We start from the raw sequence: 55919 nt of genomic DNA, 5'->3' as shown, positions 1-55919 counted from the left end.
CGCATGGCCCGGGACATCACGCGCGAGGATCCGGTTTGTCGCTTGCTGATGACGATGCCCGGCATCGGCGCGGTCGTCGCTCTGACTGTCCGTTCCTCCATCGATGACCCCGGCAGGTTCCGGCGGTCGAAGGATGTCGGTCCTGCAATCGGTTTGACCCCTCGTCGCTACCAATCCGGCGAGACGGACATTGTCGGCGGCATCACCAAAGCTGGCGATCTGGACATGAGGACCGCGCTTTATCAAGCAGCCACAGTGGTGATCCACCGCTCGAAAAAGCAGACTTGGTTGCGCGCATGGGCGGAGCGGGTTGTTCGTCGGCGTGGAGCGAAACGAGCGGCAGTCGCGCTGGCCCGCAGGATGGGCGTAATTCTGCATCGCATGTGGGTCGACAACACAGAATTCCAGGCCGTCAGACAGGTTTAAAGCAAGCCCGTCGAGCCGCCGCGAATGAAAACAACAATCTGGCCGTCGTAAGTCCCGGCCATCGAGGTCCTCACCAGGACGCGGTTTCCGATGACGCCGCTCGATGCCTTGTCGCCGGAGCCTCCGCTTCGAGCACGTATCTCAGATAGGCGCACGGAAACCGCAATGAACCAGCATCAAGTTGGCGACCACTGCGTCGACCACGGACAGAAGCGCGAACCGGTGTAGGATCATAACCGATGGAACAGTATCGAAAGCGCCAGAGGGGGGTACCTGCCAAGACTTGTCCGTTCCGTCGAGCCATGCCCTCGTAGCGCTCAGCTTCGAAGGTGCGTTCGTTTGGAAATTACCCATTGACTGCACTGGCCCCATTACAGAAGGCATCGAAATATCCATGAAGATCAGGTCCGGGCGGAGCATGCGCCATTTTTCGATCGCTTCGTGCCCATTGTCGGCGAAATGCAGATCAATGTCGAAATCCTTGACCATCTTGCGCAGAACAAGCTGGTTGGTGCGGTTGTCTTCGGCCGCCAGAACACGCATTTGCCGCAGCGCGGCGGTGGGCGGCGGCGGGTCGGATGTGGCGCACGCTTCGGGCAGTGCCGCGTCGGGGTGCGACAGCCGCTGCAGGGTGTGAAACAGCTCGGACCGCAAGACCGGTTTTTCCAGACAGCCCGCGATGCCGAATTTCTGTTGTGCCGCCTGAAGCGCGTCGGGGTCCGAGGTCAAAAGCAGGATCGGGGTCTGGATCCCGCGATCATGCAGTCGGCGGCTCAGTTCCAATCCGTCCAGCGCGGGCATCTTGTGATCGGTCAGCACGATGTCGAAGGTGGCGCCATCGTCCAGCACCCGCAATGCCTCGGCTGCGGTGCGGCACAAGGTGACGTCGAGCCCGTAGGTTTCAAGCTGCCGCTCCAGAATGACGCGATTGACCAGCAGGTCGTCGACCACCATCGCCGCCTTCAACGTGATCTGCTGGCCGGGCTTGTCGATCGGATCGGCCGGTTCCGCCCGCGGCACGGTGATCTTGAAGCCGAAGCACGATCCTGCGCCCAGTTCGCTGTCGACCCAGACCGTGCCCTCCATCAGCTCTATCAACTGGCGCGTGATGGCCAGCCCCAGCCCCGTGCCTTCAAACTTGCGGTTCGCGGTGCTTTCGACCTGGTTGAATTCGCCAAAGACGTGATCGACATGTTCCGGGGCGATCCCGATGCCGGTGTCTTCGACCGTCACATGCAACTCGTATTGCCCCGCCTCGCGTTCGAAACCGACGACGCGGGCCAGCACATGCCCGGCCTCGGTGAATTTGACCGCATTGCCCAGAAGGTTTGTCAGGATCTGCCGCAGCCGCCCGGGATCGGCGATGAAACGGGTCGGCAGGAACAGGTCGTAATCGACCAGCAGCTTGACGCCTTTGTCCTTGGCCGAGGCCTGCAGCAACACCATGATTTCATGCAGGCAGCGTTCCAGATCGAACACTTCGGGATAGAGCCGCAGCCGTTCGGCCTCGATCTTGGAATAATCCAGCACGTCGTTGATGATCGTCAGCAACGCCTCGCCGGAGGAGCGGATGGTTTCAGCAAACAGCCGTTGTTCCTCGGTCAGATCGGTATCGGCCAGAAGTTCGGCCATGCCCACGACACCGTTCATCGGGGTGCGGATTTCGTGGCTCATATTCGCGAGGAAAGCCGATTTCGCACGATTGGCGGCCTCTGCCTTTTGCCGCGCCTCTTCCAGTTCCGCCTCGCGCGTGACGATATGGGTGATGTCCTGCACCAGACAGACCAGATCGCCATCGGCGCCCCAGCGGTCGATCAGTTTCAGGTGGCGGCCGTGGCGGGTGGTCAGGGTGAAAGGTTCGATCTGATCGCGCCGGATGCGCGCGATCATGTCGTGATGCCAGTCCGGCGGGTCGCGCCCGTCCATCTCGACCATGCCTTTGGTCGCGGCAATGCGCAGAACGGAATCATAGCTCACGCCTGCCGTGACCGCGATTTCCCCCTGAAAGAACGACATATAGGCACGATTTGCGACCACCAGCCGCAGGTCGCTGTCATAGACCGCGAATCCGTCGCGGATGGTTTCCAGCGCGTCCCACAACCGGCGTTGTGCGATCAGTGCGACGCAATTGGCACGTTCCAGATCGACCCGGACCTTGCTGTTTTCCCCCTTCAGCGATTCGGCCTCTGTCAAGGCAAGCTGCAGGCCATGACGCTGCTGCACGATTTGATCCGACAGCGCCCGCGCATGTAGTGCAAGCTTTTGATTTGCGGTGAAAAGCTCGCGCTTCTTCTGTTCCAGCAGCCGCTCTGCCGCCAATCTGGCACGCCGTTCCTGCGCCAATTTCTCCGTGATGCTGGCACTCATCATCCGGCATTCGTCCCATATCCTGACCCGGGCCGAACCTTCGCAGAGCCGCGTGAATTTAGCCTTAATCCGCGCAACCACCGTTGCCACGCCCAAGGCCGCGTGAGACCATCGCCCTGTCTTTCGGGAGGATGTATTATGCGTGTGTCGTTCAAAGCCCTGTCTCTTGCCGCCGCGATCTTTTGCACTGCGGTGCCGCTGATGGCGCAGGACGGACCGCTGGTGCCCGCGCGGCGCATGGTCTTTACCGAAGGCATGGATCTGGCCGGGCGCGATCTGGCGCAGATCTTCGACACCACGCTGGAGTCGTGCGAGGCCGCCTGTCTGGCCAACCCCGCCTGCGAGGCGGTGACCTTCAACGCGCGCAACAATTCGTGCTTCCCGAAGGCCGAGATCACCGCAACCAGCCCCTATCAGGGGGCATTTTCCGGCTTCGTGCGGGCCGCGGCGCCGGGGGCGGAAACGCTGGCACAGCAGCGCGCCGCTGAACTGGGCTTCCTGAATGCAGAGGATTTCGATGCAGCCCTGCGTCTGGCGCAAGGTCTGGGCCGCCGGCATCTGAGCGGGGATTGGTCCGAGGCGGATTTGGCGAAGGCGCTGGCTGCGGCGCGCGGGCGCGGCAATCTGGATCAGATCTGGCGGTTGCAGGGCGCATTGCTGACCCTGACAGATGCGCCGGATCAATGGGTCGAATATGCGCGCACGGTCCTGACGAAAGACGGGCGCAAAGGGGTGGCCTTGGCCATTCCGGCGGCGCTCAACGGCTATTTGCGTGCGCCGGGCAAGGCCACCCGGGCCGAGGCGTTGAGCGTCCTGGCCCAGGCGTTCGAATTGGCCGGGCGCGGGCGCGACATGATCCCGGCACTGACGCTGGCGCAGGCCCTGTCGTCGCGCACCGATATTGCCGCCGCACTGGACGATGCCACCGCCAAATACGGTTTCCGCGTTTCGGGCCACGAGGTCGAAGCCGACAGCGCCAGCCCGCGGATCTGTGCGCAGTTCAACGCCGATCTGGTTCGCGCGGGCACCGATTACGCCAGCTTCGTGCAGCTGCCCAAGCCCGGCCTTTCGGTCGAGGCAACGGGCGACCGGATCTGCGTCGAGGGGTTCAGCCATGGCGAACGCCAGAGCCTGACCTTCCGCAAGGGCCTGCCCGCCGCCTCGGGCGAGGTGCTGGCCAGGGATGTGACGATCACCGCCTATATCCGTGATCGTTCGCCCGCCGTGCGCTTCCCGGGCCGGGCCTATGTGCTGCCGCGTGCGGTGGATGCGGGGCTGCCGGTGGAAACCGTGAATACCGAACATCTGGACCTGCGTCTGCTGCGTGTGTCCGACCGCAACCTGGTGGCCGCGATGCGCGAAGATTACTTCGCCCGCTCGCTCGACTATTGGCAGGCAGATTACTTCACCGACACGATGGCCGAAGAGGTCTGGACCGGGACCGCCGATGTCGCGATGCAGGTCAACCGTGACATGACCACGCGCCTGCCCGTGCAAGAGGTGACGGGGCCGCTGGGGCCCGGGGTCTATGCCTTGCAGGCCAGCGTTCCGGGCAAGGACGAGATGGACAATCCGGCGGCGACGCAGTGGTTTGTCATCTCGGATCTGGGGCTGAGCACCTATTCGGGCACCGATGGGCTGACGGTGGCGGTGCGCGGGCTGTCCGATGCCGCGCCTCGCGCCGATGTCGCGGTCGAGCTGATTTCCAAGGCCAACGCCGTGCTGGGCCAGACCCGCACTGATGCCGCAGGCGTGGCCCATTTCGATGCGGGGATTGCTGCCGGGCGCGGCGCTGCGGCGCCCGCGCTGGTGACCGTGGCTTCGGGTGATGACATGGCCTTCCTGTCGCTGACCGATGCCGAATTCGACCTGTCCGATCGCGGGGTCGAGGGCCTGCCGCCCGCGCCGCCGATCGACGTGTTTCTGGCGACCGATCGCGGCGCCTACCGCGTAGGCGAGACGATCCATGCCACGATGCTTGCGCGCGATGCGGCCACCCGGGCGTTGCCCGGCCTGCCGCTGACCGCCGTTCTGATGCGTCCCGATGGCGTGGAATATTCCCGGATGATCGCCACCGATGCCGGGGCGGGCGGCCATGTGGCCAGCTTCGCGCTGGGCGGGCAGGCGCCGCGCGGCACCTGGCGGCTGGATGTCTTTGCCGATCTGAAGGCCGCACCGCTGGCCAGTTCCAAGCTGCTGGTCGAGGATTTCCTGCCCGAACGGATCGACTTTGACCTGTCCCTGCCCGATGGCCTTCTGGCCGGGGGCGACATTCCCGAAATCGGTGTGGACGCGCGGTATCTGTTCGGCGCACCGGGCGCCGATCTGGAGATGGAAGGCGATCTGCGGCTGAGCGCGGCCACCGATGTGCCGGGGTTCGAGGGCTATCGCTTCGCCCGCCACGATGCGCCTTTCTCGCCCTGGAGTGCATCGCTGGGCGATGGCACGACCGATGCCGCGGGCCATGGCCGCCTTTATGCCGAGCTGCCCGACATGGGCGACGACGGCAAACGCCCGCTGGATGCCACCTTCACCGTGCGGGTCAAGGAGGGCTCGGGCCGTCCGGTGGAACGCAGCATCAGCCGCATCATCCTGCCGGCCGATCCGGTGATCGGCATTCGCCCGATGTTCGACGATACCGTGGCCGAGGGGGCCGAGGCCCGCTTCCGCATTCTGGCGCTGGGGCAGCAGGCCGCGCCGGTGCCGATGCAAGTGCATTGGGTGCTGAACCGGGTCGAGACACGCTATCAGTGGTATTCGCTTTATGGCTCGTGGAACTGGGAGGCCGTGACCCATCGCAAGGCGGTTGCGCAGGGCGATCTGAGCCTGGGCGCCGAGGGCCCGGCCGAAATCGGCGTGCCGGTCGACTGGGGGCAATATGAGCTGGTGGTCGAGCGTGTGGGCGGTGCCTATACCGCCAGTTCGGTGGGCTTCGACGCGGGCTGGTATGCGCCCGCCGATGTGCTGGCCAGCCCCGACCGGCTGGAGCTGTCGCTGGACAAGCCGGGCTATCGCAGCGGCGATGTGGCGCGGCTGCGGGTGGTGCCCGCGACCGATGGCGTGGCGTTGGTCTCGGTTCTGTCGAACCGTCTGATTTCGCTGAAATCGGTGCCTGTGACGGCGGGCGAGAATGTGATCGAACTGCCGGTGACCGATGATTGGGGCGCAGGCGCCTATGTCACCGCCTCGGTGATCCGCCCGCTGGAGGCGGACGCGCCCGAACGCGCCCCGGTGCGGGCGATGGGGCTGGCGCATGCCGCGGTGGACCCGGGGGCGCGCCAGTTGCAGGCCGCCTTCGAGGCGCCCACGGCATCGGACCCGCGCGCGGCCCTGCCGGTGGCCATCAAGGTCGATGGCGTGGCGCCGGGCGAAACCGCGCATGTCTCCATCGCGGCGGTCGATCTGGGGATCCTCAACCTGACCGGGTTCAAATCGCCCGACCCCTCGGCGCATTATTTCGGTCAGCGTCGACTGGGCGTCGGCCTGCGCGACATCTACGGGCGGCTGATCGACGGGCAGGCGGGCGAAGACGGTATCATCCGGTCGGGCGGCGATGCGGGGCGCGAGATGACGACGCAGGCGCCGCCCCCCACCGAGGAACTGGTGGCCTATTTCTCGGGTCCGCTGGAGGTGGGCGCGGATGGCTATGCCCGCACCGAATTCCAGATGCCCGCGTTCAACGGCACCGTGCGGCTGATGGCGGTGGTGTGGTCGGAAACCGGGGTGGGGCAGGCGCAGGCCGATGTGCTGGTGCGCGATCCGGTGGTGGTGACCGCTTCGGTGCCGCGCTTCCTGGCGCCGGGCGACCAGTCGCGGATGCTTTTGGAAATCGTGCATGCCAGCGGCCCCTCGGGGCGGATGGGGCTGGATCTGACCTCGGCGGGGTTGGCACTGGGTGCGGCGCCTTCGGGCGTCGATCTGGCCGATCTGGGCAAGACCGAACTCAGCGTGCCGATCACGGCGCCACAGACCGCCGGGCTGCATCAGATCCGCATCGCGCTGACCACGCCCGATGGCAAGCTGCTGGAGAAGATGCTGACCCTGCCGGTGCAGCAAAACGACCCGGCCGTGGCGCATCAAAGCCGCTTCGATCTGGCGGCGGGGAACAGCTTCACCTTCGATGCCAATGCCCTGAGCGGTTTCGTTCCGGGCACCGCGCGGGCGATGCTGGCGGTCGGCCCGCTGGCGCAGTTCGATACGGCGGCGCTTCTGGATGCGCTGGATACCTACCCCTACGGCTGCACCGAGCAGGTGACCTCGAAGGCGCTGCCACTGCTTTACCTGTCCAGCGTGGCCGAGACGATGGGGCTGGCCAGCCCCGCCGATCTGCGCGACCGGGTCGAGGTGGCGATCCGCAAGGTGCTGACCAATCAGGATGCCTCGGGGGCGTTTGGTCTGTGGTCCGCCAGTTCGGGCGATCTGTGGCTTGATGCCTATGTGTCCGATTTCCTGAGTCGGGCGCGCCACGAAGGCTATGCCGTGCCCGATGCGGCCTTCCGCAATGCGATGGACAACCTGCGCAATCAGGTGAACTACGCCCCCGATTTCGATGGCGGCAGCAATGGCGGCGGCCGCGATCTGGCCTATGCGCTGATGGTGCTGGCGCGCGAAGGCGCGGCCTCGGTGTCGGACCTGCGCTATTATGCCGATGTGAAGGGCGGCGATTTCGCAACGCCGCTGGCTGCGGCGCAACTGGGCGCGGCGCTGGCCTCTTATGGCGATCAGACCCGGGCCGATGCGATGTTTGCGCGGGCGGCCGCGCTGCTGGCACAGCCCGAGGATGCGGCGCTGTGGCGGGCCGATTACGGCACCGCGCTGCGTGACCGCGCCGGCGTTCTGGCGCTGGCGGCGGGGGCGGGATCGCAGGCGGTGCCGCTGGCCGATCTGGGGCAGGGACTTGCCAGCCGGATCGCCGGGCAGCGCCTGTCCACGCAGGAGGCCGCCTGGACCCTGCTGGCCACCCACGCGATGATCGACCGCCCCGGCCTTGACGGGTTCACCGTCAACGGCGCGCCGGTCGATGGGCCGCTGCTGCGGATGATCGGCGCGGATACGGCGGGCCAAAGCCTTGATATCCGCAATGGCACGGCGCGGCCTGCGGTACTGACGCTGACGACAATCGGCGTGCCCGAGGTGCCCGAACCTGCGGGTGGCAAGGGGTACTCGATCACCCGGCAGCTTTACGCATTTGATGGGAGCCCGGTCGATCCGGGGGCGGTGAAACAGGGCGACCGTCTGGTCGAGGTGCTGGAAATCACCCCGCATGGTCCGGTCGAGGCGCGGCTGATGGTGGCCGATCCGCTGCCGGCCGGGTTCGAGATCGACAACCCCAACCTGCTGCGCGCGGGCGATCTGGCCGCGCTTGACTGGTTGCAGGTCGAGGAGAATACCGAGATGACCGAGTTCCGGCAGGATCGGTTCCTGGCCGCACTGAACTGGCGCTCGGATCGGTCGTTCCGTCTGGCCTATATCCTGCGCGCGGTAAGCCCGGGCAGCTTCCATCGTCCGGCGGCCTCGGTTGAGGACATGTATCGCCCCGACCAGCGCGCGCAGACCGGGGCGGAGCGGGTGGTGATCCAGTAGATGCACCGCCTGCTTGCGGCTCTGGCGGTCGCACTGGCGCTGTTGGGCGCCGGGCGCGACGGCTTCGACGACTGGATCGCGCGCACCGACCTGCCCGCGCTGGTGGTGCCCGTCGGCACCGAGGTTGTGGCCCGCGACGGCAGCCTGCTGCGCGCCTTTCCGGTGGCGGACGGGCGCTGGCGGCTGGCGCCGGGGCCCGTCGATCCGGCCTATCTGCGCCTGCTGATCGCATTCGAGGACCGCCGGTTCTACGATCACGCCGGGGTCGATCCGCGCGCGGTTCTGCGCGCCGCATGGCAGGGGCTGCGGGCGGGGCGGATCATCTCGGGCGCCTCGACGCTGAGCATGCAGGTCGCGCGGCTGCTGGAGGCTGGGCCGACCGGCACGCTGCGCGGCAAATTCCGGCAGGCGCGGGTCGCGCTGGCGTTGGAACGGCATCTGTCCAAGGCCCAGATCCTTGATCTGTATCTGCGGCTGGCGCCCTTTGGCGGTAATCTGGAAGGGGTGCGCGCCGCCAGTCTGGCCTGGCTGGGCAAGGAACCGCGCCGCCTGACGCCCGCCGAGGCGGCGCTGCTGATCGCGCTGCCGCAAGCGCCCGAAAGCCGCCGCCCGGACCGGGCGCTGCAGGCCGCACAGGTGGCGCGCGACCGGGTTCTGGCGCGGCTGGGCGCGGCAGGCGCACTGACGCCCGAGCAACTGGCCGCCGCGCAGGCAGAGCCGATGCCCGGGCCCCGGCGCGACTTTCCCGCGCTTGCCCCGCATCTGACCGATCGGCTGGCGCGGGCCGCCCCGCAGGGCGCCCGGATCGAAACCACGATTGACGCCGGGCTGCAACGCGCCGCCGAGGCGCTGGCGCGGCGTGCGGTGGCGGGGCTGGCCGGGCAGGTCTCGGCCGCGATGATCTTTGCCGATCACCAAAGCGGCGAGATCCTGGCGCAGGTCGGCGCGGCAGACTGGAGCGATGACAGGCGGGCGGGTTTCGTTGACATGACGCAGGCGCTGCGCTCGCCCGGGTCGACGCTGAAACCCTTTGTCTATGCGCTGGCCTTCGACGACGGTCTGGCACATCCCGAAACCCTGATCGAGGATCGCCCGGTGGCCTTTGGCGCCTGGCACCCGCAAAATTTCGACCGCAAGTTTCGCGGCACCGTCAGCATCCGCACCGCGCTGACGCAATCGCTCAATATCCCGGTTGTCACCCTGACCGAGGCCTTGGGGCCGGCGCGGCTGATGGCCAGCCTGCGCCGCGCGGGGGCCGATCTGCGCCTGCCCGGGGGCGAGCCGGGGCTGGCGGTCAGTCTGGGCGGTGTGGGTATCACGCTGCAGGATCTGGTGCAGGCCTATGCGGCGCTGGCCCGTCTGGGCGCGCCGGTCCATCTGTCGGCCGAGGCGGGCGGGGCCTATCCGCTTGATACCCGGTTGTTCGGGGCGGTCGCGGCCTGGCAGGTCACCGATATTCTGGCGCGGATCGCACCGCCGCCGGGCGGGCAACCCGGGCGGATCGCCTACAAGACCGGCACCTCTTATGGCCATCGCGATGCACTGGCGGTCGGGTTTGACGGGCGGCATGTGGGCGGCGTCTGGCTGGGGCGGCCCGATGGCACGCCGGTGCCGGGGGCGTTCGGTGGCGATCTGGCGGCGCCCGTTCTGTTCGAGCTGTTCGCGCGCGCCAAGGCCACGCCCGATCCGTTGCCGCCACCACCGCCCGCGACGTTGCTGCTGCCCAACGCGCGCCTGCCGCTGCCGTTGCAACGGTTTCGCCCGCGCGATGCGATCTTTGCCGAACTGCCCGAGGATGCGCCCACGCTGGTCTTCCCGCCCGACGGGGCGGAACTGGAGGCACCGCAGGGCGGGTTGGTGGTGAAGCTGCGTGGTGGGGTGGCCCCCTTCACCTGGCTGGCGAACGGGGTGCCGGTGGCGATCGGGTCACGGCTGCGTGAAACCACGCTGCCGATGCCGGGGCCGGGGTTCGTGATGCTGACGGTCCTGGACGCGCGCGGGCGTTCGGCCAGCGCGCAGATCCGGCTCAGGCCCTGAGATCGCGGGCCGCCAGCAAGGCCTGGGCCGCGGCGATCGCATTGGCCACCGATTGCCGTGCGCGCGGAGCATTGGCCCAGCAGGTGGTTCCCAGATGCGCGGCGACAAGGCGGCAGATGTGGTCAGGTTCGGCCCCGGCCAGCGCCTGCGCCGAGCCGAAGCCGATTTCCTCGAACCGGGCCAGAACGGTCGGTCCGACCAGAGGCGCGGCCAGCAAGGCCGCGCGCTCGTCAGGGGTGAAGGACATCACACCCGTTCGATGGCGATGGCGATGCCCTGACCGCCGCCGATGCACATCGTGATCAGCCCGAGTTTGCCGCCCGTGCGCTGCAGATGATACATCGTCTTCACGGTCAGCAGCGCGCCGGTGGCACCGATCGGGTGGCCAAGCGCAATCGCGCCGCCGTTCGGGTTGACCTTGGCCGGGTCGAGGCCGAGTTCCTTGGACACCGCCAGCGCCTGCGCGGCAAAGGCCTCGTTGCTTTCGATCACGTCGAAATCGGCAACGGTCATGCCCAGTTTCTCGCACAGCTGCTGCACGGCCGGGATCGGGCCCAGACCCATCACCTCGGGGCGCACGCCCGCAACCGAGTAGCCCAGGATCTTGGCCATCGGCTTCAGACCGGCGGCTTCGGCGGCTTCGGCCCGGGCCAGCACCACGGCGGCGGCGCCGTCATTGATGCCGCTGGCGTTGCCCGCGGTGACAGAGCCATCCTTCTTGAACACCGGCTTCAGCCCGCCGAGTTTTTCCAGCGAAGTCGATTTCGGATGCTCGTCGGTGTCGAAAACCACCGTGCCCTTGCGCGAGGCGATTTCAAGCGGGACGATTTCTTCCTTGAACAGGCCGGCCGCGATGGCGGCAGCGGCGCGGTTCTGGCTTTCCATCGCGAAGGCGTCCTGATCGTCGCGGGTGATGGCGCATTCGCTGGCCACGTTTTCGGCGGTCACGCCCATGTGGCCGGTGCCGAAGGGGCAGGTCAGCGCGCCGGTCATCATGTCGATCATCTTGGCGTCGCCCATCTTCTGGCCGAAGCGGGCCGAGGGGATGATGTAGGGGCCGCGGCTCATGCATTCGGCACCGCCTGCCAGCGCGAAATCGGCGTCGCCCAGCATCAGCGCCTGCGTGGCCGAGACGATCGCCTGCGCGCCCGAACCGCACAGGCGGTTGACGTTCATGCAGGGCGTGCCGACGGTCACACCCGCTTCCAGCGCGGCAACGCGGCTCAGATACATGTCGCGCGGTTCGGTGTTCAGAACGTGGCCGAACACGACCTGACCGATCTTGTCGGCCTCGATCCCGGCGCGTGCGATGGCGGCCTTGGCGGCGGTGGTGGCCAGTTCGATCGGCGTGAAGCCAGCAAGGCTGCCGCCAAAGGTGCCGATGGCGGTGCGGGCGCCCGAAAGAATAACGATGCCGGTCATGGAAAACTCCCCAGGATGGTTGCGCGCAAACCCTAGCGCGCCGCCCCCCCGCACGCCAGTTGGCCGGGACGAAGCGACGTAGCGTAAATTTCGCAGTTGGCGCTATCATCGTGCCTGGTAAAGGGAATTGCGTGGGCCGATGGTTCGGCTAAGCTCCGCCCGTCCAGCCGGAGCCAGCCCATGTTCGATATTCTTGCCACCTACCCGACCGAGCAACTGATCGCCTTCATGATCGGTGGGCTTGTGCTGAACCTGACGCCGGGGTCGGATGTGCTGTTTGCCACCGCCAGCGGCATTCAGGGCGGGCCGCGCGCAGGCGCCGCGGCGGGGCTGGGCGTTGGCCTTGGCGGCATCGTGCATGTCACGCTGGCGGCGCTGGGCCTTTCGGCGCTGGTCGCGGCGCATCCCGGTGCCTTGGGGGTGATCCGTTGGGCCGGCGCGACCTATCTGCTGTGGATCGCGGTGAAAAGCTGGCGTGCGGGCGCGCCGCATATGGTGGCCGCCCGCGGCCCGATCGGTCCGGCCGAAGCCCTGCGGCGCGGCGTGACGATCAATGTGCTGAACCCCAAGGTGATGCTGTTCATGCTGGCCTTCCTGCCGCAATTCACCCGTCCCGAATACGGGCCGGTCTGGCAGCAGATCGTGCTTCTGGGCAGCATCGTGACGATTACCGGAACCCTTACGACCATCGGCTACGGCCTGACGGCGGGGTGGCTTGGCGCGCGGCTGGCGCGGCGGATGGGGGTGCTGAACCGGGTGGCGGCGGTGCTGTTTGGTGGTCTGGCCGCGCGGCTTGTGATCGACTGAGGCTTGACGCCCCGCGCGCCCCGCGCCATCCCCGGAACATGAGCGATTTCATCTATTCTCCGCCGCCCGAGGCCCCGCGTATCCTGTATGCGGATCACGAGATCCTCGTGGTCGACAAACCCGCAGGCCTGCTGTCGGTGCCCGGGCGCGGCGAGGACCGGGCCGATTGCCTGATCAACCGGCTGCGCGGCGCCTATCCGACGGTGCTGTTGGTGCACCGGCTGGATCTGGATACTTCGGGGGTGATGATCTTCGGCCTGACCCCGCATGCACAGCGCCATCTGGGGCGGCAATTCGAGGACCGGCAGACGAAGAAGCAGTATCTCGCCCGGCTCTGGGGGCATCTGGAGCCGAAGACGGGGCGGGTCGACCTGCCGCTGATCGTCGACTGGCCGAACCGCCCGCGCCAGCATGTGAACCACGAGACCGGCAAACCCGCGCAGACCGATTGGCGGGTTCTGCGCCACGACCCGGACGGCACCACGCGGGTGCGGCTGACGCCGCTGACCGGGCGCAGTCATCAGTTGCGGGTGCATATGATGGAACTGGGCCATCCGATCCTGGGCGATCCGCTGTATGCAACGGGGGCGGCGCGGGACTATCCGCGGCTGATGCTGCATGCCGAAAGCCTGCGCATCCGGCACCCCGACAGCAACCAGACCATGACCTTCAGCGCGCCCTGCCCGTTCTGAGGGCGGTGGAGGCAGGGGGGCAAAACCCCCGGGGGTCAGGTCAGGTGGTTGTGCTTGGCCAGATATTGCGCCTGGGTGTCCAGCGCCGCCAGCCAATCCGCAACCAGTTTCGCATCATGCGGCGCGGGGTGAACGCCTGCGGGGATGGTGCGCGCCAGAACCGCTTCGGTCGCCAGCGACACCGGCCCCGACACCAGCCGTGCCATGGCCGATCCGCGCGCATCGCCTGTCGCATCCAGTGCCCAGGATTTGTGCCAGACGGGGCGCCCCGCGCGTTTGGCCTGCAGCGTGACATGCAGCACCACGCGGTCGGGTTCGCCGGGGCCATAGGCATTCTCGTGCCAGAGCCTGTCGGCCAGTGTGGCCAGCCGATCCCCGGCGCCTGGGGCGTCATCCTCCAGCGCGGCGAAGACAGGCTTCCAGGCCTCGGCCCAGCCCATCAGCCGGATCGTGCCGCGCACGAAATCCTCGATCTTCCAGCCCGGATCGAAGCGATAGTCCGCGATGAAGGGCAGGCTGTCGCGGTTGGGGTAGACCTCGAAACTTTCGGGGCGGGGCAGGGTGGTGTCGAAGCGGCTGACGGCTTCCCACGGGCGGCTGACCCGCAGTTCCGAGAAATGCCGGATCGAGCGCGAGGGAGATTTCAGCGCCCGCAAGACCCCCAGCGGCGACCAGCTGAATTTATAGCGAAACGCGTTGGGCTGCGCGGGCACGCCGCCGCAATAGGAATGGAACGACAGCGTGGTGTCCGGGCCGGCCAGACCGCTGGTCCGATAATCGGCCACCAGATCATGCGCCATCAGATGGTCGATCCCGGGGTCGAGCCCGACTTCGCCGACCAGCGCCACGCCAAGATCACGCGCGCGGCCATCCAATGCGCGCAGCGCATCGCTCAGATAGGACGAGCAGACGAAATGCGCCTCTGCGTCCAGCGCGATTTCAGCAAGGCTCAGGTGCAGGTCGGGCGGCAGCATCGAGACCACGACATCGCCGGGATTGAGGGCCGCGCGCAACGCCTGCGGGCTGTAGGCGGCGATACGCGCCGGGCGCCCGCCGATCAGCGCATAGGCGGCGGGTTCGTCGATCGTCCAGACCGTCACCGCGCGGCCCTGGTCGATCAGTCGCCGCAGACCCGGCCCCGAGCTAAGCCCCGTTCCACACCAATGGATCATCGCGCCCATGGTTCAGCCCCGTGCCGTCTGGCGTTCGGTCATCCGGTAGCCACGCGCGACCGCCTTGCCGCGCCAGCGGTCGGCGGCATGCACAGCTTCGCGCAGGTTGGAAAACCAGTTTGCCCGGCTGCCCGCGCGCCGCCCCTGTCGGCCCCATTCCCGCAAAACGGTGTATTCCCCGAACAGATTGTCCGAAATTTCAACGCGATAGAACGCCCTGGAGGGCGCACGGTGGAGCAGAAGGGTCAGCATGGCAGTGCTTTCGATCCGGGATTTGTGCCAGGGAATCAGAAGCGGCCGGGCAATGCCAGCGCAAAATCACTCCCACCGGACCTCACCCAGAAAGATATAGCCCGCGCCGTAGATCGTCTTGATAAGCCGCGGGTTCTTGGGGTCTTCGCCCAGCTTGGTGCGCAGCCGAGAGATCCGCACATCCATTGCCCGGTCGAAACTTTCGCCCGCCGCGCCGCCCAGGCTTTCTTGCATCTGCGCCCGCGAGATCAGCCGGTTGGGTGCGTCCAGGAACAGCCGCAACACCTCGCCTTCGGCATGGGAAAACGGGGTTTCGGTGCCTGCGGCATCCACGAGGATGTAGCGGTCGAAATGGGCGCGCCAGCCGGCGAAATGCGCGACCTGCGCGGCGGGGCCGGCATCGGCGCGATGCTTGCGCAGACGGGCGCGGATGCGGGCCACGACCTCGGCCGGATCAAAGGGTTTGATGATGTAGTCGTCCGCCCCGAGTTCCAGCCCGGTCACCCGGTCCTGCACCTGCGCACGGCCCGAGATGATGATGATCGCCGCGCCCGATTCCAGCGCCAGCCGATGCACCAGCGCCAGACCGTCGCGGTCGGGCAGGCCTAGGTCGACCAGGCAGACATCGGGCGCCATCCGTTTCAGCGCGGCCTCGAATTCGGTGGCGCGGCCATAGCTGGTGGTGCGAAACCCGGCCTCTTCCAGCGCGTCCGACAGCATCCGGCGGATTTCGGGTTCGTCGTCCAGAATGGCGACATGCGGCTGGGCGGCGGTCATTGGCAGGCTCCGGCAATCAGGGCCGCAAGCTCGGCCTGGGTGAAAGGTTTTTGCAGGACAGGGCAGGGCGCCGAGGCGCGCAAACTATCGCCCGGCGGCAGCGAGGTCATCAGCGCGACGCAGCGCCGCCCGGTCAGTTGCCGCGCCAGATCGACGCCGGTCGTCGCGCCGGGCAGCTGCACGTCGGACAGCACCATGCCGATGTCGGGCAGGTTGGCCAGCGCCTGCGCTTCGGCGATGGTGGTCGCCTCGATCACGCTGTGGCCCAGCCCGCGCAGCATTTCGCGCACATTGGCGCGGATGTCGTCGTCATCCTCGACCAGCAGCACCAGCATCGGCCGCTGCGGTTCGGCGTGCCGCAGCGGCAGGCGCAGGGTGATGCGCGCGCCGGTGGGGGTGTTTTCCAGACGCACCGTGCCGCCCGCCAGCTTGGTCTGGTCATAGACCATCGACAGCCCAAGGCCCGACCCTTCGCCGCCCTTGGTGGTGAAGAACGGATCGAGCCCGCGTTCCAGCGCCTCGGGCGAGAAACCCGGGCCGGTATCGGAGACGGCGATCTCGACCCAGGTGTCGCGCACCTCGTGCGCCTCGATCGTGATATAGCCGCCCGCCGGGGCCATCGCATCGCGCGCGTTCAGCAGCAGGTTCAGCAGACTGTCTTGCAGCGGGCCGGGATCAAGCAGAATCGGCGTATCCAGCCCGGCGGTGAAGATGTCGAGCGTGACCGCCGCCCCCAGCGTGGGCCGCGCCATTGCCGCCAGATCGTGCAACAGATCGCCCAGCACCACGGCCTGCGGGCGCAACTCGCGCGGGCCCGAGATGGCCGCGATCCGGTCCAGCAACATGCCGCCACGTCGTGCCGCCGCCAGGGTCGAGCGGGCGATTTCGGCGGCCTCGGGGGGCAGATGTGCCATCCGCTCCAGCCGCCCCTGCAGGCCCAGAATGATCGTCAGAAGATTGGCAAAATCATGCGCCAGCCCCGAGGTCAGCTGCGCCGCCAGTTCCCGTTTGGACGATTGCGCAAGCGCCGCGCGGGCCTGTGCTTCGTGGGTGACATCGGTCGACAGGATATAGACGCCGTTGACCCCGCCCGCGCCGTCGCGGTCGGGTGTCAGTGCGATGCGGATACGCCGGCCCGTGGGGGCGTGGGTGATCTCGATCACATTGGCCTCGCCCGCAAGCGCACGCGAGAAGCCCGGCTCGATCCGGGCGAAGGTTTCGGTCCCCAGGGCCTCGGCCGCGGGCAGGCCCACCACGTCCAGCAGGCTGCCGGGCATCACCTCGGACAGTTTGCGGTTCGAGAAGGTATAGCGAAAGTCCCGGTCCACATGGGCGATATGGGCAGGCATCATTTCGGTGACCTGCCGGGTGCGCGCCTCGATCATCGTCAGCTCGCGCTTGGCCTCTTCCAGCGCGGCATTGGTGGCACCGAGCGCACGGTTCGCCTGCGCCAGACGTTCGGCGTTTTCCAGAACCTGTTCGGACAGCTCCGCCGAATGGGCGCGCAGCAGGGCCTCTTGCCGCTTGATCTCGGTGATGTCGGTATAGACGGTGACCCAGCCCCCCTGCGGCAGGGGCGATCCCTCGACCGCGATCGTGCGACCGTTGGCGCGGGTGCGTTCCATGTAGTGCGGCTCAAATGCGCGGGCCTGATCGACGCGCGACCACACCGCCTCTTCGATGTCGGCGACGGGGCCGTAATCGCCGCGTTCGATCAGATAGCGGATCGTGTCGGAAAATGGCGTGCCGGGGCGGGTCAGCGCTTCGGGCAGGTCGAACATGCGCTGATATTCCCGGTTCGACACCGCCAGCCGCAGATCGCTGTCAAAGATCGACAGGGCCTGCTGGATCAGGTTCAGTCCGGCCTGTGTCAGCCGTTCGCGCGTGTCATCCGTTGTCATCTTTCCGCCTCCGTCTTCTTCGCTAACATCGCGGCGGGGTGGGGCAAAGAGAAGAAATCACGCTGAAAGAATTCGTAAGAATCCAGAAAAAGTCAGGAAAAGTTTGACGCCGAGGGTCACGGCATGACGCTATGGGCGACGGAGGAATCGCCCACCGCGGCGAGGGGCGCCGGTTTGCCGGCGTAAGGGAGGATCAATGGCTGACGCAGTTGCGGCAGAGGAATCTGCGCATTCGATTCCGGCGCTTTTGGCCCGAAACGTCAAACGTTTCGGCGGCCTGCCCGCGTATCGGGAAAAGGAATTCGGTATCTGGCAAAGCTGGACCTGGGCCGAGGCCGCCGAGGAAATCCGCGCCATGGCGCTGGGCTTCCTGAGCCTTGGGGTCGAGCGGGGCGATTATATCGCGATCATCGGGCGCAACCGCCCGGCGCATTACTGGGCAATGGTCGCGGCGCAGATGTGCGGCGCGATTCCGGTGCCGCTGTATCAGGACGCGGTGGCCGAAGAGATGGCCTATGTTCTGGAAAACTGCGGCGCGCGTTTTGTCATCTGCGGCGATCAGGAGCAGGTCGACAAGGTGGTCGAGGTCGAGGACCGCATCCACCACATCCAGCATGTGATGTATACCGACAAGCGCGGCATGCGAAAATACGACCATTCGCGGATGAACGCGCTGGAAGATGTGCAGTCCGAGGGCCGCGCGGGCCATTACCGCTATGAGGAAGAGCTGAGCAAGCGCATCGCGGAACTGACCTATGACAGCACCTGTGTGATGCTTTACACCTCGGGGACGACGGGCAAGCCCAAGGGCGTTGTGCTGTCGAACCGCAACATCATCGAGACTGCGAAGAATTCGGTCGCCTTCGACCGGCTGACCCATAACGAAGAGGTTCTGGCCTATCTGCCGATGGCCTGGGTGGGCGATTTCATCTTCTCGATCGGGCAGGCGATGTGGGCGGGCTTCACCGTGAACTGCCCCGAAAGCCCGGCCACGATGATGACCGACCTGCGCGAAATCGGGCCGAGCTATTTCTTCGCGCCGCCGCGGGTGTTCGAAGGCCAGCTGACCAATGTGATGATCCGCATGGAAGATGCGGGGCGGTTCAAGAAGAAGCTGTTCGATCATTACATGGCCGTTGCGCGCAAGGTCGGACCGAACATTCTGGACGGCAAGCCGGTCAGCTTCGGGCAGCGCCTGAGCTATCTGCTGGGCAATATCTTCATCTACGGGCCGCTGAAGAACACGCTGGGCTTTTCCAACATCCGCGTGGGCTACACCGCGGGCGAGGCGATCGGGCCCGAGATCTTTGATTTCTACCGCTCGCTGGGCATCAACCTGAAGCAGCTGTATGGCCAGACCGAGGCTTCGGTGTTCATCACGCAGCAGCCCGACGGCCAGGTCCGTTCGGACACGGTGGGCGTGCCGAGCCCGGGCGTCGAGGTGAAGATCGGGGACAATGGCGAAGTGTTCTATCGCAGCCCCGGCACCTTTGTGGAATATTACAAGAACCCCGAAAGCACCGCCTCGACGAAAGACGCCGAGGGCTGGGTCGCAACGGGGGATGCAGGGTTCTTTGAGGAAGGCTCGGGACACCTGCGTATCATCGACCGCGCCAAAGACGTGGGCAAAATGGCCGATGGCCGTCTGTTCGCCCCGAAATATGTGGAAAACAAGCTCAAGTTCTACCCCAACATCCTTGAGGCCGTGGTCTTTGGCGCGGGTCGGGATCGTTGCACCGCCTTCATCAACATCGACCTGACGGCGGTGGGCAACTGGGCCGAGCGTAACAACATCGCCTATGCGTCCTATCAGGAGCTGGCCGGTCATCCGCGCGTCTATGCGATGATCAAAAGCCATATCGACGAGGTCAACGCCAGTGTCGCGCAAGATCCGATGCTGTCGGGTTGTCAGATCCATCGCTTCCTGATCCTGCACAAGGAACTGGATGCCGACGATGGCGAGATGACCCGTACCCGCAAGGTGCGCCGCAATATCGTCGAAAGCAAATATGCCGATCTGATCGCCGCGCTCTATGACGGGCGCGACAGCGTCTACACCGAGACCGAGGTGACCTATGAGGACGGGCGCAAGGGCAAGATCACGGCGACGCTGACCCTTGCCGATGCGCAGGTGGCCCCGGAACAAAGGATGGCTGCGGAATGAACGACATGAGCGAAGGATACGTCACCGCAGACGGCCGCAAGATCGGCGGCGTGCTGATGGAGATGAAGAACATCACCCTGAAATTCGGCGGTGTGACGGCGATTCAGAATATCAGCTTCGACATTCGCGACGGCGAGATCCGCGCGATCATCGGGCCGAACGGCGCGGGGAAATCCTCGATGCTGAACGTGATCTCGGGGTTCTATGTGCCGACCGAGGGCGAAGTCTGGTTCAAGGGCTACAAGCGCGGGCCGATGAAACCCTATCAGGTGGCGCAGCTGGGGATCGCCCGGACCTTCCAGAACATCGCGTTGTTCGATGGCATGTCGGTGCTGGACAACATTATGACCGGGCGGCTGACCCTGATGAAATCGGGGCTGCTGTCTCAGGCGATGTGGTGGGGCGGCGCGTCGAAGGAAGAGGACGAACACCGCGAAAAAGTCGAGAAGATCATCGACTTCCTTGAAATTCAGAATATTCGGAAAACGCCTGTCGGTCGTCTGCCCTATGGTCTGAAGAAGCGTGTCGAACTGGCGCGTGCGCTGGCGGCGGAACCCAAGATCCTGCTGCTGGATGAACCGATGGCCGGCATGAACGTCGAGGAAAAAGAGGACATGTGCCGCTTCATCCTGGATGTGAACGACGAGTTCGGCACGACGATTGCCCTGATCGAGCACGACATGGGTGTGGTCATGGACCTGTCCGACCGCGTCGTGGTGATGGATTACGGCAAGAAGATCGGTGACGGCACCCCCGACGAGGTGCGCAACAGCCAGGAAGTGATCGACGCCTATCTGGGGGTGGCCCATGACTGAGTTTGCCCCCACGACCCGCATTCAAGCCACGGAGGCGCACCATGCCTGATCAACTTCTTTTCGCGATGGAGGTCACCCTCAACGGTCTGATGGCGGGGGTGATGTATGCGCTGGTCGCTCTGGGCTTTGTGCTGATCTACAAGGCCTCGGGCATCTTCAACTATGCGCAGGGCGTTCTGGCGCTGTTCGCGGCGCTGACGCTGGTCGGTATTCAGCAAGGCCAGGTGCCCTTCGCGCATCTGATCAACGCGGTCACCGGCGGTCACCTGACGCATTTCGGCTGGACCGTGCCTTCGGTGCTGGCAATCATCCTGACCGCCGCGGTGATGGTCGGTCTGGCGATCGTCATCGAGAAACTGGTGCTCAAGCATCTGGTCAATCAGGCGCCGATCATCCTGTTCATGGCGACCATCGGCATGGCCTATTTCCTGGAAGGGTTTGGCGATGTGATGTGGGGCGCCGACATCAAGAAGCTTGACGTCGGCCTGCCGCAGGGCATCTCCGAAACCGTCGAGGGCCTGACCGACAGCATCTTCGGCTATGGCTTCTTCATCGACAACCTCGACATCGTGGCGACGGTGGTCGCGATCCTGCTGGTGACCGCGCTGACGCTGTTCAGCCAGTATTCCAAACAGGGCCGGGCCCTGCGCGCGGTGGCCGACGATCACCAGGCGGCGCTGTCGGTTGGGATCTCGCTGCGCTTCATCTGGATCCTGGTGTGGTCGATCGCGGGTTTCGTGGCGCTGGTCGCGGGCATCATGTGGGGCTCCAAATCCGGGGTGCAGTTCTCGCTGTCGCTGATCGCGCTCAAGGCGCTGCCGGTGCTGATGCTGGGTGGCTTCACCTCGATCCCCGGTGCGATCATCGGCGGGCTGATCATCGGCGTGGGCGAGAAGCTGTTCGAGTTCCTGGCCGGTCCGTTGATCGGAGGCGCGACCGAAAACTGGTTTGCCTATGTTCTGGCGCTGATCTTCCTCGTGTTCCGGCCGCAGGGTCTGTTCGGCGAAAAGATCATCGAGCGGGTGTAACGGCGATGAAAACTGTTTGCGATAACAAGAAAATCGTTGATCGGTGCGCCGGGGTGCGACATTCTGACACGGATCTGACCACCAAGGGGAGTGGAGGCCCCGGTCGGAGGGAAGGGACGCAAGCGCGGCCCGACATGGCCGCGCAGGGGATTGGGAGGTCCTTTGGGCATGAAAACCTGTGCAACCGTGTTCACAATCGGATGGGGCGCCGCGCTGGCCTTTGGATGGATCGCGCTGGCCGCACCGCCGGGCGAACCGCAAAGTCTGCAAATTCTGAATATCTTGCTGGCAGCACTGGGTGCGGGCGTCGGGATCTTTTCCTGGGTGCGCATTCGGCGGGGCTGCTGAGGGGAGCGACTGACGCCATCCCCCAAACGATCAATGGGGGGAGGATCTGATGTTCTACCGCGAGGCAGGTGATTTCAAGACGACCTATCGGGAAGATAGCCAAACCTTCCCGATCAAATTCGACCGGCTGCGGTTTTATGCCGTGCTGGCGGTGGCCTATGGCGTGATCCCGCTGTTCATCAACGACTATTGGGCCAACGCCGTGGCGGTGCCCTTCCTGATCTATGCGATCGCGGCGATCGGGCTGAATATCCTGGTCGGCTATGCCGGGCAGGTATCCTTGGGCACCGGGGGCTTCATGGCGGTGGGCGCCTATGCCTGCTACAAGCTGATGACGGCTTTCCCCGAGGTGTCGATCTTCATCCATGTTCTGCTGGCCGGTGGCGTGACCGCCGTCGTGGGGGTGCTGTTCGGCCTGCCCAGCCTGCGGATCAAGGGGTTCTATCTGGCGGTGGCAACGCTGGCCGCGCAGTTCTTCCTCGTGTGGCTGTTCAACAAGGTGCCGTGGTTCTACAACTACTCGGCCTCGGGGCAGATCAACGCGCCCGACCGCACCATCTTTGGCGTCTTCGTGACGGGTGCGCAGACCTCGGCCATGGCGAAATACATGTTCTGCCTGGTGATGCTGACCATCGTCGCCGTGCTGGCGCGCAACCTGACGCGCGGCACCGTGGGGCGCAAATGGATGGCCATTCGCGACATGGACATCGCCGCCGAGATCATCGGGGTGAACCCGCTGACCACCAAGATGACCGCCTTCATGGTCAGCTCTTTCTTCATCGGCATCGCTGGGGCGCTGTTCTTCTCGGTCTATCTGGGCGCGGCCGAGGTGGGCGAGGCCTTCGGCATCCAGAAGTCGTTCCTGATCCTGTTCATGGTCATCATCGGCGGTCTGGGCAGCATCTTCGGCAGCTTCGCGGGCGCGGCCTTCCTGGTCCTGTTGCCGGTTCTGCTCAAGAACCTGCTGGTGGGGGCGCTGAACTGGCCGACCGATCTGGCCGCGCATATCGAACTGATGATCGTGGGCGCACTGATCGTGATTTTCCTGATCGCCGAACCGCACGGGCTGGCACAGCTGTGGCGTGTGGCGAAAGAGAAACTGAGACTCTGGCCCTTCCCGCACTGAGCGGGGCGGACCGAAGAACCGGGAAACCGGCACTGAAACAACGGATTACGTTCTGGGAGGAATACGTATGAAGACGACTTTTGCTGCACTCGTGGCCGCTACGATCACCATGGCCGCCCCGGCCATGGCCGATCTGACCGTGCCGAACCTGAGCTATCGCACCGGGCCTTATGCCGCCAACGGCATCCCCTATGCGGACGGCTTCAACGACTACTTCACCCTGCTGAACGAACGCGATGGCGGCATCGGCGGCGAAAAGGTGCAGGTGCCGGAATGCGAGACCGCCTATAACACCGAAAAAGGCGTGGAATGCTATGAGGCGACCAAGGGTCAAGCGGCGCTGGCCTACAACCCGCTGTCGACCGGCATCACCTATCAGCTGATCCCCAAGGTCACCGCCGACAAGCACGTTCTGTATACCCCGGGCTATGGCCGCACCTCGGCTGCCAACGGCAAAGTGTTCGAATGGGTGTTCAACTACCCGGCGAACTATTGGGATGGCGCCTCGGTCGCGATCAAATATCTGCTCAGCCAGAATGGCGACGATCTGAAGGGCAAGAAGATCGCGCTGGTCTATCACAACTCGGCCTATGGCAAGGAGCCGATCCGCACGCTTGAAGAGCTGTCGAAAAAGCACGGGTTCGAGCTGAGCACGATTCCGGTCGACCATCCCGGCCAAGAGCAGAAATCGCAGTGGCTGCAGATCCGCCGCGACAAGCCCGATTACGTCATCATGTATGGCTGGGGCGTGATGAACCAGGTCGCCGTCCAGGAGGCCGTGAACATCAAGTTCCCGATGGAAAACTTCATCGGCATCTGGTGGTCGGGGTCCGAGAATGACGTGGGTCCGGCGGGCGAAGGCGCGAACGGCTACAAGTCGATCTCGTTCCACGGCGTGGGCAGCAACTTCCCGGTCTATGCCGACCTGCAGAAATACGTCTTCGACGCGGGCAAGGCCGCTGGGCCGGCGGATGAGCTGGGCACCGTTCTGTATTCGCGCGGCATGTATGCGGCGATGATCATCTCGGAGGCGATCCGCGAGGCGCAGACGATGGCGGGCCATTCGGCCGTGACGCCGGAAGAAGTGCGTGACGGGTTCGAACACCTGAACCTGACCGAAGAGCGGCTGACCGAGCTGGGGCTGCCGGGCTTCGCCCAGCCGATCGCGGCGACCTGCGAGGACCATGGCGGTCCGGGTTCGGCGATCATGCTGCAGTGGGATGCCGTGGCGAAAACCTGGGGTCCGGTGTCAGACTGGATCACGGCTGACGCTGACGTGATCGACCCGCTGATCGCCGAAGATTCGGCGGCCTTCGCGGCCGAAAGCGGCATCGCCGAGCGCTGCAACTAAGACAAAAGCCCCCGGCGGTACAGCCGGGGGCACCACCCCTACGGAGGACGCCATGCTCGACGCCGCTCAGACTTCGGAAACCCGGACCGACACCCTGCTGGAGGTCAACAATATCGAGGTGATCTACAACCATGTGATCCTCGTGCTGAAAGGCGTAAGCCTTGCGGTCCCGAAGGGCGGGATCACCGCGCTTCTGGGCGGCAATGGCGCGGGCAAGACGACCACGCTCAAGGCTATTTCCAACCTGCTGAAATCCGAACGCGGCGAGGTCACCAAGGGCTCGATCCTGTATCGTGGCGAACGTGTTCAGGATGGCTCGCCTGCCGATCTGGTGCGCAAGGGCGTGATCCAGGTGATGGAAGGCCGGCATTGCTTCGAACACCTGACGGTCGAGGACAACCTGCTGACCGGGGCCTATACCCGCACCGACGGTCGCGCCGCGATCGCCCGCGATCTGGAGATGGTCTATAACTATTTCCCGCGTCTGAAAGAGCGCCGCAAAAGCCAGGCTGGCTATACCTCGGGGGGCGAGCAGCAGATGGTCGCAATGGGCCGCGCGCTGATGAGCCGCCCCGAGATGATCTTGCTCGACGAACCCTCTATGGGTCTGGCGCCGCAGCTGGTCGAACAGATCTTCGAGATCGTGAAAGCGGTGAACGAGGGCGAAGGCGTGACCTTCCTGCTGGCCGAACAGAACACCAACGTGGCGCTGCGCTATGCCCATTACGGCTACATCCTGGAATCAGGGCGCGTGGTGATGGACGGCCCGGCCAAGGCGCTGCGTGAAAACCCGGACGTGAAGGAATTCTATCTGGGCATGTCCGACGAAGGCCGCAAGAGCTTCCGCGAAGTGCGCAGTTATCGCCGCCGTAAACGCTGGCTCGCGTAAACTAACATATTGATTTTGAACAATTGCTGCGCAGCATTCTGCGGCGCGGCAGAGGGCGGATGTGCCGCGCGCAAGGAAAAGGGCCTGCTATGAGCCAGTATTTCGACGATCTGGAAACCCGCTCGCAAGATGCGCGCGACGCCGCCTTGGCGCAGGATCTGCCACGGATTCTGGCACGCGCGCTGCAGGCGCCGGGGCTGGCCGCGCATCTGGGCGCGGTCGATCCGGCGGCGGTGACGGACCGTGCGGCACTGGCGCGCCTGCCGGTGCTGCGCAAGTCCGACCTTGGGCATGCACAGAAGAGCGCGGCGCCCTTTGGCGGGCTGACCACGAAACCGGCCCATGCCTTCGCGCATATCTTCCAAAGCCCCGGTCCGATCTACGAACCGGGCGAGGTTTCCCAGGATTGGTGGCGGATGGGGCGGTTCCTGCATGCGGCGGGGGTGGGCCCGGGCGACATCGTGCAGAACTGCTTTGGCTATCATCTGACCCCGGCCGGGATGATCTTTGAATCCGGGGCCCGGGCGGTGGGCGCCGCGGTTCTGCCCGCGGGCACCGGCCAGACCGAATTGCAGGTGCGCGCCGCAGTGGACATCGGAACGACCGTCTATTCGGGCACGCCTGATTACCTGAAGGTGATTCTGGATAAAGCCGACGAGATGGGCGAGCGCCTGTCGATCACCCGTGCGGCGGTGGGCGGCGGCGCCCTGTTCCCCAGCCTGCGCGCCGAATATGCCGACCGCGGCATCCAGTGTCTGCAATGCTACGCCACCGCCGATCTGGGCAATATCGCCTATGAAAGCCCGGCGATGGAGGGGATGATCTTGGACGAGGGCGTGATCGTGGAAATCGTGCGCCCCGGCACCGGCGATCCGGTGCCCGAAGGCGAGGTGGGCGAGGTCGTGGTGACCACGCTGAACCCCGATTACCCGCTGGTGCGCTTTGCCACCGGCGATCTGAGCGCGATTCTGCCCGGTGCGTCGCCCTGCGGCCGCACCAATCAGCGGATCAAGGGCTGGATGGGACGTGCGGACCAGACCACCAAGATCAAGGGCATGTTCGTGCGCCCCGAGCAGGTAGCGGCTTTCGTCGCGGCACACCCCGAGGTGGCGCGCGCCCGGGTCGTGGCGACCCGCGCCGGCGAGATGGACGTGATGACGGTTCGGATCGAAACCCCTGCCGAGGATGGCGCGCGCTATCAGGCGGGCGTGGTCGAGGCGCTGAAGATGAAGGCCGTGATCGAACTCGTGCCGGTCGGCAGCCTGCCCAATGATGGCAAGGTGATCGAGGATCTGCGCAAATACGATTGACGGACCCCTTTGGGACCGAAGGCCCGGCTGCTTTCCGCAGCCGGGCTTTTTTGTGTGGCGCATTTTGCCTGGGGCACCAATGGAAAAAGCCGCGCGGGTTGCCCCTGCGCGGCCTTTTATCACTGGCTCGAAGCCGTTCTTAGCCCTGACGGGCTTTGAAACGCTTCTGCGTCTTGTTGATCACATAGACGCGGCCCTTGCGGCGCACGACTTGGCAATCGCGATGACGCTGCTTGAGCGAGCGGAGCGAGTTACGGACCTTCATCGGTCTTCTCCTATTCGCGGCGCGCGTGCGCCTTGAAACCCATGTGCCCCCGAAAAGGGAGCGGCGAAAATGGTGGGCGGTACTGGGATCGAACCAGTGACCACTACGATGTCAACGTAGTGCTCTACCGCTGAGCTAACCGCCCACGCCGTGTGATTCTGCCAGATCGCCCTTCTCTGAAAGAAAAGGACGCGGGCGGAACCGCGTCGGTCTCGGGGTCTATAAAAGGAGTCGTTTCCGCTTTCAAGAGGCTTTTGGCGTGAAATCAATTCAGTGTAGGATTGCGATGAGAGGAACCACAATGGCCCCTGCCTTTTCGCCGATGCCGCCCTATGATCTGCGCCTGCCCGACCAATTGACCTCGGGTGTTGTTTTCGCGTCGCCGCATTCGGGGCGCGACTATCCGGCAGAGTTGCTGAAACGCTCACTCCTGGATGAACGGCGGCTGCGGTCTTCGGAAGATGCCTTTGTGGACAGGCTGCTGCAGGCGGTGCCTGCACAGGGGGCGGCCTTGCTGGCCGCGCGCGCACCGCGGGCCTTTGTCGATCTGAACCGTGCCGAAGACGAGCTGGACCCCGCCGTGATCGAGGGGCTGCCCGTCGCAGGGCGTGGGCCCCGGGTGGCCGCCGGGCTTGGGGTGATTCCGCGCGTCGTTGCGGGGGGGCGTGCGATCTATTCGGGCAAGATCACCCAGGCAGAGGCTGAGGCACGGCTGGCCGGCATCTGGCGGCCCTACCACGCCCGGCTGCACCGCCTTCTGGCCGATTGCCGCACCCGATTCGGCCGAGCGGTCCTGCTGGATGTGCACTCGATGCCGAGCGAGGCATTGGAAGGGCTTGGTCCGAACCGTCCCGATGTCGTGCTGGGCGACCGTTACGGGGCCTCGGCCGCGCCGGGGGTGATGGCCGCCGTCGAAGCGGGGTTTTCCGGGACCGGGCTGCGGTTGAGCCGCAATACACCCTTTGCCGGCGCTTATATCACGCAGCGCTACGGGCGCCCGGCCGAGGGCATGCATGTGGTGCAGATCGAAATCAACCGTGCGCTTTACATGGATGAGGCGCAGATCCGGCCGCGGGCCGATTTTGCAAGCTTCGAGGCGCTGATGCGCGGCGTCACCGCCTGCATCATCGAATTGCTGCGGGAACCCAACCGGCTTGCCGCCGAGTGATCAAGCGGCCTCTCCGCGGCCAGCTTCGCGCAGCCATTTCGACAGACCGGCCACCAGATGTTCAGACTGCGGCTTGAATTCGGTCTCCAGAAGACGATGTGCAGCCTCCAGATCGCCCAGTGCGATCTGTTCGACCACGCGTCCGGCGCAAAGGTGGAATTCACGGTGCAGTCGGTCGATGACCCGGAATTGCACGCTCTCCCCAAGTGCGGCCTTCTGTTCGGGCGCGGCCAGCCATTTGCCGAAATCGCAGCAGTCGCAGGCACTGGCCTGGTCCAGGGGCATCGGGGCCTTGCCAGTGTCGATCCCGGATTTCAGATGCAACTGCCAACTGAAATGGGCGCCGATGGCCTGTCGAAGGGCGGTGTGAAGTGTCTCGTTCATCATGAGTCCCGTATTGAAACCGAGGATACGCATTCGCACGCAGGACATGATGCCGAAGGGATCTTAAGCCTTGGTTAGGTTCGGGACGCCCCCAGATTATTTTTTCGATGTGGTTAATCCGCGTCCGGTGCGGATGGCGTCATGGCCAAAACGGGCGCGGATCGTGTCGGCGGCACGCTCGGCACGGGCGCGGGCACCGGCCTGCGGGTCCAGCAGATCGCCCGCAGGGTCGCGCCCGTCAGCCGGCGAAAGATCGGAGAACCCCGTTCCGATCAGCCGGAAGGGCCCGGCTTCGGGCAATGCCTCGAACAGCCGCCGCGATTCGCGAAACAGCGTATCGGCTAGCTGGCTCGGCTCGGTCAGCCGGGTCTGGCGGCTGAGCGCGGAAAAATCGGCACGCCGCAGCTTCAAGGTGACCGTGGCACCCTGCAACCCCTTTGCCTTCATCCGGGCCGAGGCCTTTTCCGCCATGTGCCACAGATGCGCCAGCAGCAATTCGCGATCGGCAATATCGGTGTCGAAGGTGGTCTCGTTCGAAACCGACTTGACCGGAGCGTCCGGGGTGACCCGGCGGCTGTCTTCGCCCTGTGCCAGCTGCCATAACCGCGTGCCCGCGCTGCCGAAGCGCCGCACCAGCGCGTCTGGCCCCCAGCGGCGGATGTCGGCCAGGGTGCGAATTCCGGCCTGCGCCAGGCTGGCCTGCGTGGCGGTGCCCACACCCCACAAGATCCCAACCGGTTTGTCGCGCAGAAAGGCTTCGGTATCGGCGCGCCCGATCACCGAAAACCCGCGCGGTTTGTCCAGATCCGAGGCGATCTTGGCCAGAAACTTGTTATGCGATAGCCCGACCGAGGCGGTCACGCCGATTTCGGTTTCGATTTCGCGCACCAGCCGCGCCATCTGCAGGGCAGGCGGGCCATGCAGGCGCTCGGTGCCCGACAGGTCCAGAAAGGCCTCGTCCAGCGACAGCGGCTCGACCAGCGGGGTCAGCGCGGTCATGCGGGCGCGGATCTGGGCCGAGACTGCGGCGTAATGGGCCATCCGCGGGCGGATCACCACCGCCTCGGGGCAAAGTGCCAGCGCCTTGAACATCGGCATCGCCGAACGCACGCCCGAAATCCGCGCGACATAGCAGCAGGTCGACACCACCCCACGGGTGCCGCCGCCGATGATGACGGGCCGGGCGGAAAGTTCGGGCGCGTCCCGTTTTTCGACCGAGGCATAGAAACTGTCGCAGTCGATATGGGCGATGGGCAGGGAAAACAGTTCGGGATGCGCCAGAATCCGCGGTCGCCCGCAATGGGGGCAGCGGGCGGGGGCAGTGTCGAATGTGGCAAGGCAATCGCGGCAAAGGGCGGGCATGGGAAGGCTCCGGTCCGGTGCAGTCTAACCTGCCGCGCCCCCCGCGGCGAGGCCGGTTTTCGCGTATTTTTGCCAAGAAGAAGGCCCGAGTCTTTCCCTTCTTCTTGGCGGAAATACTCCGGGGGTCTGGGGGCTGGCCCCCAGCCTGGGCATAAGGAAAAGGGGCGGGAAATCCGCCCCTTTCCGTATCAGTGAACCGGCGTTTCGCGCGGCTCTTCCCGGGTCGAGGGCGAGACGTGACCGCCCACCACCAACCCTTCGGCCGTGGCGGTGACCGGGATCGTCTCGCCGTCGCGAACCTCGCCGGACAGGATCAGTTCGGCCAGCGGGTCCTGCAGGTGGCGCTGGATCACCCGCTTCAGCGGGCGGGCGCCGAACACCGGATCGTAGCCTTCGTCGGCCAGCCACTTCCGGGCCGCCGCGTCCAGATCGAGCGTGATCTTCCGCGCCGCCAGACGTTTCTCAAGCCGCTTGAGCTGGATCTTGACGATGCCATCCATGTTGTCCCGGGTCAGCCGGTCGAAGATGATGGTTTCGTCCAGACGGTTCAGGAATTCGGGACGGAAATGCGCCCGCACCGCTTCCATCACCTGCGCCCGCGCCTGCGAACCGTCATTGCCCTCGGGCAGCTGGCTCAGCGCTTGGCTGCCGAGGTTCGAGGTCAGCACGATCAGGGTCTGCTTGAAATCGACCGTGCGGCCCTGGCCATCGGTCAGCACCCCGTCATCAAGCACCTGCAACAGCACGTTGAACACGTCGGGGTGGGCCTTTTCCACCTCGTCGAACAGCACGACCTGATAGGGCCGGCGCCGCACCGCTTCGGTCAGCACGCCGCCTTCGTCATAGCCGACATAGCCGGGCGGGGCGCCGATCAGACGGGCCACGGCGTGTTTCTCCATGAATTCGCTCATGTCGATCCGCACCATCGCCTGGTCATCGTCGAACAGGTATTCGGCGACGGCCTTGGTCAGTTCGGTCTTGCCGACACCGGTCGGGCCGAGGAACAGGAAGCTGCCCAGCGGACGGTTTTCGTCGTTCAGCCCGGCACGCGCGCGGCGCACGGCATTGGCCACCGCCTTCACCGCCTGCGTCTGGCCGATCACCCGCTGGCCCAGAACCTCTTCCATCTTCAGCAGTTTCTCGCGCTCGCCCTCCAGCATCTTGGAGGTCGGGATGCCGGTCCAGCGTTCGACCACTTCGGCGATCTGCTCGGGGCGGACGGCCTCTTCGACCATCAGATCCTCGGCGCTTTCGGCCTCGGCCAACTGCTTCTCAAGGCCCGGGATGACGCCATAGCTCAGCTCGCCCGCCTTCGCCAGGTTACCCTCGCGCTTGGCCTGTTCGAGCTGCGCGCGCGCCTGATCGAGCTGTTCCTTGATCGTGCGGGCACTGTCGAGCTTGTCGCGTTCGGCCTGCCATTTCGCGGTCATGCCGGCCGAGCGTTCCATCAGATCGGCCAGTTCCTTTTCCAGCTTTTCAAGCCGGTCCTTGGAGGCCGCGTCATCTTCCTTCTTCAGCGCCTCGGCCTCGATCTGCAATTGCAGGATCGAACGGTCCAGCGCGTCCAACTCCTCAGGCTTGCTGTCCACTTCCATGCGCAGACGGCTGGCCGCCTCGTCCACAAGGTCGATCGCCTTGTCCGGCAGGAAGCGGTCGGTGATATAGCGATGCGACAGCGTCGCCGCCGCCACCAGCGCCGAGTCCGAAATCCGCACGCCGTGGTGCAGCTCGTACTTCTCCTTGATGCCGCGCAGGATCGAAATCGTGTCCTCGACAGTGGGCTCTTCCACCATCACCGGCTGGAAGCGCCGGGCAAGGGCCGCGTCCTTTTCGACATATTTGCGGTATTCATCCAGCGTGGTTGCACCCACACAATGCAATTCGCCCCGCGCCAACGCCGGCTTGATCAGGTTGGCCGCGTCCATCGCGCCATCCGATTTGCCCGCACCGACCAGCGTGTGCATCTCGTCGATGAACAGGATGATTTCACCGGCGGCGGATTCGATTTCCTTCAGGATGGCTTTCAGCCGTTCCTCGAATTCGCCGCGGTATTTGGCGCCAGCGATCAGCGCGCCCATGTCCAGCGCCAGCAGACGCTTGTTGCGCAGGCTTTCGGGCACATCGCCGTTGACGATGCGCAGTGCCAGACCTTCGGCGATCGCGGTCTTACCCACGCCGGGCTCGCCGATCAGCACGGGGTTGTTTTTCGTGCGGCGGCTCAGCACCTGCATCGTGCGGCGGATTTCATCGTCGCGCCCGATGATCGGGTCGATCTTGCCTTCCTCGGCCGCCTCGGTCAGGTCGCGCGCGTATTTCTTCAGCGCTTCCATCGTATCCTCGGCGCTGGCCGAATCCGCCGTGCGGCCCTTGCGAATATCGTTGATCGCGGTGTTGAGCTTTTGCGCCGTCACCGCACCGGCATCCAGCGCGTCTTTGGCCCGGGTGTTGACCACCGCCAGCGCCATCAGGATGCGTTCGACCGGCACGAAACTGTCACCGGCTTTCTTGGCGATCTTTTCGGCCTCGTCCAGAACCCGCACAAGGCTCTGCTCGACATAGACCTGACCGTCGCCACCCGATACTTTCGGCAGTTTCGATACCGCCAGATCGACGGCCTCGATCACCCGCGCGGGTTCGCCGCCCGCACGCCGGATCAGGTTGGCCGATAGGCCCTGATCGTCATCCATCAATGCTTTCAAAAGATGCTCGGGCACCACGCGCTGGTGACCTTCGCGCATCGCAATCGTCTGAGCGGACTGCAGAAAACCCCGCGACCGTTCCGTGAACTTTTCCATGTTCATCGGCTATCTCCTTTTCCAAAGCCCCCGGAGAATGGCACGCCCAATCGTGGCGCGCGCCTTGGCCCGGGTCTTGCACAAGAGTTGGTTCGCAATCCGGCGCGGTTCAAGAGGAGGCGGCGCAAAATCTGTGGCGTGAACGATTTGGAAAGCAATCTGTCGCAGGCTGTTCCTGTCATTCGGGTCAGGAGTCTGCATGCACCACGCCACCGCCACGCGCATCGCCCGGCTGTTCTACCATGCCGCCCGCCGCCGATTTGATGCGGTGGTCGAATTCTTCGCCCCCGGTCTGCCAGAACCGCTGCGCGTGCCCGTGGTGTTCGAGGCGCCGCCAGATCTGGCCTATCGCGATCTGACCCGTGCCCTGACGCGCGCGGCGCAGCGCCGTGGCATTGGCGGGGTCTGAGCGGGGTTTTCCTTGACCCGGGGCGCTATCGGGCGCATAGGACGACCGTTTGTCCAATTGCCCCTGTCCCAACCCCGGAGCCTGCCATGACCGCCTTGCTGCCTGCCGATGATCGGCTGATCGTTGCCCTTGATGTCCCCAATGCCCTGGCGGGGCTGGAGATGGCGCGGGTGCTGGGCGACAGCGTGTCGTTCTACAAGATCGGTCTGGGGATGCTGACGGGGGGTGGGCTGGCGCTCGCCAATGAGCTGAAGGAAGAACACGGCAAGCGCATCTTCCTGGATATGAAGCTGTTCGACATCGGCGCCACGGTCGAGGCCGCGGTGCGCGGGCTGGCGCAGTTCGACCTCGATTTCCTGACCGTCCATGGCGACCCCTATGTCGTCAAGGCGGCGAAGGAAGGGGCGTCCGGCAAGGATCTGAAAATTCTGGCTGTGACGATCCTGACCTCGCTCGACCGGGCCGATCTGGACGCGGCGCTGATCAAGCCGGGCGATATCAAGGATCTGGTGGTCGAACGCGCAGGCGCGGCCTTTGCCGCAGGGGCCGACGGGGTGATCGCCAGTCCGCAGGAGGCCGCGCTGATCCGCGCGCTGCCCGAGGCAGAGGGCAAGCTGATCGTGACGCCGGGCGTGCGCCCCACGGGATCGAGCCTGGGTGACCAGAAGCGGGTCGAAACCCCGGCGGCGGCGCTGGCCAATGGGGCCGATCATATCGTCGTCGGCCGCCCGGTCTGGCGCGCCAACAATCCCGCGGCGGCCGCGCAGGCCATTCTGGCCGAAATCAGCGCGGTGTGATCCGAACACCCGGCGCCTGAAAGAAACGGCGGCCCATGGGCCGCCGTTTTCGTAGCGATCAGTGTTTGACCACGGTGACGCTGGTGGTGCCGCTGGCGTCGCCGTTCATCGGGTTGGCGGCCACAATCCAGACGACGATACCGACAACGGCAACCAGCGTTGCGATCGTGAAGAATTTGAGGCCCGCGGCCTCGTTCGGGAAGTCCTTGTACATGCGCGATCTCCTGAGAAAAGACCGCCGCAGGACTAAGGGCTTGCGGCGCAGGTTTCCAGTGCTGCGGTGCGGGAATCTGCAGCGCGGGCGTCAATTCTCGTTGATGTCGCGATCCCAGCGTTTGACCTGACCCGCACGCACGCCCACCAGACGGCGCGCGATCAGCCAGACCGGCACGGCGGTCACCGCCATCACCAGCACCATCACCGGCAGGCTGGTGCCCATCACGCCCACCCAGACCAGCACCCCGACCAGCAGCGCGCCGGCCGCCAGCCCAAGCAGGTAAAACCCGGGCGCCAGCATCTCCAGCGCGGCCAGAACCACGCCCCCCGCCACCCAGACCCAAGGTTGTTGCCACAGCATCACGACCGTCCTTTCAGCAAGCCGAAAGCATCGGAAAACGCATCCAGCGCCGCGGCAGGCAGTAGAACAGTCTGCTTGCCATCCCCCGCGCCGACCTTGGCCAGCGCCTCGACCTGTTTCAAGGCGACCTGATACTGTGCCGCCTCCAACCCGTTCTTGCTGATCGCATCGGCGATCACCCCGGTGGCATAGGCTTCGGCATCGGCCAGAACGCGGCGTGCCTTGGCCTCTTGCTCGGCGGCGTACAGCTCGCCATCGGCCTGCAACTCGACCGCGCGCTTGCGGCCCTCGGCCTCGGTCACCTGCGCACGTCGCGCGCGTTCGGCGTTCAGCTGTTGCAGCATCGCGGTGCGCGTCGCCTCGTCAAGGTTCACGTCCAAAATCTCGGCACGGGTCACCTCGATGCCCCAGTCGTCGACCACATTGGCCAGGTTGTCGCGGATCGTGGCGATCAGGCTGGCGCGGTTCGACTGCACCGTGTCCAGCTCCATCCGGCCGATTTCCGCGCGCACGATGCCCGCCACGGTGGTGGCGATCGCCGCGTCCACGTCGCGGATGCGATAGACGGTCTTTTCCGGTTCGGTGATGCGGTAGAAGACCGAGGTGTCGACCTGCACCAGCACGTTATCGGCGGTGATGGCGTCTTGCCGGTTGGTCGGCAGCTGGCGTTCCAGCACCGAAATCCGGTGGGCCACACGATCGAGGAAGGGCACGATGAAGTTGATGCCGGGGCCCAGCACGGCGTGCAGGCGACCGAAGCGCTCGACCACATGTTTTTCGGACTGTGGCACGATGCGCACGCCCAGAAACACGGCCAGCAGGAAAAACGCCGCGAGGGCCAGGTAAACGGCGTTGCCGCCGAGGAGATCTTCAAAATACACAGGCAGTCTCCTTCAAGAAACAGAGCAAGCGAAAGGGGGGCATCAGGCGGGCAGCAGCTTGACGCCGGTCAGCGCCAGAACGGCCAGAACCGCCCATCCGCCGGGGCGCGAGATCAGCCAGATCGCCACGCTCAGCAGGGCCAGTGCGATGCGTGTCGTGGCAAGCCCCAGAAACCCGAACAGCGCGCCCATCAGCGCGGTCCATACTGGCGCCAAAGCCACAGCAAGACCATCGCGCCCAGCACCGCGCCGACAAACCCGGCCATCCAGCCGGTGATGGTCAGCAGGATGCGCAATGTCAGACCGCCGATCAGGGCGCCCAGCACGCCGATGGCGATGGTGGTCAGGATGTCGGTTTCGATCCGCATTGCGCGGGTTGCGATAAACCCGGCCGCGGCGCCGATGATGATGAGGGCGATGATGCTCATGGGGCGCCTCCTGTCCGGGGCAATATGGGGACTGGGCGTGAGCTTGGAAAGGGGAAAGCGGGGAGTTTACGCCCCCTCCGCCCCGGGGGAGTTTCCGCTTCCTCGCCGCTCAGTCGAGCTGCGTGGGCAGCACAAGGCCCTTGAGCACCTCGGATGCGGGCATCGGTTTCTTGCCCTCGCGTTGTGCGTTCAGGATGTCCAGCGCACCGGAGCCGCAGGCGATGGTGAAACCGCCCAGCACCTGGCCAGGGGCGCCGTGGCCTTCGGCCAGTGCCGCGCGCAGCAGTTTCACGCGCTCGCCGTTGATTTCGCACCAGGCGCCGGGGAAGGGCGACAGGCCGTTGATCTGGCGCACCAACTCGGGCGCGGGGCGGGTCCAGTCGACGCGGGCTTCGGCCTTGTCGATCTTTTGCGCATAGGTCGCGCCGGTTTCGGGTTGCCGCTGGGGTGTCAGCGTCTCGATCCGGTCGAGCGCGGCAAGGATCAGCCGCGCGCCCATGGCCGACAGCCGGTCATGCAGTTGGTCGGTGGTTTCGGTCGCGCCGATCGGCGTCGCCTCGCGCAGCAGCACCGGCCCGGTATCAAGCCCGGCCTCCATCTGCATGATGCACACGCCGGTTTCGGCGTCGCCCGCCATGATCGCACGGTGGATCGGCGCGGCCCCGCGCCAGCGCGGCAGCAGCGAGGCATGGATGTTCAGGCAGCCGTGGCGCGGCGCATCCAGCACAGCCTGCGGCAGGATCAGCCCATAGGCCACCACGACCGCAATATCGGCGTTCAGCGCGGCGAAGGCGGCGCGCTCGGCATCAGCCTTGAAATTCAGCGGATGGCGCACGGGCAGACCCAGGGCCTCGGCCCGGGTCTGCACCGGGCTGGGGCGGTCCTTCTTGCCGCGGCCTGCGGGGCGCGGCGGCTGGCAATAGACGGCCACGACCTCGTGGTCGCGATGCAGGGCGTCCAGCACCGGAACCGAAAAGTCGGGCGTGCCCATGAAGACCACGCGCATCAGCGGCCCCCTTGCAGTGCGCTGCCCTTTTTCGATTTCTGGATCAGCATCTTGCGGCGCAGCGGGCTGAGGTGATCGAGATAGGTCTTGCCGTTCAGGTGGTCGATCTGATGTTGCACCGATGTCGCCCAGAGCCCGACGAAATCGCGGTCCTCGATCTGGCCCTGATCGTTCAGGAAGCGCACCGTCACCGCGCGCGGGCGTTTGATCGGCGCCCAGACGCCGGGCAGGTTCGGGCTGGCCTCGTCATGCGATCGCAGCTGGACCGAGGCGTGCAGCACCTCGGGGTTGGCCATGCGCACGGCCTGCCCGCGCTTGTCCGAGGCATCGACCACCGCCAGGCGCAGCATGATGCCGATCTGCGGCGCGGCCAGGCCCACGCCGGGCATTGCCTCCATCGTGTCGATCATGTCGTCCCAGATCATTCGCACGGTTTCGGTGATCGTCTCGACCGGGGCTGCGGGGCTGTGCAGGCGCCTGTCGTCGAAGGGGATGAAGGCGCGCACCGCCATTATGCGTCGCCCCGGGCGCGCTCGCGCTTCAGTTTTTCCATCTTGCGGGTAATCATCTGCCGCTTCATCGCGCCCAGATAGTCGATGAACAGCTTGCCGTTCAGATGATCGAATTCGTGCTGCGCGCAGGTCGCCCAGAGCGCATCGAACTGCTCTTCATGCATCTGCCCGTCCAGACCGAGCCAGCGCATCCGCACCTCGGCCGGGCGCGTCACCTCGGCATATTGGTCGGGGATCGACAGGCAGCCTTCTTCATAGACATTGGTTTCTTCCGAGGTCCAGGTGACTTCGGGATTGATCAGCACCATCGGATCGGGCGCGGCGTCCTTGTCCTTCACGCAATCCATCACGAAAACGCGCTTGAGCACGCCAACCTGCGGTGCGGCGAGGCCCACGCCCGGCGCGTCATACATGGTGGCAAGCATGTCATCGGCCAGCTTGCGGATGTCGTCGTCAATGGTGACAACGGGATCGCAAAGCTTCTTGAGCCGCGGGTCGGGATGGATCAGGATCGGGCGAATGGTCATGGCAGAGATTTAGGCGATGGGGGCGACCGGTGCAATGGCGGCGGCAATTCGGAAATAGTGTCTGCATTTGCTGACTTAATCGGGAAAATATCCCACTTATGAAATCTTCACAAGAACGCTGTGCTGGATTAGCAATTCATTCCAGAACAAAAACACAGCAGGAGAGCGCGGCAATGAGCCAATCCCCCGATTTTGACGAAATCATCGACCGCGTCGGCCACCATTCGGTGAAATGGGACGGCATGCAGGGGCTTTACGGCGTCGATCCGCGCGAGGGAATCGCGATGTGGGTCGCCGACATGGATTTCCGCCCCCCGGCCTGTGTGCAAAAGGCCCTCGAAGAGATGGCCGCGCATGGCGTCTATGGCTATTGGGGCGATGACCGTGCCTATCTGGCGGCGATCGGGTGGTGGATGGCCAATCGCCATGGCTGGCAGATCGCGCCGGAATGGGTGTTCACCACGCATGGGCTGGTCAACGGCACCGCGCTTTGCGTCGATGCCTTTACCGCGCCGGGCGATGGCGTGGTTCTGATGACCCCGGTCTATCACGCCTTTGCCCGCGTCATCAAAGCCGCGGGGCGCAGGGTTGTCGAATGTCCGCTGGTGCTGAACGACGGGCGCTATGAAATGGATTTCGACGCCTGGGATGCGCAGATGGACGGCAGCGCGAAAATGCTGATCCTGTGTTCGCCGCATAACCCGGGCGGCCGGGTCTGGACCGAGGCCGAGTTGCGCGGCGTGGCGGATTTCGCGCGCCGTCACGGGCTTGTGCTGGTGTCTGACGAGATCCACCACGATCTGGTGATGCCGGGTCACAAACACCACGCTTTCCCGACCGTCTGCCCCGAGCAGCCGGTGGTGATGATGACGGCCACCACCAAGACCTTCAACATCGCGGGCACCCATTCGGGCAATGTCATCATCGCCGACCCCGATCTGCGCGCGCGGTTCGCCGGGCGGATGGCGGCGAGGGGGGTTTCGCCCAACAGCTTTGGCCTGGCGCTGGCGACGGCGGCCTATTCGCCCGAGGGGGCGGCCTGGCTGGATGCGCTGATCGCCTATCTGGATGAAAACCGCCGGATTTTCGACGCAGGCGTGAATGCGATCCCGGGGCTGCATTCGATGCCGCTGGAGGCAACCTATCTGGCCTGGGTCGATTTTGCCGGCACCGGCATGACGCGCGAGGAATTCACCGCGCGGGTCGAGCAAGGCGCGAAAATCGCTGCGAACCACGGGCCGACCTTCGGGCTGGGGGGCGAGAGCTTCCTGCGCTTCAACCTGGCGACGCCCCGGGCGCGCGTGATCGAGGCGGTCGCCCGGTTGCAGGCGGCCTTCGGCGATCTGCAATAAGCGATGCTGCGGCGTCTGGCGCGGCTGTTTTCGGCCCTGACGCTGCTGGTTTTTCTGGCGGCGGCATGGCTGATGATCCAGCGCCCGCCGCCGGATGTGCTAAAGGTGCCGCTGGTCGGGCCGGTCAGCCGCATAGTGGTGGAAAAATCCGCGCGGCGGATGACGGTCTATGTCGGCGATCAGGTTGTGCGGGTCTATCGCGTGCGGCTGGGCTTTGCCCCCGAGGCGCCAAAGACCCGGCAGGGCGACGGGCGCACCCCCGAAGGCGAGTTCCGCATCGACCGGCGCAATGCGGCCAGCGCCTATCATCTGTCGCTGGGCATCGACTATCCGCGGCCGCAGGACCGGGCGCAGGCCGCGGCCCTTGGGGTCAGCCCGGGCGGTGACATTTTCTTCCACGGCCAGCCCAACCAGCTGCCCGAAGGCGTCACTTTGGCCTATGACTGGACGGCCGGCTGCATTGCCCTGGCGAATGCCGAGATCGCGGAATTGTTCGCCGCCACGCCGATTGGCGCGGCGGTTGAAATCCTGCCCTGAGCGGCGTCACGCGGGCGGCAGATACCCGACCGGCGCGTTTTCATTCCGCTCGAAATCCAGCGCGGCGCGGTCGCTGACCGGGGTGTCACGCTTGATGGTGCAGATCAGCTCGCCCCCCTCGACATCCGAGGCGACGATCAATGCGGTCGAGATATGACGGCTGCCCTCATACAGATCGACCAACCCGCGCAGATGCGTGACCTGATCGGCATTCAGCGCAAACCCGCCCCGCCAGCGCCGCAGCACCGGCCAGACGTCGTCGCCCACCTGCACCCGCAGCCGCGAACGGCGCCCGGCCTCGCGCGACTGCGCGTCGCGCAGGGCGTTCAGAATATCTTTCGGCAGAATCTCCATCTCTCCCTCCGATGGCCTCGCTCCCGCGGCTAATCCTGTGATCCACAATGTAAAAATCAAGTTAACCAAACGGGTATCCCGCCCGAAAACATGGGCCGTGCCCAAATTGCAACGTTGTTGCCCCGGCCTTCGGCTGCGGGTAGCGTCGACGCAGTTTCATATCCGAGGTTTCCCGATGCGTCCTGTGTTTGCTTTGTGTCTTTGCTTGCTTGTGCCCACTTTGGCCCATGCCCAATGTGGCGGCGACTTCGGCGGTTTCGTTCAGGATCTGAAGGCCGAGGTGCGGCGCAATGGCCTGAGCGCCGCGCAGGCAGATGCGTTCTTCGCGGGGGTGCGTCAGGATGCGCGGGTGTTGAAGGCGGATCGGTCCCAAGGCGTTTTTCGCAAGAATTTCATCGAATTCTCGGGCGCGGTCATCAGCCAGAACCGGCTGAGCAACGGGGCGAAAAACGCGCAGAAATACGATGCGGTTTTCGACCGGATCGAACGCGACTATGGCGTTTCGCGGGGTGTCCTGCTGGCGTTCTGGGCGCTGGAAACCGATTTCGGCGCGGTGCAGGGCGATTTCAACACGCGCGACGCGCTGGTGACGCTGGCGCATGATTGCCGCCGACCGCAGCTGTTCCGCCCGCAGGTTCTGGCCGCGGCCGAACTGTTCCGGCGCGGCGATTTCGACCCCAAGCGCAACCTTGGCGCCTGGGCGGGCGAGATCGGCCAGGTGCAGATGCTGCCCGAAGACATTCTGCGCAACGGCGTTGACGGCGATGGCGACGGGCATGTGAACCTCAAGGGCTCGGCGCCCGATGCGCTGATGTCGGGGGCGAAGATGATCGCAGGCATGGGCTGGCGACGGGGTGAGCCGTGGATGCAGGAGATTACCGTGCCTGCCGGGCTCGACTGGGCGAAAACCGGGCTCGGGACCGAGCTGCCGACTGCCGACTGGGCGCAGATGGGGGTGCGGGCGCGCAGCGGTAACCTGGCGCCGGGCAAGGGCTCGATCCTGCTGCCGATGGGGCGCATGGGGCCGGCCTTCATGGTTTATCCCAACTTCCGGGTACTGTTTAACTGGAACCAAAGCTTCGTTTACGTCACCACCGCGGCCTATTTCGCGACCCGGTTGGAGGGCGCCCCGAAATTCGATCCCGGTCGCCCCGAAGCCGGTCTGAGCGTTGAGCAGATGAAGGCGCTGCAGAAAAAGCTGGCAGCGCGGGGCCATGATGTCGGGCCGATCGACGGCATTCTTGGCGCCCGGACGCGCGATGCCGTGCAGGCCGAACAGGCGCGGCGCGGCCTGCCGGCCGATGCCTGGCCCACCCGGGCACTTCTGGACGCGCTGTAAGCTTGGTGCCTGCTGCGGGCCCGGTTGCATCGGTCTGCTTTGGGCAGGATGAAACGCGCGGCTGCCCTTGTCTCGTAAGACAGGGGTGCTTATTCCTGATAGGGTAGATTCTGTTGATTGTCTGTGCGCCCGCCATCTGTTCCGGGCGCAAAAGGGGGGATGCTATGGGCCTGATGGCGCGGGGCGCAGCGGGTATCGCCGCAGCGGGGTTGCTGATGGGGCTCTTGGCGGGATGTGCCGGGGGGGACCCGGATGGTATCAATGACCCCTACGAACGCGGCAACCGTTCGGTGCATGCCTTCAACAAGTCGGTCGATTCCATGCTGTTCAAGGATGCCGACGTGCCTGAGCCGCTGATGCGTCCGATCACCAATGTCGGGCACAACCTCGGTCTGCCGGGCAAGGTCATCAACTCGCTGCTGCAGGGCCGGTTGGAGCCAGCGGGCCAAAACACCTTCCGTTTCCTGCTGAATTCGACGCTGGGGATCGCCGGTCTGTTCGACGTGGCGCAATCCTTCGGCCTGCCCGAGGCCCACACCGATTTTGGCGAGACGCTTCATGTCTGGGGGGTGGGTGAGGGCGCCTATCTGGAACTGCCGCTGTTGGGCCCCGCGACCGAGCGTGACGCGCTGGGCCGGGTGGTGGATATCGTGTTCGACCCGGTCACGACCGTGCTGTCGGGGCGCGATGCGTCTGTCGCGACGGCCTTTACGCTGGGGTCAAAAGTTGGTGACCGGCTCCGGTTTGGGGGGGCGGTCGACTCGGTTCTGTATGAAAGTGCGGACAGCTATGCGCAATCCCGGCTGCTGTATCTGCAAAGCCGGCGTCACCAATTGTCCGGTCAGGAGGAAAACGATGCGGAAGCTTTCGATCCCTATGCAGACCCCTATGCCGAATGACCTGAGCCGGCGTGGCCTGATCGGGCTGGCGCTTGGGGCCGGGGCGGCGGGGCTCTTGCCTGCAAGCGCGGCCTTTGCGCTGACCGATTCCCAGGCGCGCGCGCTGATCGGCCGCGCGGTGAACGAGGTCAATGCGGCGATTGCCTCGGGCAAGACCGGCCCGGCGCTTTATGCCGATTTCGAACGGATCTTCACCCGCTACGCCGATGTGCCGGTGATCGGGCGTTCGGCGCTGGGTGTGGCCGCGCGCAGCGCCAGCGCCGCGCAGATGAGCGCCTTCACCGTGGCCTTCCGGGGTTACCTGTCGCGCAAATACGGCAAGCGGTTTCGCGAATTCATCGGTGCGCGTTTCGAGGTGCAGGGCGCGCGACCTGTGAAAACCTTCTATGAAGTCAAGACCATAGCCTTCATGAGGGGGCAGGCCCCGTTCGAGGTGTTGTGGCATGTCTCGGACAGGTCCGGCAAGGATCTGTTCTTCAACATCATCATCGAGGGCGTCAACATGCTGGCGGCCGAGCGCACCGAAATCGGTGCGATGCTCGACCGTCGTCGTGGCAATATCGACGCGCTGATCGCCGACCTGAAGACCGCGGGCTAAGATCAGTAAAGCGAACGCAGCAGGTTTTCGATCGCGGCGCCCAGCCCTTCGTTCCGGGGGCGTTCGGGCGCCACAAGCTGCCCGTCGATCACCGGCACGCCGCCTTCGGGGATCGGGTCGTTCGCGGACCAGGCCTGCCCCGGGAAGCCGTTCTGCGGCGGCGTCTGGCCGCGCCACTCCGAGGGGTCGGCCATCGGCAGGGGCGTGACCGGCTGGCCCGCTTCGACGCGCGCCATCACCTCGTGCCAGATGTCGGCGGGCAGACCGCCGCCCGTCACACCCGACAGCGGCCGGTTGTCGTCATAGCCCATCCAGACGCCCGCCACATAATCGGCGGTGAAGCCGATGAACCATGCGTCGCGCGCGGCCTGCGTGGTGCCGGTCTTGCCCGCGACTTCGCGGTTATCCAGTCGCGCGCGGCGGCTGGTGCCGCGTTCCACACCCTGATGCATCATGTAGATCAGTTCGCGCGCGGCCCGTTCCGAAATCACCCGTTCGCCGATGCCGCCGCCTTTGCCGAACAGGGGTTCGGAATCGCCCTTCAGCCGCAGCTCCGTCAGCCCGTAGGGCTTCACCGAGGAGCCGCCGTTCAGGATGCCCGCATAGGCGCCGGTCATCTCGATCAGCGTCGATTCCGACACGCCAAGCGCGACCGCAGGCCCCGCCGCCAGATCCGAGGCAAAGCCGAAATCCTGTGCCACCTTGCGCACCGCATCGCTGCCCACGGTTTCCGACACCCGCACCGTCGCGGTGTTGATCGATTCCGCCAGCGCCTGCCACAGCGGGATCGGGCCCTTGAAGTCCTTGGTGTAGTTCTTGGGTGACCACGGCCCCGAGCCCTTGACGTTGATCGTCAGCGGCGCGTCCTCGACGATCGTATCGGGGGTCCAGCCCAGATCCAGCGCCGCGGCATAGACGAAGGGCTTGAAGGTCGATCCGGTCTGCCGTTTTGCCTGAGTGGCACGGTTGAAGGCGCCCGACACCTTGGTCGCCCGCCCGCCCACCATCGCCCGCACGGCGCCGTCGGCCGACATCACGATCACGGCGGCCTCGGCTTCGGACCCGGCCTTGACCTTGGTTTCGAAGATCGTCTTCATCGCCTCTTCGGCGGCGGTCTGCAGGCGCTGGTCCAGCGTGGTGTGGATGACCACGTCCTCGGTGGTGTCCTTCGACAGGAAGTCGGGGATCGTGCCCATCACCCAATCGGCGAAATAGCCGCCCGCGCGGGCCTGGGCCGCCTCGGACAGGGTTGCCGGATTGGCGCGGGCGTCCAGCCATTCCCGATCGCTCAGGAAGCCCTGCTCGTGCATCAGCGCCAGCACCATCCCCGCCCGATCCTGCGACCGTTTCAGGTTTGAGGTCGGCGCATAGCGCGAGGGTGCCTTCAGCAGCCCGGCCAGCATCGCCGCCTGTTGCGGGTTCACATTGGCCGCCGACACCCCGAAATAGCGCTGCGCCGCCGCCTCGAACCCGCGCGCGCCTGCGCCCAGATAGGCGCGGTTCAGATAGATCGTCAGGATCTCGTCCTTGGTGTATTTCACCTCCATCGCCAGCGCGTAGGGGATCTCCTTGATCTTGCGCTGGACCCCGCCCGAGCGGCAGTCGTCTTCATAGGCCGCTTCGGTCTTCCATTGCTTGGGATCGAAGGGCACGCCCAGGCACAGCAGCTTGGCGACCTGTTGGGTGATGGTCGAGCCGCCGTTGCCCTCCAGCGGGCCGCGGCCTTCGGACAGGTTGATGCGCACGGCCGAGGCGATACCCCGCGGGCTGACGCCGAAATGGCGATAGAACCGGCGGTCCTCGGTCGCGACGATGGCGTTCTTCAGATGTGGCGAGACATTGGCCGCGGTGATCTGCCCGCCGAAGGTTTCGCCGCGCCAGGCAAAGACCTGACCGTTGCGGTCCAGCAGCGTGACCGAGCCGCGGTTGCGCCCGTCGAGCAGGGCGCTCACCTCGGGCAGGCTGGAGTAATAGTAGAACGTGGCCAGACCCAGAATCAGCCCGGTCACCAGACCCAGGCGCCAGCTCACGCCCCAGATCACCCGCCATATCAGCCGCGCCAGCCCCAGGATCGAGCCGACCACCACACCGTGCTTGCGGCGTGTGGCCGGGGCCTTGCGGCGTTTGGCCGGTTTGGCGGTGGCTTTCGGTTTCGGCGCGGATGTTGCTGCCGAATATCGTTTGTCCGCCACCAGCGGCCCGCGCCGCCCGCCTGTTCCTGCCATATGTCTGATCCGGTGCCTGTCGTTTTGCGCAGGTTACACCGCCAGACCTGTGTTGTGGAGCGACGAAAGATCACGATTCGGTTTTTGGGGTGATTAAATTTTACGCAAGGCGCACAATTTGTGCGTTTTTTGTGCAGTAACCGCCGCGTGATGCCCGTTGCTCAGGCGAGGATTTCTTGTGCTGCAGATGCAGAATGGGCCTTCTGACGGCGTGCGATGTCTTTGGGGACATCAGGAGTTGCTGACATAGGAAGGGATGACCGGTGAAACTCATCATTGCAGCAATCAAGCCGTTCAAGCTCGAGGAGGTGCGCGAAGCGCTCACCGCAATCGGCGTGCGTGGCATGATGGTGACGGAAATCAAGGGCTTTGGCGCGCAGTCGGGCCACACCGAAATCTACCGCGGTGCGGAATACGCGGTGAACTTCGTGCCGAAGGTCAAGCTTGAGATCGTGGTGAACGACACTCTGGCGGACGAAGTTGTCGATACGATCCTCAAGGCGGCGAAGACCGACAAGATCGGCGACGGCAAGATCTTTGTGCTGGACGTGAACCAGGCGGTGCGCGTGCGGACCGGCGAATCCAACGACGACGCGCTCTGAGACGCGATCAGGGGAAGTGAAAACGATGAAAAACCTTTCGAAAATCACGGGTCTGGCGGCAGCGGTTGCGCTGGCCGGTCTGCCCGCCTTTGCGCAAGAGGCGGCCCCCGTCGCCGAGGCCGCGGCCGAGGTCGTGACCGAAACCATGGACAAGGGCGACGTGTCCTGGATGATGACCTCGACGGTCCTCGTGCTGTTCATGACGGTCCCGGGCCTGGCCCTGTTCTACGGCGGCCTCGTGCGCACCAAGAACATGCTGTCGATCCTGATGCAGACCACCGTCGTCGCCGCGATGATGATGGTGATCTGGGTGATCTACGGCTACTCGTTCGCCTTTGGTGGCGGCACCTCGCCGTTCTGGGGCGGTCTGGGCAAGCTGTTCCTGGCCGGTGTCACGCCTGACTCGACCTCGGCGACCTTCTCGGATGGCATTGTGATCCCGGAATACCTGTTCATCGCCTTCCAGATGACCTTTGCCGCGATCACCCCCGCGCTGATCATCGGCGCCTTTGCCGAGCGCGTGAAATTCTCGGCGGTGCTGCTGTTCTCGGCGCTGTGGGGCACGTTCTGCTACTTCCCGGTCGCCCACATGGTGTGGGACGGCGCTGGTCTGATCTTCAACTGGGGCGCCATCGACTTCGCGGGCGGCACCGTTGTGCACATCAACGCCGGTGTTGCGGCGCTGGTCGGCGCGCTGGTCATCGGGCCGCGTATCGGTCTGGGCAAAGACATGATGGCGCCGCACTCGATGACGCTGACGCTGGTCGGTGCGGGCATGCTGTGGGTCGGCTGGTTCGGCTTCAACGTGGGCTCGAACCTCGAAGCGACCGCCGGTGCGACGCTTGCGATGATCAACACCTTCCTGGCCACCGCCGCTGCGGCGCTTGCCTGGGGTGCGATCGAAGCGATGACCCGCGGCAAGGCTTCGATGCTGGGCGTCGCCTCGGGTATCGTGGCCGGTCTGGTCGCCATCACCCCGGCTTGCGGCACCATCGGTCCGATGGGCGCGCTGATCCTGGGCGCGGTTGCCTCGCTGATCTGCTACTTCTTCGTGGCGGTCGTGAAGAACAAGTTCGGCTACGATGACAGCCTCGATGTCTTCGGCATCCACGGTGTGGGCGGTATCGTCGGCGCCATCGGCGTGGGCTTCCTGTCGGCCCCGTCGATGGGTGGCACGGGCCTGTTCGTCGAATCGGGTTCGGTGATCGAGCAAGTCATCGTGCAGATCAAGGCGGTCGGTGTGACCGTGATCTGGACCGGCGTGATCTCGTTCATCCTGTTCAAGCTGGTCGACATGATCATCGGTCTGCGCGTCTCGGCCGACGACGAGCGTCAGGGTCTGGACCAGACCTCGCACGGCGAAAGCGCCTATCACATGTAATCCCGCAGGGGATGCAAAACGAAAGGCCCGGGGATTGCCCCGGGCCTTTTGTCTTTCTGCGATGGTGCCCCGCTCAATCCATATGGGCGGCGCTTGCGGCACCGGGGGGCGGCGCCTCGGGTTTGCGCAGCAGCAGGGCCAGCGGCACGGCCGCCAGGGTCACCCACATCATCGCCTTGAAATCGTTGACGTAGGACACCATCAGCGATTGCACCGTGACCATCTGGTTCAGCACATAGGCGGTTGCGGTCTGTCCGTATTGGGCCAGTGCCGCACTGCCCGATCCCAGACCGCGCAGGTTTTCGGGCGTGATCGCCGAGGCCAGCTCTGTATGATTGACCGCCACGTTATGCGTCAGCAGCACGGTCACCGCGGAAATCCCGATCGACGAGCCGATGTTGCGCACCAGGCTGAACAGCGCCGTGGCATCGCCGCGAAACTGCGGGTTGATCGTGGCAAAGGCCACCGTGGACAGCGGCACGAAGACCAGCCCCAGCCCCAGCCCCTGAACCAGCCCCGAGACAATGATCAACGTTGCGTCCATCTGCGGGGTGAAGCCGGTCATTATCTCCAGCGAGAGCGAGGTGAACAGCAGCCCCGCCACCACCATCTTGCGCGCATCGACCACCCGCACCAGCTTGCCTGCAATGATCATCGTGATCATCGTGCCCACCCCGCGCGGGGCCATCACCATGCCCGTGGTCATCACCGGATAGCCAAAGATCGTGGACAGCATCGGCGGCAACAGCGCCAGCGAGGCCAGCAGCACGATCCCCACGACAAAGATGAACACCAGCCCGGTGGCGAAGTTGCGGTCCAGAAACATCCGCGGGTCCAGGAACGGATGTTCGGCCCCGGTGATCCAGATCACGAAGACCCAGAACCCGGTCAGCGCCAGCCCGGCCTCGATCCAGATTTCGGTCGAGGCGAACCAGTCCACCTCGGCGCCGCGGTCCAGCATCAGCTGCAGCGCGCCGACACCCAGGGCCAGCATGGCAAACCCCATGAAATCGAACCGCCGCAGGCGCCGCGCCATGTTCGGCAGATAGGCCATGCAGCCCGCCAGCGCGATCGCCCCCAGCGGCAGGTTGATGAAGAACACCCATCGCCAGTTCAGCGTTTCGGTCAGATAGCCGCCCAGCGTCGGGCCGATGATCGGCCCGACCATGATCCCCGCGCCCCACATCGCCATCGCCGAGCCATGCTTTTCGCGCGGGTTGATATCCAGCAGGAAGGTCTGGCTCAGCGGCACGATGGCGGCGCCGAACACGCCCTGGGCCATGCGGAAGAACACCATCGTCTCGAGGCTCCAGGCGATGCCGCACAGCATCGAGGTGATGACGAAGCCCGCAATCGAGACGACGAAAATCTCTTTGCGGCCAAAGCGTTCGGACATCCAGCCCGACAGCGGCGTGACGATTGCCGCCGCCACGATATACGAGGTCAGCACCCAGTTGATCGTGTCCGACGAGGCGCCAAGATCCGCGCGCATCGAAGGCAGCGCGACGTTGGCGATGGTGGTGTCCAGCACCTGCATGATCGTCGCCAGCATCAGCGACAGCGTAATCAGCCCATGGTGGCGGATCTCACCATGGGGCGTGGGCTCTGGCGTGGCCATGGCTTAGCGGTCCGACACGGTGCCCGCATGCGCCAGCAGCGCATCGAGCCGGGTTGCAGCATGGGTATCCACGGTGACATGCGCCGACAGGCCCGCGCGCAGGCCGCTCAGGTCCGAACCGGGCATCAGGCGCAGCCGCACCGGCACCCGCTGGGTCACCTTGACCCAGTTGCCGGTGGCGTTTTGTGCCGGCAGCAGGGCGAATTCCGCGCCGGTCCCGGCACCCACCGCCTCGACCACGGCCTCATATTCGCGCCCGGGGAAAGTATCGAATTCGATCGTGGCCTGTTGTCCGGGCTGCATGCTTTCAAGCTGGGTTTCCTTGAAATTCGCCTCGACCCACAGATCGCCCGTCTCGACCAGCGTGAACAGCGAAGACCCCGCGGAAACGAACTGCCCCGGTTTGAACGAGGCTGCCTGATAGGTCACACCATCGGCGGGGGCCTTCACCGTCGTCAGGCCCAGATTATAGGCGGCCTGATCGCGGGCAACCTGCGCGGCCTGCACGCTCGGGTGTTCCTCGGTCTTGATGTCGGGATCGCCGCCCAGGGCCGCCAGGGCGGCCTGCACGTTCTGCCGCGCGGCGGCCAGTGCCTCGGCGGCGGCCGAGGCACTGTGGCGTGCCGCATCCAGCGCCGAAGCCGTGCCTGCGCCACGTCCGGTGATCTCTTCCTGCCGCTTCAGTTCGGACATCAGGTAATCGGCATTGTCCTGCGCCAGCGTTTCCTGCGCCAGGGCCACCTGATAGGCGGCGCGCAGCTGCTCGACCCCCAGACGCGCCTGGGCCAGCGCGGCATCGGCCTGCGCCAGGCCCAGCTTGTAGGGTTCGGCATCCACGCTGAACAGCGGATCGCCCGCCTTCACCGCCCCGTTTTCCTGCACGAAGCTTTCGGTCACACGGCCCGACAGGTCCGAGGCAACAGAGATCCGTGCCAGTCGCACGGCGGCGTTTTCGGTCGCTTCATAGCGCCCGGCATCCAGCCACATCCAGCCGCCGCCCAGCACCAGTGCCAGCGGCAGCGCGGCCATCAGCCATTTCTTCGGTTTCGGTTTCACAATTTCAACGGTCATGATTGGTCTCGGGCGTGTTGGAGAGGTTCTGGATGATCTGGCGCAGCGTGTCGGTCAGCGTCTCGCGCGTGCCGGGGGGGAGCCCGGCCAGCGCCTCGTCATAGATGCCGTCGGCGATGTCCTTGGCCTCGGCCACGGCGGCGCGGGTCTTGGGAGTGGGGGACACGATCCGCACGCGGCGGTCGTTTGGGTCGGGGGTGCGGGCAACCCAGCCCGCCTCCTGCATGCGGTCGACCAGCCGCGAGACCGAGATCGGCTCGATCTCCAGAATCTCGGCCAGCCGCACCTGCGGCATCGGCCCGTTGCGCATCAGATGCACCACAAGCCGCCATTGCGACGAAGTCAGGCCCAGTTCGGCGGCGCGCGCCTCGAACCGGCGCCGAATCGCGCGCGTCGCGTCATTAAGCAGAAAGCCCAGGCTTTCCTTGGGAATTTCACAATCGGTCATGTCATCGCCTGCCAAGAGGTAAGCAGAGATATTATAAGCGCGCTTATGAAATCAAGGGAGGACTGTGTAAAAATGAAAATACGGCGGCATTTCTGCCACCGTATTGCAGGATGTCCCCGTCGGAGGAGGGGTCAGTCGGTGACGTCCATTTCTTCGGCCTGTTCGGTGCGGCGTGCGCCGAGCATCCGGGTCTTGACCAGCTTGCCGACCACGATCGGCAGCACGAAGCCTGCCAGTGCAATCGCCCACAGCGCGATGGACAGCGGGCTGGCCACCAGTGCCGACCAGTCGCCATCGCTGATGGTGATCGCGCGGCGCATGTTCGATTCCATGGCATTGCCCAGCAAGGTGCCCAGAATGATCGGCACCAGCGGCACGTCGAGTTTGCGCAAGGCCCAGCCCATGACGCCAAACCCCACCATCACCAACAGATCGAAGCTCGACCCCGAGATCCCGTAGATCCCGACGAAACTGACCATCGCCACTACCGGCATCAGGATGCGCGGCGGCACCATCAGCACCCGGGTGAACAGCCCCACCATCGGTATGTTCAGCGCCAGCAGCATGATATTGGCGATGAACAGCGCCGCGATCAGGCCCCAGACGACATCGGGGTTGCGGGTGAACAGCAGCGGCCCGGGGGTGATGTTCAGGCTCAGCAGCACCGCCAGTAGCACGGCGGTCGTGCCCGACCCCGGAACGCCAAGCGCCAGCATCGGCACCAGCGCCCCGCCCGCGGCCGCGTTGTTGCCCGCCTCGGGGGCGGCGACGCCGCGCGGATCGCCCTTGCCGAAGGTGCCATTCCGATCTGAAACCTTCTTCTCGACCGAATAGCTGAGAAAAGCACCGAGCGAGGCCCCCGCACCGGGCAGAACCCCTGCCAGAAAGCCCAGACCCGAAGCGCGCAGCATGGCGCCAAAGCTTTGCCGGATCATCGACAGCGGCGGCCAGAGGCGGCCGATGACGATCTTGCGATGCGCGGCATCCGACTCGCCGTGGCGGTGTTCCAGAAAGATGAACACTTCGGACAGTGCGAACAACCCGACGATGGCGACCAGAAAGTCGATGCCGTCATACAGATGCACCTCGCCAAAGGTCAGCCGCGGTACGCCGGTCTGCGTATCGACGCCGATCATCGCCAGACCCAGGCCCAGTGCCGCCGCGAAGGCCGATTTCGCCTGATTGGTCGAGCTGACACCCCCCAGCGTGGCAAAGGCCAGCGTGAACAGCGCGAAATATTCGGCCGGGCCGAACAGAAGTGCGATCTTCACCAGTTGCGGCGCCAGCAGGATCAGCCCCCAGGTCGCCAGAAACGACCCGACGAAAGACGCGATCCCCGACAGCGACAGTGCCTCGCCCGCCATGCCTTTCTGCGCCATCGGATAGCCGTCAAGGCAGGTCATCATCGCGGGCTCGTCCCCCGGAATGTTCAGCAGGATCGAACTGATCCGCCCGCCATACATCGCCCCGTAATAGACCGAGGTCAGCAGGATCAACGAGGGTGTCGCGCCCAGACCCAGGGTGAAGGCCAGCGGAATCAGGATCGCCACACCATTCGAGGGCCCAAGCCCCGGCAGCGCGCCCATGATCGTGCCCAGCAGACAGCCCAGCAGGGCCAGCGACAGGTTTTGCCAGGTGATCGCAATCGCGAACCCGTCGGCAAGGGAAGTGAGAGTGTCCATTCAGCCCTCCGTCAGAAACCGAACGGCCCGGTGGCCAGCGCCAGCCCGAGCAGGAGGTGAAAAATCGCATAGATGCTCAACGAGGTGCCCAGGCCGATCACGACGCTGGCCAGCGGCGTCGAGCCCAGCCGCCAGGTCAGATACCCCGAGGCGAACGCCGTCGCGATGATGAAGCCCAGCACCGGCAGCAACTCGGCATAGAGCACCAGAACCACGATGGCGGCGATGATCTCGACCAGCCGCATCAGGCCGGGCCACACCGGCTCTGGGTCGGGGCGCAGCGCGATGGCGGCCGAGGCCAGCCCCAGCACGGCGGCGATGATCAGCGGAAAGGCCTTGGGCCCGACCGCGTCGGACAGGAAGCTTTCCTCGATGGCCAGTGCCGCGAAGGCATAGCCGATGGCAAGCAGAACGCCGAAAATGCCGAAGGTACGGTCGCTCATGGGGGTCTCCTTGTGGCGGGTGGGGTCCGACAGGCAAACGGGGGCGCCGGTGCGGCGCCGCCCGCCCGTCAGGCCCTCAGGCCCGGATCACTTGATGATGCCGATCTCACGCGAGATCGATTCGATCTGCGCGACCGAGTCGGCCACGAAAGCCTCGAATGCGGCGCCCTGCAGGTCCAGCGGCGCCATGCCGTTGGCCTCCATCGTGGTTTTCCATTCGTCCGAGGCATAGAGCGCGCCGATCTTCTCGACCCAGCCGTCGTAGGCCGCGTCCGACATGCCGCCCGGCGCATAGAACCCGCGCCAGTTCGCGCCGATCGCATCCACGCCTTGCTCTTTCGCGGTCGGGAATTTGCCGAACTCGCCTTCCAGACGCTCGGGCGCCAGCACCGCCAGCACCTTGATGTCCCCCGAATCGACGAAGCCCTTGGCTTCGGAAATATCGCCGGTGAAGGCCTGGACCGACCCCGCCAGCAGCTGCGTCACCGCTTCGCCGCCACCGTCGAAGGCGATGTATTTGACCTTGCGCACGTCGTCGATGCCATAGGCATCCGCCGCGATCAGCACTTTCAGGTGATCCCAGCCGCCCACGGCCGACCCGCCCGCCACCGCGACCGAGGTCGGGTCGGCCTTCATCATGTCCAGCAGTTCGGGCAGGGTATTGACCGGGCTGGAGGCCGCAACCGCGATCACGCCGTAATCGGCGCCGACCGAGGCGACCCAACGCACCTGATCCATCGTGTTGCCCGGGAAAGCGCCCTGCGCCAGCCGCGTTGCCGTCGCCGAAGAGGCCGCCACGATCAGGTCGTCATCGGCATTGCGCTTGTTGACCACCTCGGCAAAGGCCACGCCGCCACCGCCGCCGGCCAGGTTCACGACCTGCATCGTCTTGTCGATCAGCTTCTGGTCCTGCAGGGACTTGCCGACCTGACGGCAGGTGAAATCCCAACCGCCGCCCGGGTTGGCGGGGGCGATGCATTCGGGATTGGCGGGCGTGAAGCCTTCGGCCTGCGCGCCCAGTGCGGTGGCGCCCAGCAGCAGGGCGGCCAGCGAAAGACGGGTTGCGTGAAACATCGGTGTCTCCTCCTTGTTCGCGCGGGGGATGGCGGCCCCGCTCCGCATGCCCGCGCACCGCGCTTTGCGGTCTCCTCGCGCTGGGCTATGAAGGCTGTGTAGGGCGGCAACCTGTCACCAACCTGTCATGGCGGGCGGGCAGGGCCCGTCGGGGGAAGAGGGGCGCGATGCGCATTCTGATTGTAGAGGACGCAGCCGATATGGCCGAGGCGGTGGCGATCCGTCTGGGCCGGGCGGGCATGGCCTGTGACATCGCCCACAGCCTGTCGGAAGCCTGGGATTTTCTGGCGGTGCAGCGCTATGACGTGCTGATCCTCGACATCAACCTGCCCGACGGTCTGGGCACCGATCTGCTGGCGCAGCTGCGCGCCCGCGGCGAGCGCACGCCGGTGCTGATGCTGACCGCGCTTTTCGCCGTTGACGACCGGGTTTCGGCGTTGGATCTGGGGGCTGACGACTATCTGGTGAAGCCTTTCGATCACCGCGAGCTGGAGGCCCGGCTGCGTGCCCTGCAACGCCGCGAGGCCGAGCAGAAAGACCCCGATATCCGTCTGGGCGCGCTGGTCTTCAGCCCCGGCGCGATGGAGGCGCGGATCGGCGAGGAACGGCTTGATCTGACCCGGCGCGAGCTGGCGCTGCTGTGGCTTCTGGCCCGCAACGCCGGGCGGGTGATGAGCAAGGAACGGCTCTATGAAGGGCTGTTTTCCTTTGCCGATGCCGATGTCGGGTTGAATGCGATCGAACTGTATGTCGCCCGGTTGCGCAAGAAACTGGCCGGTGCGGGTGTCAGCATCGAGACCCAGCGTGGTCTGGGCTACCGGATGCAGGCCGATGGTTGAGGCTGTGCATGCCACGCCACGCTCGTTGCGGCTTCGGGTTGCGATGGGGGTGCTGTCGCTTTTGTCGGTGGGGGGCATCGTCGTGGCCTTGGCCAGTTTCGCCTATGGTCGGCAGGCCGCCCGCGAGGCCTATGACCGGCTGCTGGTGGGGGCCGCCAATGATATTGCCGAGGCGATCGCGGTGATCGACGGCGTGCCGGTGGTGGATCTGCCGGTGTCGGCCTTCGATCTGCTGGCGCTGGCCCCCGACGACCGCATCTCCTACAGCGTGCGGGGGCCCGGCGGCGTGCTGCTGACCGGCTATGACCAGTCGGTTCCGGGCTCGATCAGTGCCGCGGGGCAGGGGTTTTTCGATTCCACCTTCGGGGGCGAACGGGCCCGTTTCGTCACCGTGCCGCGCCGCTTTGCCGAGCGGGATTTCTCCGGCACGCTGCTGGTTACCGTGGGGCAGACGCTGAACGCACGCAATGCGATGGCGCTTGGGCTGACGCGCGATGCGCTGGTGGTGGCGGGACTGGCGGGGCTGGCCTTGCTGGGCTTTGCCTTCTGGGTGATCGACCGGGCGATGCGCCCCTTGTCGGACATCGCCCGCGATCTGGCTGGCCGCGACCCGCATGACCTGACGCCGATGGATACCGCCGTGCCTGCGGAAATGGCGGTGATGGTGGGGGCGATGAACGGCTTCATGCGGCGGCTGGAGCGGCAGATCACTGCGATGCGCAATCTGATCTCCGACACCGCGCATCAGTTGCGCACGCCGGTGGCCGCGCTGCGGGTGCAGGCCGAACTCGCCGCCGAGGAATCCGACCCCGCGAAAACCCGTCAGATGCTCGACCGGATCGCCGGACGCAGCCGGTCATTGGGGGATCTGCTCGATCAGATGCTGTCGCGCGCGCTGGTGATCCACCGCACCGATTCCGCCCGGCGCGTGGTGTTGGATTTGCGCGACATCGCGCTGGAGGTGATCGAGCGGCGCGACCATGAACTCGTGGCCCCGGGTCGCGAGGTGGTGCTGCAGATCGGCGATGCGCCGGTCCTGGTTCTGGCCGATGAGCTGTCGCTGTCCGAGGCCGCCAAGAACCTGCTGGGCAATGCGCTGCGCCATGGTGCGGGGCGGGTGCAGGTCGGCGCGGGCGTCGAGGCGGGGCAGGCGGTGCTGTGGGTGCGCGACGCGGGCCCGGGGCCGGATGCGCAGACCCTCGCCCGGATCGGTCAGCGGTTCGAGCGCAACGCGGCCTCGCGCGGGCAAAGCGCCGGGCTCGGCCTGTCGATCGCGCGGGCGGTGGCCGATGCGTTCGGCGGGCAACTGGCGCTGGAGCCGGGGGCAGACGGGTTTCGTGCGGCGCTGATCCTGCCGCTGGCGGAGGCGGGGACATGAGGCTGTGGCATCTGCTGGTGATCGCCATGCTGCGGGTGGGCGGTGCCATCGCGCAACCTGTCGACACTGCGCTGCCCGAGGCGGTGGCGCAGTTCGGCCCGGCGGATGCCCCCGCGCTGCTGCTGCGTTCGACCACCGATATCGCGGTTCTGGAACCCGCGATCACGGCTTTCGTCGGGGCGAATCCCGGCGTCGCGGTGACCTATGAGCAATGGGGTTCGAACGCGCTTTATGACCGGGCCAGGGCCGAATGCATGGCGGGCACGGGCGGGGCGGATGCGCTGTTTTCCTCGGCGGTCGATCAATTGGTCGAACTGGTCAACCTGGGGTGTGCGCAGCCGCATCGTTCGGCCACAACCTCTGCCTTGCCCGCCGCCCGGCGTTGGCGCGACGAGCTGTGGGGGGTGACGCGCGAGCCTGCGGTGATTGTCTACAACACCCGTCTGGTGCCGCCCGGCGATGTGCCCACCTCGCGTTTCGATCTGCTGGATCTGCTGCGCC

The 55919-nt window shown here is 65.5% G+C and carries 53 protein-coding genes and 1 tRNA gene (2 of these 54 cut by a window edge); 26 read left to right on the top strand and 28 right to left on the bottom strand.

All coding sequences use genetic code 11. From position 1 onward, the window contains the following. A protein-coding gene (locus P2G62_RS06410) for an IS110 family transposase (protein WP_096807319.1) crosses the window boundary here: on the top strand, window positions 1–426 show its final stretch. The gene continues 597 nt to the left of window position 1, outside the view; 426 of the gene's 1023 nt are visible here — the last part of the coding sequence; its start codon lies beyond the left edge, outside the window; the stop codon is at window positions 424–426. 141 nt (window positions 427–567) lie between these two features. Here the strand turns inward: P2G62_RS06410 and P2G62_RS06405 are convergent, their stop codons facing one another. After that, window positions 568–2793, bottom strand: a complete 2226-nt coding sequence (locus tag P2G62_RS06405) for a response regulator (RefSeq protein ID WP_275734054.1) — start codon at window positions 2791–2793, stop codon at window positions 568–570. A gap of 138 nt (window positions 2794–2931) precedes the next feature. Here P2G62_RS06405 and P2G62_RS06400 point away from each other — a divergent pair, with 138 nt between their 5' ends. Both P2G62_RS06400 and pbpC read left to right on the top strand, forming a co-directional pair. Further along, window positions 2932–8376: an alpha-2-macroglobulin family protein gene (locus P2G62_RS06400; RefSeq protein WP_275734053.1), complete on the top strand. Its 5445-nt coding sequence runs from the start codon at window positions 2932–2934 to the stop codon at window positions 8374–8376. Further along, on the top strand, window positions 8377–10413 hold the full coding sequence (gene pbpC / locus P2G62_RS06395; protein WP_275734052.1) for a penicillin-binding protein 1C: 2037 nt from the start codon (window positions 8377–8379) through the stop codon (window positions 10411–10413). Here the strand turns inward: pbpC and P2G62_RS06390 are convergent. Both P2G62_RS06390 and P2G62_RS06385 read right to left on the bottom strand, forming a co-directional pair. Beyond that, window positions 10403–10660: a hypothetical protein gene (locus P2G62_RS06390; protein WP_275734051.1), complete on the bottom strand. Its 258-nt coding sequence runs from the start codon at window positions 10658–10660 to the stop codon at window positions 10403–10405. The two genes, pbpC and P2G62_RS06390, sit on opposite strands and share 11 nt — an antisense overlap. Beyond that, window positions 10660–11835, bottom strand: a complete 1176-nt coding sequence (locus P2G62_RS06385) for an acetyl-CoA C-acyltransferase family protein (protein ID WP_275734050.1) — start codon at window positions 11833–11835, stop codon at window positions 10660–10662. Before P2G62_RS06385 ends, P2G62_RS06390 begins: the two co-directional genes overlap by 1 nt. Before the next feature lie 180 nt (window positions 11836–12015). Between P2G62_RS06385 and P2G62_RS06380 the strand changes: the two genes are divergently transcribed. Next, window positions 12016–12642, top strand: a complete 627-nt coding sequence (locus tag P2G62_RS06380) for a LysE family translocator (RefSeq protein ID WP_275734049.1) — start codon at window positions 12016–12018, stop codon at window positions 12640–12642. 38 nt (window positions 12643–12680) lie between these two features. After that, window positions 12681–13334 (top strand): pseudouridine synthase, encoded by a 654-nt coding sequence (locus tag P2G62_RS06375; protein ID WP_275734048.1) that lies wholly within the window; start codon window positions 12681–12683, stop codon window positions 13332–13334. 35 nt (window positions 13335–13369) lie between these two features. Here the strand turns inward: P2G62_RS06375 and P2G62_RS06370 are convergent, their stop codons facing one another. From P2G62_RS06370 to P2G62_RS06355, 4 genes are all read right to left on the bottom strand, one after another. Next, on the bottom strand, window positions 13370–14506 hold the full coding sequence (locus tag P2G62_RS06370) for a saccharopine dehydrogenase family protein (protein WP_275734096.1): 1137 nt from the start codon (window positions 14504–14506) through the stop codon (window positions 13370–13372). Between the two features lie 12 nt (window positions 14507–14518). Next, window positions 14519–14758 carry a WGR domain-containing protein gene (locus P2G62_RS06365; RefSeq protein WP_275734047.1) on the bottom strand — a complete coding sequence of 80 codons (240 nt, stop codon included), beginning with the start codon at window positions 14756–14758 and terminating at the stop codon, window positions 14519–14521. Window positions 14759–14824: 66 nt separating this feature from the next. Next, window positions 14825–15535: a response regulator transcription factor gene (locus tag P2G62_RS06360; RefSeq protein ID WP_275734046.1), complete on the bottom strand. Its 711-nt coding sequence runs from the start codon at window positions 15533–15535 to the stop codon at window positions 14825–14827. Next, window positions 15532–17436: a PAS-domain containing protein gene (locus P2G62_RS06355; RefSeq protein WP_275734045.1), complete on the bottom strand. Its 1905-nt coding sequence runs from the start codon at window positions 17434–17436 to the stop codon at window positions 15532–15534. The genes P2G62_RS06360 and P2G62_RS06355 overlap by 4 nt, the downstream gene beginning before the upstream one ends. A gap of 196 nt (window positions 17437–17632) precedes the next feature. Between P2G62_RS06355 and P2G62_RS06350 the strand changes: the two genes are divergently transcribed. From P2G62_RS06350 to P2G62_RS06315, 8 genes are all read left to right on the top strand, one after another. Continuing rightward, window positions 17633–19600 carry a long-chain fatty acid--CoA ligase gene (locus P2G62_RS06350; protein ID WP_275734044.1) on the top strand — a complete coding sequence of 656 codons (1968 nt, stop codon included), beginning with the start codon at window positions 17633–17635 and terminating at the stop codon, window positions 19598–19600. Continuing rightward, window positions 19597–20415: an ABC transporter ATP-binding protein gene (locus tag P2G62_RS06345; RefSeq protein ID WP_275734043.1), complete on the top strand. Its 819-nt coding sequence runs from the start codon at window positions 19597–19599 to the stop codon at window positions 20413–20415. The genes P2G62_RS06350 and P2G62_RS06345 overlap by 4 nt, the downstream gene beginning before the upstream one ends. A gap of 41 nt (window positions 20416–20456) precedes the next feature. After that, the gene (locus P2G62_RS06340; protein ID WP_275734042.1) at window positions 20457–21443 is read left to right on the top strand and encodes a branched-chain amino acid ABC transporter permease; all 987 of its coding nucleotides are present in this window, start codon (window positions 20457–20459) and stop codon (window positions 21441–21443) included. Window positions 21444–21611: 168 nt separating this feature from the next. Continuing rightward, window positions 21612–21791, top strand: coding sequence for a hypothetical protein (locus P2G62_RS06335; RefSeq protein WP_275734041.1), 180 nt, complete (start codon window positions 21612–21614; stop codon window positions 21789–21791). A gap of 49 nt (window positions 21792–21840) precedes the next feature. Next, complete coding sequence (locus P2G62_RS06330; RefSeq protein ID WP_275734040.1) at window positions 21841–22917, top strand: branched-chain amino acid ABC transporter permease; 1077 nt, start codon at window positions 21841–21843, stop codon at window positions 22915–22917. Between the two features lie 67 nt (window positions 22918–22984). Continuing rightward, complete coding sequence (locus tag P2G62_RS06325; protein WP_275734039.1) at window positions 22985–24268, top strand: ABC transporter substrate-binding protein; 1284 nt, start codon at window positions 22985–22987, stop codon at window positions 24266–24268. Window positions 24269–24320: 52 nt separating this feature from the next. After that, window positions 24321–25157, top strand: a complete 837-nt coding sequence (locus P2G62_RS06320; protein WP_275734038.1) for an ABC transporter ATP-binding protein — start codon at window positions 24321–24323, stop codon at window positions 25155–25157. An 89-nt stretch (window positions 25158–25246) separates the two neighbouring features. After that, a complete protein-coding gene (locus tag P2G62_RS06315) occupies window positions 25247–26467 on the top strand; it encodes a phenylacetate--CoA ligase family protein (protein ID WP_275734037.1) in 1221 nt (406 codons plus the stop codon). A gap of 139 nt (window positions 26468–26606) precedes the next feature. On the opposite strand, the gene ykgO is transcribed toward P2G62_RS06315, so the two are convergent. Beyond that, complete coding sequence (ykgO, locus tag P2G62_RS06310) at window positions 26607–26732, bottom strand: type B 50S ribosomal protein L36 (protein ID WP_038074920.1); 126 nt, start codon at window positions 26730–26732, stop codon at window positions 26607–26609. 70 nt (window positions 26733–26802) lie between these two features. Further along, window positions 26803–26877: transfer RNA gene (locus P2G62_RS06305), tRNA-Val, on the bottom strand. 156 nt (window positions 26878–27033) lie between these two features. Between P2G62_RS06305 and P2G62_RS06300 the strand changes: the two genes are divergently transcribed. Beyond that, window positions 27034–27900 carry an N-formylglutamate amidohydrolase gene (locus tag P2G62_RS06300; protein ID WP_275734036.1) on the top strand — a complete coding sequence of 289 codons (867 nt, stop codon included), beginning with the start codon at window positions 27034–27036 and terminating at the stop codon, window positions 27898–27900. On the opposite strand, the gene P2G62_RS06295 is transcribed toward P2G62_RS06300, so the two are convergent. The 3 genes from P2G62_RS06295 to clpB form a co-directional block, all read right to left on the bottom strand. After that, entirely contained in the window at window positions 27901–28284 is a 384-nt protein-coding gene (locus P2G62_RS06295; RefSeq protein ID WP_275734035.1) for a CZB domain-containing protein, read from the bottom strand. It abuts the gene before it with no gap. Window positions 28285–28380: 96 nt separating this feature from the next. Next, complete coding sequence (locus P2G62_RS06290) at window positions 28381–29646, bottom strand: DNA polymerase IV (protein ID WP_275734034.1); 1266 nt, start codon at window positions 29644–29646, stop codon at window positions 28381–28383. A 188-nt stretch (window positions 29647–29834) separates the two neighbouring features. Then, entirely contained in the window at window positions 29835–32447 is a 2613-nt protein-coding gene (gene clpB, locus P2G62_RS06285) for an ATP-dependent chaperone ClpB (protein WP_275734033.1), read from the bottom strand. Window positions 32448–32640: 193 nt separating this feature from the next. On the opposite strand from clpB, the gene P2G62_RS06280 reads away from it, so the two are divergent. Together P2G62_RS06280 and pyrF are read left to right on the top strand one after the other, a co-directional pair. After that, the gene (locus P2G62_RS06280) at window positions 32641–32850 is read left to right on the top strand and encodes a hypothetical protein (protein WP_275734032.1); all 210 of its coding nucleotides are present in this window, start codon (window positions 32641–32643) and stop codon (window positions 32848–32850) included. An 86-nt stretch (window positions 32851–32936) separates the two neighbouring features. Then, a complete protein-coding gene (gene pyrF / locus P2G62_RS06275; RefSeq protein ID WP_275734030.1) occupies window positions 32937–33647 on the top strand; it encodes an orotidine-5'-phosphate decarboxylase in 711 nt (236 codons plus the stop codon). Window positions 33648–33705: 58 nt separating this feature from the next. Here pyrF and P2G62_RS06270 read toward each other — a convergent pair whose 3' ends face one another. The 8 genes from P2G62_RS06270 to def (P2G62_RS06235) form a co-directional block, all read right to left on the bottom strand. Continuing rightward, the gene (locus P2G62_RS06270) at window positions 33706–33861 is read right to left on the bottom strand and encodes a hypothetical protein (protein WP_275734028.1); all 156 of its coding nucleotides are present in this window, start codon (window positions 33859–33861) and stop codon (window positions 33706–33708) included. Window positions 33862–33951: 90 nt separating this feature from the next. Then, complete coding sequence (locus P2G62_RS06265) at window positions 33952–34224, bottom strand: hypothetical protein (protein ID WP_275734026.1); 273 nt, start codon at window positions 34222–34224, stop codon at window positions 33952–33954. Then, window positions 34224–35105 carry an SPFH domain-containing protein gene (locus P2G62_RS06260; protein WP_275734025.1) on the bottom strand — a complete coding sequence of 294 codons (882 nt, stop codon included), beginning with the start codon at window positions 35103–35105 and terminating at the stop codon, window positions 34224–34226. Before P2G62_RS06260 ends, P2G62_RS06265 begins: the two co-directional genes overlap by 1 nt. Before the next feature lie 42 nt (window positions 35106–35147). Further along, complete coding sequence (locus tag P2G62_RS06255; RefSeq protein ID WP_275734023.1) at window positions 35148–35297, bottom strand: hypothetical protein; 150 nt, start codon at window positions 35295–35297, stop codon at window positions 35148–35150. Further along, a complete protein-coding gene (locus P2G62_RS06250; protein ID WP_275734022.1) occupies window positions 35297–35533 on the bottom strand; it encodes a GlsB/YeaQ/YmgE family stress response membrane protein in 237 nt (78 codons plus the stop codon). Before P2G62_RS06250 ends, P2G62_RS06255 begins: the two co-directional genes overlap by 1 nt. A gap of 109 nt (window positions 35534–35642) precedes the next feature. Next, window positions 35643–36539, bottom strand: a complete 897-nt coding sequence (fmt, locus tag P2G62_RS06245) for a methionyl-tRNA formyltransferase (RefSeq protein WP_275734021.1) — start codon at window positions 36537–36539, stop codon at window positions 35643–35645. Then, window positions 36539–37051 (bottom strand): peptide deformylase, encoded by a 513-nt coding sequence (def, locus tag P2G62_RS06240; RefSeq protein WP_275734020.1) that lies wholly within the window; start codon window positions 37049–37051, stop codon window positions 36539–36541. Before def (P2G62_RS06240) ends, fmt begins: the two co-directional genes overlap by 1 nt. Then, a complete protein-coding gene (gene def / locus P2G62_RS06235) occupies window positions 37051–37578 on the bottom strand; it encodes a peptide deformylase (protein WP_275734019.1) in 528 nt (175 codons plus the stop codon). Before def (P2G62_RS06235) ends, def (P2G62_RS06240) begins: the two co-directional genes overlap by 1 nt. A 173-nt stretch (window positions 37579–37751) precedes the next feature. Between def (P2G62_RS06235) and P2G62_RS06230 the strand changes: the two genes are divergently transcribed. Continuing rightward, window positions 37752–38930: a MalY/PatB family protein gene (locus P2G62_RS06230; protein WP_275734018.1), complete on the top strand. Its 1179-nt coding sequence runs from the start codon at window positions 37752–37754 to the stop codon at window positions 38928–38930. Window positions 38931–38933: 3 nt separating this feature from the next. Further along, window positions 38934–39467 carry a L,D-transpeptidase gene (locus tag P2G62_RS06225; RefSeq protein WP_275734017.1) on the top strand — a complete coding sequence of 178 codons (534 nt, stop codon included), beginning with the start codon at window positions 38934–38936 and terminating at the stop codon, window positions 39465–39467. Window positions 39468–39473: 6 nt separating this feature from the next. On the opposite strand, the gene P2G62_RS06220 is transcribed toward P2G62_RS06225, so the two are convergent. Further along, the gene (locus tag P2G62_RS06220) at window positions 39474–39821 is read right to left on the bottom strand and encodes a hypothetical protein (RefSeq protein ID WP_275734016.1); all 348 of its coding nucleotides are present in this window, start codon (window positions 39819–39821) and stop codon (window positions 39474–39476) included. A gap of 175 nt (window positions 39822–39996) precedes the next feature. Here P2G62_RS06220 and P2G62_RS06215 point away from each other — a divergent pair, with 175 nt between their 5' ends. The 3 genes from P2G62_RS06215 to P2G62_RS06205 all read left to right on the top strand — a co-directional run bounded on the left by P2G62_RS06215 (window position 39997) and on the right by P2G62_RS06205 (window position 42657). Further along, the gene (locus tag P2G62_RS06215; protein WP_275734015.1) at window positions 39997–41160 is read left to right on the top strand and encodes a lytic murein transglycosylase; all 1164 of its coding nucleotides are present in this window, start codon (window positions 39997–39999) and stop codon (window positions 41158–41160) included. 164 nt (window positions 41161–41324) lie between these two features. Further along, window positions 41325–42059 carry a VacJ family lipoprotein gene (locus P2G62_RS06210; protein ID WP_275734014.1) on the top strand — a complete coding sequence of 245 codons (735 nt, stop codon included), beginning with the start codon at window positions 41325–41327 and terminating at the stop codon, window positions 42057–42059. Then, on the top strand, window positions 42049–42657 hold the full coding sequence (locus tag P2G62_RS06205) for an ABC transporter substrate-binding protein (RefSeq protein ID WP_275734013.1): 609 nt from the start codon (window positions 42049–42051) through the stop codon (window positions 42655–42657). The genes P2G62_RS06210 and P2G62_RS06205 overlap by 11 nt, the downstream gene beginning before the upstream one ends. Before the next feature lie 2 nt (window positions 42658–42659). On the opposite strand, the gene P2G62_RS06200 is transcribed toward P2G62_RS06205, so the two are convergent. Then, complete coding sequence (locus P2G62_RS06200; RefSeq protein WP_275734012.1) at window positions 42660–44882, bottom strand: PBP1A family penicillin-binding protein; 2223 nt, start codon at window positions 44880–44882, stop codon at window positions 42660–42662. Between the two features lie 263 nt (window positions 44883–45145). Here P2G62_RS06200 and P2G62_RS06195 point away from each other — a divergent pair, with 263 nt between their 5' ends. Together P2G62_RS06195 and P2G62_RS06190 are read left to right on the top strand one after the other, a co-directional pair. Beyond that, complete coding sequence (locus P2G62_RS06195) at window positions 45146–45484, top strand: P-II family nitrogen regulator (RefSeq protein WP_275734011.1); 339 nt, start codon at window positions 45146–45148, stop codon at window positions 45482–45484. A 25-nt stretch (window positions 45485–45509) separates the two neighbouring features. Further along, window positions 45510–46865 carry an ammonium transporter gene (locus tag P2G62_RS06190; protein WP_275734010.1) on the top strand — a complete coding sequence of 452 codons (1356 nt, stop codon included), beginning with the start codon at window positions 45510–45512 and terminating at the stop codon, window positions 46863–46865. A gap of 73 nt (window positions 46866–46938) precedes the next feature. Here the strand turns inward: P2G62_RS06190 and P2G62_RS06185 are convergent, their stop codons facing one another. From P2G62_RS06185 to P2G62_RS06160, 6 genes are all read right to left on the bottom strand, one after another. Further along, window positions 46939–48483: a DHA2 family efflux MFS transporter permease subunit gene (locus P2G62_RS06185; RefSeq protein ID WP_275734009.1), complete on the bottom strand. Its 1545-nt coding sequence runs from the start codon at window positions 48481–48483 to the stop codon at window positions 46939–46941. Window positions 48484–48486: 3 nt separating this feature from the next. Continuing rightward, window positions 48487–49554: an HlyD family secretion protein gene (locus P2G62_RS06180; RefSeq protein WP_275734008.1), complete on the bottom strand. Its 1068-nt coding sequence runs from the start codon at window positions 49552–49554 to the stop codon at window positions 48487–48489. Next, a complete protein-coding gene (locus P2G62_RS06175; protein WP_275734007.1) occupies window positions 49544–50002 on the bottom strand; it encodes a MarR family transcriptional regulator in 459 nt (152 codons plus the stop codon). Before P2G62_RS06175 ends, P2G62_RS06180 begins: the two co-directional genes overlap by 11 nt. A 131-nt stretch (window positions 50003–50133) precedes the next feature. Beyond that, entirely contained in the window at window positions 50134–51684 is a 1551-nt protein-coding gene (locus tag P2G62_RS06170) for a tripartite tricarboxylate transporter permease (RefSeq protein WP_275734006.1), read from the bottom strand. A gap of 11 nt (window positions 51685–51695) precedes the next feature. Beyond that, window positions 51696–52127, bottom strand: a complete 432-nt coding sequence (locus tag P2G62_RS06165) for a tripartite tricarboxylate transporter TctB family protein (RefSeq protein WP_275734005.1) — start codon at window positions 52125–52127, stop codon at window positions 51696–51698. A gap of 87 nt (window positions 52128–52214) precedes the next feature. Then, a complete protein-coding gene (locus P2G62_RS06160; protein WP_275734004.1) occupies window positions 52215–53201 on the bottom strand; it encodes a tripartite tricarboxylate transporter substrate-binding protein in 987 nt (328 codons plus the stop codon). 167 nt (window positions 53202–53368) lie between these two features. Between P2G62_RS06160 and P2G62_RS06155 the strand changes: the two genes are divergently transcribed. The 3 genes in view from P2G62_RS06155 to P2G62_RS06145 are tightly spaced (each overlapping or abutting the next) and all read left to right on the top strand, a layout consistent with a single transcriptional unit that may run on beyond the window. Continuing rightward, window positions 53369–54040: a response regulator transcription factor gene (locus tag P2G62_RS06155; RefSeq protein WP_275734003.1), complete on the top strand. Its 672-nt coding sequence runs from the start codon at window positions 53369–53371 to the stop codon at window positions 54038–54040. Continuing rightward, window positions 54033–55418 (top strand): sensor histidine kinase, encoded by a 1386-nt coding sequence (locus P2G62_RS06150; protein WP_275734002.1) that lies wholly within the window; start codon window positions 54033–54035, stop codon window positions 55416–55418. The genes P2G62_RS06155 and P2G62_RS06150 overlap by 8 nt, the downstream gene beginning before the upstream one ends. After that, a protein-coding gene (locus tag P2G62_RS06145) for an extracellular solute-binding protein (RefSeq protein ID WP_275734001.1) crosses the window boundary here: on the top strand, window positions 55415–55919 show its start. 554 nt of this gene lie beyond the right edge of the window; 505 of the gene's 1059 nt are visible here — the first part of the coding sequence; its start codon is at window positions 55415–55417; its stop codon lies beyond the right edge, outside the window. The genes P2G62_RS06150 and P2G62_RS06145 overlap by 4 nt, the downstream gene beginning before the upstream one ends.

Origin of the sequence: Paenirhodobacter sp. CAU 1674 (assembly GCF_029222945.1) — a bacterium.
Classification (GTDB): Bacteria; Pseudomonadota; Alphaproteobacteria; order Rhodobacterales; family Rhodobacteraceae; genus Rhodobacter.
The sequence above is the reverse complement of the archived record's forward strand: the minus strand, read 5'-3'. Positions and strand labels throughout refer to the sequence as shown.

Coding starts and splice junctions, on each gene's coding strand:
- P2G62_RS06250 (WP_275734022.1), bottom strand. CDS start 35,533: ATGAGCATCATCGCCCTCATCATCATCGGCGCCGCGGCCGGGTTTATC.
- P2G62_RS06300 (WP_275734036.1), top strand. CDS start 27,034: ATGGCCCCTGCCTTTTCGCCGATGCCGCCCTATGATCTGCGCCTGCCC.
- P2G62_RS06390 (WP_275734051.1), bottom strand. CDS start 10,660: ATGTCCTTCACCCCTGACGAGCGCGCGGCCTTGCTGGCCGCGCCTCTG.
- P2G62_RS06385 (WP_275734050.1), bottom strand. CDS start 11,835: ATGACCGGCATCGTTATTCTTTCGGGCGCCCGCACCGCCATCGGCACC.
- P2G62_RS06155 (WP_275734003.1), top strand. CDS start 53,369: ATGCGCATTCTGATTGTAGAGGACGCAGCCGATATGGCCGAGGCGGTG.
- def (WP_275734020.1), bottom strand. CDS start 37,051: ATGGCGGTGCGCGCCTTCATCCCCTTCGACGACAGGCGCCTGCACAGC.
- P2G62_RS06230 (WP_275734018.1), top strand. CDS start 37,752: ATGAGCCAATCCCCCGATTTTGACGAAATCATCGACCGCGTCGGCCAC.
- P2G62_RS06175 (WP_275734007.1), bottom strand. CDS start 50,002: ATGACCGATTGTGAAATTCCCAAGGAAAGCCTGGGCTTTCTGCTTAAT.
- P2G62_RS06405 (WP_275734054.1), bottom strand. CDS start 2,793: ATGAGTGCCAGCATCACGGAGAAATTGGCGCAGGAACGGCGTGCCAGA.
- P2G62_RS06220 (WP_275734016.1), bottom strand. CDS start 39,821: ATGGAGATTCTGCCGAAAGATATTCTGAACGCCCTGCGCGACGCGCAG.
- P2G62_RS06320 (WP_275734038.1), top strand. CDS start 24,321: ATGCTCGACGCCGCTCAGACTTCGGAAACCCGGACCGACACCCTGCTG.
- P2G62_RS06340 (WP_275734042.1), top strand. CDS start 20,457: ATGCCTGATCAACTTCTTTTCGCGATGGAGGTCACCCTCAACGGTCTG.
- def (WP_275734019.1), bottom strand. CDS start 37,578: ATGACCATTCGCCCGATCCTGATCCATCCCGACCCGCGGCTCAAGAAG.
- P2G62_RS06280 (WP_275734032.1), top strand. CDS start 32,641: ATGCACCACGCCACCGCCACGCGCATCGCCCGGCTGTTCTACCATGCC.
- P2G62_RS06150 (WP_275734002.1), top strand. CDS start 54,033: ATGGTTGAGGCTGTGCATGCCACGCCACGCTCGTTGCGGCTTCGGGTT.
- fmt (WP_275734021.1), bottom strand. CDS start 36,539: ATGCGCGTGGTCTTCATGGGCACGCCCGACTTTTCGGTTCCGGTGCTG.
- P2G62_RS06335 (WP_275734041.1), top strand. CDS start 21,612: ATGAAAACCTGTGCAACCGTGTTCACAATCGGATGGGGCGCCGCGCTG.
- P2G62_RS06160 (WP_275734004.1), bottom strand. CDS start 53,201: ATGTTTCACGCAACCCGTCTTTCGCTGGCCGCCCTGCTGCTGGGCGCC.
- P2G62_RS06185 (WP_275734009.1), bottom strand. CDS start 48,483: ATGGCCACGCCAGAGCCCACGCCCCATGGTGAGATCCGCCACCATGGG.
- P2G62_RS06370 (WP_275734096.1), bottom strand. CDS start 14,506: ATGATCCATTGGTGTGGAACGGGGCTTAGCTCGGGGCCGGGTCTGCGG.
- ykgO (WP_038074920.1), bottom strand. CDS start 26,732: ATGAAGGTCCGTAACTCGCTCCGCTCGCTCAAGCAGCGTCATCGCGAT.
- pyrF (WP_275734030.1), top strand. CDS start 32,937: ATGACCGCCTTGCTGCCTGCCGATGATCGGCTGATCGTTGCCCTTGAT.
- P2G62_RS06265 (WP_275734026.1), bottom strand. CDS start 34,224: ATGCTGTGGCAACAACCTTGGGTCTGGGTGGCGGGGGGCGTGGTTCTG.
- P2G62_RS06355 (WP_275734045.1), bottom strand. CDS start 17,436: ATGACAACGGATGACACGCGCGAACGGCTGACACAGGCCGGACTGAAC.
- P2G62_RS06400 (WP_275734053.1), top strand. CDS start 2,932: ATGCGTGTGTCGTTCAAAGCCCTGTCTCTTGCCGCCGCGATCTTTTGC.
- P2G62_RS06380 (WP_275734049.1), top strand. CDS start 12,016: ATGTTCGATATTCTTGCCACCTACCCGACCGAGCAACTGATCGCCTTC.
- P2G62_RS06295 (WP_275734035.1), bottom strand. CDS start 28,284: ATGAACGAGACACTTCACACCGCCCTTCGACAGGCCATCGGCGCCCAT.
- P2G62_RS06205 (WP_275734013.1), top strand. CDS start 42,049: ATGCCGAATGACCTGAGCCGGCGTGGCCTGATCGGGCTGGCGCTTGGG.
- P2G62_RS06365 (WP_275734047.1), bottom strand. CDS start 14,758: ATGCTGACCCTTCTGCTCCACCGTGCGCCCTCCAGGGCGTTCTATCGC.
- P2G62_RS06350 (WP_275734044.1), top strand. CDS start 17,633: ATGGCTGACGCAGTTGCGGCAGAGGAATCTGCGCATTCGATTCCGGCG.
- P2G62_RS06215 (WP_275734015.1), top strand. CDS start 39,997: ATGCGTCCTGTGTTTGCTTTGTGTCTTTGCTTGCTTGTGCCCACTTTG.
- P2G62_RS06210 (WP_275734014.1), top strand. CDS start 41,325: ATGGGCCTGATGGCGCGGGGCGCAGCGGGTATCGCCGCAGCGGGGTTG.
- pbpC (WP_275734052.1), top strand. CDS start 8,377: ATGCACCGCCTGCTTGCGGCTCTGGCGGTCGCACTGGCGCTGTTGGGC.
- P2G62_RS06315 (WP_275734037.1), top strand. CDS start 25,247: ATGAGCCAGTATTTCGACGATCTGGAAACCCGCTCGCAAGATGCGCGC.
- P2G62_RS06225 (WP_275734017.1), top strand. CDS start 38,934: ATGCTGCGGCGTCTGGCGCGGCTGTTTTCGGCCCTGACGCTGCTGGTT.
- P2G62_RS06170 (WP_275734006.1), bottom strand. CDS start 51,684: ATGGACACTCTCACTTCCCTTGCCGACGGGTTCGCGATTGCGATCACC.
- P2G62_RS06290 (WP_275734034.1), bottom strand. CDS start 29,646: ATGCCCGCCCTTTGCCGCGATTGCCTTGCCACATTCGACACTGCCCCC.
- P2G62_RS06345 (WP_275734043.1), top strand. CDS start 19,597: ATGAACGACATGAGCGAAGGATACGTCACCGCAGACGGCCGCAAGATC.
- P2G62_RS06200 (WP_275734012.1), bottom strand. CDS start 44,882: ATGGCAGGAACAGGCGGGCGGCGCGGGCCGCTGGTGGCGGACAAACGA.
- P2G62_RS06180 (WP_275734008.1), bottom strand. CDS start 49,554: ATGACCGTTGAAATTGTGAAACCGAAACCGAAGAAATGGCTGATGGCC.
- P2G62_RS06165 (WP_275734005.1), bottom strand. CDS start 52,127: ATGAGCGACCGTACCTTCGGCATTTTCGGCGTTCTGCTTGCCATCGGC.
- P2G62_RS06330 (WP_275734040.1), top strand. CDS start 21,841: ATGTTCTACCGCGAGGCAGGTGATTTCAAGACGACCTATCGGGAAGAT.
- P2G62_RS06325 (WP_275734039.1), top strand. CDS start 22,985: ATGAAGACGACTTTTGCTGCACTCGTGGCCGCTACGATCACCATGGCC.
- P2G62_RS06255 (WP_275734023.1), bottom strand. CDS start 35,297: ATGGGCGCGCTGTTCGGGTTTCTGGGGCTTGCCACGACACGCATCGCA.
- clpB (WP_275734033.1), bottom strand. CDS start 32,447: ATGAACATGGAAAAGTTCACGGAACGGTCGCGGGGTTTTCTGCAGTCC.
- P2G62_RS06270 (WP_275734028.1), bottom strand. CDS start 33,861: ATGTACAAGGACTTCCCGAACGAGGCCGCGGGCCTCAAATTCTTCACG.
- P2G62_RS06360 (WP_275734046.1), bottom strand. CDS start 15,535: ATGACCGCCGCCCAGCCGCATGTCGCCATTCTGGACGACGAACCCGAA.
- P2G62_RS06190 (WP_275734010.1), top strand. CDS start 45,510: ATGAAAAACCTTTCGAAAATCACGGGTCTGGCGGCAGCGGTTGCGCTG.
- P2G62_RS06375 (WP_275734048.1), top strand. CDS start 12,681: ATGAGCGATTTCATCTATTCTCCGCCGCCCGAGGCCCCGCGTATCCTG.